Genomic DNA, 53816 nt, shown 5'->3' with positions numbered 1-53816 from the left:
CGGCATCGTCACGCTTGGCCATCAGCTTGGCTACAACAACATCCTGCCGGTCTATGCGGTGCTGCTGCTGATGGCGCCAACCTTCCTGCTGTTCATCAGCTACCGGCCTTTCACGGCGCTCGCCCTGTCCGGAACTCTGTGGCTGGTTGCCGGGATCTACCAGATCGCCCCGCCAAATTATCCGGAGCCGGGCTTCTGGTTCCTCAATCCGCTGTCGTGGCAGTTCCTCTTCAACATCGGCCTGGCGAGCATGCTGCACATCCGGCGCGGCGGCGTCATTCCGGTCAATCGCTGGCTGGTCGGCGCGTCGGCGGCCTATGTCGCGACGGCGTTGGTCTGGGTGCACAGCCCGCTATGGGGGCACGTGTCGTGGCTGAACCTGCCGGTGGTGCTGACCGGCTTCGACAAGACCTTCCTGTCGCTGCCGAGGCTGCTGCACATCCTGGCGGTGAGCTATCTGATTGTGGCGTTTCCTTCTGTCTCCAACCTGTTCCGCACCAGCCGCGACCATCCGCTCGCCATATTGGGCAAGCGATCGCTGCCGGTTTTCATCACCGGCACGGTGATTGCCATGGCGGCGCAGGTGGTGAAACTGATCAACCCGGGCGGATTTGCCTATGACAGCCTGCTGATCGCCGCCGGCATCGCCGTGCAGTTCGCGCTCGCCTATTATCTCGAATGGCTGTCTTCTATTGGCGGCAACAGCAAGCCGGTCCGCAGCCAGGCGCCGCCGATCCATGCATCCTTCGGCGTGGGGACCATGGCGGCAGGCGTTAATAGGTAGACGCCAGGCTCAGGCTGCCTTGGGCGGCGGTCCCGAAGATGCCCTGACGACAAGCTCGACGCCAAGCGTCTCGCGCCGCACCGTGCCGTCGAAATCGAGGATCGTTCGCGCCGCCCGGCGGCCGATCTCGGCGATTGGCTGCGCGACCGTGGTCAGCGGAGGATCGCAAAGTGCGGCGTCAGGCACGCCGTCGAAGCCGACGACGGAGACGTCGCCGGGAACCGCAATGCCACGCGCGGCCAACCATTCGATCGCGATCATGGCGATCCGGTCCGACATCGCCAGGATGGCGGTCGGCTGCGCTGCCGAGGCGAAGATCGTTTCGAGGCCGGCCCTTGTGCCGGCTTCGTCGTTTTCGGTCTCGTATACCGGTATCCCGGCGGTATCGACGCCATACCGGGAAAACGCCTCGAAATAGCCGACGAGGCGATCGCGCGTGCCGGTGTAAAGGGCCGTCCGGACCTTCTCCGGCGAGACAAGGCCGGTGCTGCCGTCGGCGAAGGGCAGCGCCAGCACGGCAAAGCGCCGATGGCCAAGCTCGGCGAGATGCTGCGCCGCCAGGCGGGCGCCGGCGACATTGTCGACGCCGATTGCCGAAACGGTGTCGTCGTCGAAGCCGAGCTCAAGCGCGACAAAGGGGAGTTTGCGTTCGCGCGTCAGTTCGACAAGCCGTGAACCGCCCTCGATGCAGAACAGGATGAAGCCGTCGACGAGCGCGCTCTGGATGTTCCAGGCAAGTTTTTCCTGGTTGCCGGCCGATACCAGCGCTATTCCCGCGCCGGTGGCGTCACAGGCCTCGGAAATGCCGGCCATCATCGCGCGGGCAAAGGGATCGTCGAAGAAATAGGACAGCGGCTCGGTCGTGGCGACGCCGATCGCGTTGACCTTGCCGGCGCGCAGCAGCCGACCCTTCGGGTCGGGACCGGCATAGCCCATCGCCTCGGCCGCCGCCTTGACCCGTTCGCGGACTTCCTCGCGCACGATCTCGGGACGGCTGAACACGTTGGAGGCGGTGCCGTGCGAAACCCCGGCGGCCTTGGCGATGTCGGCCAGCCGGATGGGTCTAGTATTGCTTTCGCTGGATGATGCCATTTTTCTGCTCCAGCCTGCTATCTAGCACCTTTGTTGGATCGATTCAAATTTTGCTTGACATCAGCGCGGTCCAAGCCTACTTTTGAATCGATCCAATTGAGTATCGTCATTGGATCGATTCAGCAAGGAGCGAGCCATGCACCCCGTCAATTATCTGTTCGAAGACATCTATCGCAACGACTGGAGCATAATTTCGAAGCCGGAGACCCGGAACGCGTCGAGGCAGCGCCGGCTGGATCCGCGATCTGCAATTTCTCGTGGAGCGCAAGCGGAGCTGATCGGCAGCGCTTTTTTCATGCCTGTCGATTGGATCGATTCAAACCTCAAGTCGAAGAGGAAACCAAGCCATGCACCCGATCAACCATCTGTTCGAAGAGATCTATCGCAACTATTGGGGCATCTCGCCGACCATCGACAGGCCGGAGCGGCGGCGCCTGGCCAAGCCGGCGGCACGCAATCGCGACCTGCCGGTCCGGCCCGAGCGCCGGCAAGAGTGGCCATCGTCTGACTGACCGTCGTTTGGCGGAAGCCGAATCCGGCCGCCTCAGGAGCGCGGGCGCCTCAGCGCCGAGGCCGCAACGGCCAGCCAGCCGGCGATGAGCAAGGTGCCGCCGATCGGCGCCGACATCGAAAAAAGCCGCGAGCCGAGGAAGTCGCGGGCAAGGAGATCGCCGCAGAACAAGACAAGCCCGACGAGAAGAATAAGGCTTGCGGTTCGCATGATCCGGTTTGCGCCAACGAGGCCGACGGCAAGGAAGACCGGTGCATGCATGAGCAGGAAGGTCGCGACCGTGCCGACGAGAGCGCCGCCCAGATGTGCCGCCGCGGCAGAAAGCGCCACACCGGCCGCGCCGCACAGGCCGCCGGCGAAAACGAGGATGCGGCCGATGCCGCTTGCTGGGTGGTCGGCTGTGCTCATGGCTTGGACTCCGTGAAGTGGCCCGCAAACGGTGTCAGGATTTGCCCGCCTGCACCAGCATGTCGCGCGCGCGGCGCGACTGGACCAGCCAGTTATACGCCGCTCCGCCCGCCATCAGCACGGATGTGCCGAGAAACACCGTGCGCATGCCGAAACGACCGCCGACGAAGCCGCCGAGCAGCGGGCCGGCAACCTGTCCGACATACTGCGCCGAGATCGACAGACCGAGCACATTGCCGCCGACGCCGTCCGGAACATTATGGCGGATGACACTGGTGATGCAGGGCAAGAGGCCGCCAAGCGCCAGTCCCATCAGGAAACGCAGGCCGATGAGCTGCCAGCCCTGCGTGACGAAAGCCTGCGGGATCAGCAGCAGCGCCGAGACGGCAAGCGCCGCGATGATGACGTTCCAGTGGCCGACGCGGTCGGCGAGCTTGCCGAGACGCGAGGCCGACAGGATGGCGCCAAGTGCCGCCGCCGACATGACCACGCCGGACATCAGCGTGACCCGGCTTTGGTCCTCGATGATCTGTTGCACATAGACAGCGATGATCGGCTCGATCGACATGGTGGCGAAACTCAGCAGCATGCCGGTCACCAGCATGGCGACGATCGGGCGCTTGTCCGGGATTTGCGACCAGCCGCCTTTCGGCTTCTCGGTCGTTGCCGATTTGCCGGTCGCCGGGCGAGGGTTCTCCTTGATGAGAAAAGTCGTTGCCAGGAACGCCAGGAAAATCACGCCGCCGGCGACCAGGAAGGTGGCGCGGATGCCGATCAAGGGCGGCAGCGCGCCGCCGAGCAGGGGACCGACGAGAGCGCCGCCGGTGATGCCGGCCGACAGCACGCCGAGCGCCCAGCCCGACCGCTCCTTCGGCGTCTGCATGGCGACGAGAATGGTCGAGCCCGAGGAATAGCCACCGGCGAAACCGATCAGCAGGCGTAGCAGCACCAATTGCCAGACGGTCTCCACCATGCCGGTCAGCGACATGCAGACGGCCATGCCGAAACTGGCGCGCACCAGCATCAGCTTGCGGCCGTAGCGGTCGCCAAGCCGTCCCCACAGCGGCGCGACCAGCGCGGCGGCGAAGAAGGTCGCGCCATAGGCGATGCCGGACCACTGCACAACAGCCGCGTGGCCCTCGGCGCCCAGCTGCTCGACGTAAAGCGGCAGGAAGGGCAACAGCAGCGTCATGGCGACAAGCGTGCTGAACGAGCCGGCAAAGCACACGGCGAGATTGCGGCGCCAATGGATATTGTGGGCGCCTTGGGTGGCAGGGTCTTGCGGCATGTCTGTCCTGTCCGGCAGTCTCTCGACGGCATCATTGCACAAGAACTGGCGCGGCCTGGCTGCCAGGGGATTAGCCAGCGTCGCGGCGTGATTGCGGTGGCAACCACTTTCGCGCTCGCTTCGCAAGCGGCGATGGCGTAAGAGCGGCGATGGAAAACAACCGATTTGAAACACCCGTGACCGTCAAGGGCGCGGCGGGAACCACTCAGCTCTTGCGCACGGCCCGCGAGGCTTCCGACTACCTCCTCAACAACTGGCCCGGCAAGCGCAGTCCAAAGCACCGCGAAGCGCTGCAGGCCTGCCATGATGCGCTGGCCGGCGACAAACCGGCAATGATTGCAAGGCGTGCCTTCATCGCCGCCGCCCGCGAAGTGAACGTTTTCGTCAGCGACAAGGCGCCGGTCTGAAGACGCAGGGAAATCTGATCCGCCTCGCGGGCCGGGTGCGCTTTTACTAAGGGGCAACCGCTTCAGGTTTGCAGTGCCCCTCATTGCCCTGCCCGTCCTCCGCAGCAGCTGCGGAGGATGGGCCGGGCATTTCTCCCCGTATAGTGACGGAAGAAAGCGGCCTGCCCCAAGGGTTTCGCCAATTCCGGCGTTGCAGAAAGCGCGCCAAGGTTGCGGCCAGTTCCCTTCTCGCCGTCACTATGAAGCGATTGCCCTGCAGTTTACTCTGCGGTTTCCGTTTCGGTCTCGGACGTGGTCTCGTCTTCCGGCTTCGAACGTTCCTTGGCTGCAACCTTGGCCGCTTGCTTTTCCGCCTTCTTGGCAGCCTTCTGCCGGTCGCGTTCCTTGCGTTCCTGGCCGTAATTCGGTGCTCGCGCCATATCTCTTCCTTTCGCAATCCAAAGGGTTATTAGCCCTGCCTAGGAGCATTGGGCTCCAAACACAACACCGCAAAGAGCGATCGGCTCCATAGACAGCCGGCAGGCCGGTTGAACACGGTTCCGTGGCTTGCAAGATAGCCGGCACAATGGTGTAGGAGGCACCGGGGGGCAAATCACAAGCCGACTTTTCACCAAGTGACCGATGGCCACCCTTCAAAGAAACGCACAGAAGCTATTCTACTATGCGCGCAATGCCGTGCGCGATATTGCACCGCAGGCGCTGTTCCGCCGCAGGCTCGCCGGGCTGCTCGATCAGGCCAGGCTTTCGGACGGATCGGTCCGCGCGCGTCTCAACTACTACAACAGATTGCAGGACGCTTTCGCGCCGAGCGGCGGGGCCGTGCCGGTCAGCCGGCTACCGAGAGGCCGGAGCATGTATTACTACGATCTGAAGGAATTTACCCGCTACTTCGATCCCGATTTGCGCATCGACCTCGAATTCGGCGACGTCGCCGACGTGCCTGCGATGCCGTCGATCGTCAAGGATCGGCCGATCGCCGGCGACAACAGCAACGGGGTCCTGTTCAAGCTCAACAAGTTCCGCCACTTCCACATGCCCGCCGACGATGTAGCCTTCGCGGACAAGCTTCCGGTTGCGGTGTGGCGCGGCGAGCTCAACAATCCGATAAGGACCTTGCTTCTGGACGCTGCGCGCGATCTGCCCTTTTGCGATGTCGGAACGCCCAAACCGACGGCAGCGCCGGAATATCGCAAGCCTTATCTGAGCATCGACCAGCAGCGGCGCTGTCGCTACATCATTTCGCTCGAAGGCAACGATGTGGCGACCAACTTGAAATGGGTCATGAGTTCGAATTCGCTGTGCCTGATGCCGCCGCCGACATATGAGACATGGTTCGCCGAAAGCGAACTCGTGGCTGGTGTTCACTATGTGCCGCTCGAACCTGATTTCACGGATCTTGCCGAGCGGGTGCAATATCTCGAACGCCATCCGACTGAGGCCGAACGCATCGTTGCCGCCGCCAACGCCTATTGCCGCAAGTTCGCCGACGAGCGGACCGAGCAGGCGATCTGCTTGCTCGTGCTCTACAAATATTTCGTGCTCAGCGGCCAGATCGAGCCTGATCCCGAGGTCTGGCGTTTTATCTCAGGCTAAGCCCACGGCGACCTTCGACCTGATCCGTTGTCAGATATCTTCTCGGTCAAGAACCAGATCGGCCGGACCAAACCGGTCTTTTGCCGTGAATTGCTGGTGCCAATAGGGGTAGAGAACCGGCGGGCGGCTCACAGTGTCGAGGCGTGCGCGCTCATCGCTGGTCAGCACCAGGCTGGCTGCGGCGATATTGTCCTTGAACTGCGCTTCGGTCCGTCCGCCGATCACCAGCGAACTGACCGCGGGCCGGCCGAGCAGCCAGGCAAGCGCCACCTGCGCCGCCGAGACGCCATGGTTCTCGCCGATATGGGCAAGCGCGTCGACGATCCGCCACAGCCGGTCCTCGTCACGGATTGGCGGTTCGGTCCAGCCGCTGAGCTGGCGCGCGGTGGCCTGGTCGCGGTGGTATTTGCCGGACAGCAATCCACCGGCGAGCGGGCTCCACACCAGCACGCCAAGCCCCTGGTCGACCGAGATCGGCAGCAGTTCATATTCGGCTTCGCGCGCTTCCAGCGTGTAGTGGATCTGCTGGGTGACGAAACGCGGCTGGTGCTGGCGGTCGCTGACCCCCAGCGCCTTCATCACCTGCCAGCCGGAATAGTTGGAACAGCCGACATAGCGGACCTTGCCCTGGCTGACGAGTGTGTCGAGCGCGGCGATGGTCTCTTCGAGCGGCGTCGTGCCGTCCCATTCGTGCAGGAAATAGATGTCAATGACGTCGGTCCTGAGGCGTTTCAGGCTCTTCTCGCACTCGCGGATCAGATGGTAGCGCGACAGGCCCTCATCGTTGGGGCCGTCGCCGATCCGCATGCGCGCCTTGGAGGCGATCAGCACATCGCCCTTGCGTTTGCCGCCGAGCGCTTCGCCGATGATCTCTTCCGAAAGCCCGTTCGAATAGACATTGGCGGTGTCGATGAGATTGATGCCGGCGTCGATGCAGAGGTCGATCATCCGGCGTGCCTCGTCGAGATCGGTCTTGCCGACCGCCGAGAATGCGCCGGCGCCGCCAAAAGTCATGGTGCCCATGGTCAGCGTCGAAACCTTCAGCCCGGAACGGCCGAGTGTGCGGTATTCCATGTCAGATCCTCGCGATTGCGTTGAAAAGAGTGTTTTGAAGGTTGCTCGGGGAAACCTGGCATTTGTAGGACAATTCGAGCCGCTTGTCGTGTGTGCCAGGAGGCTGATCGATCCCATCTCGCGGAGTTGGGCGACCGGCGTGCGGGCCGGCTGCAATAAAACCGTCATTGCCGGCCTATATGCAAGTCGGCTCAAGGTGTCCGATCTCGGCCGGCAGGCCGAGGCCGACGCGGGCGTGCACGCGGAGCAGCATAAATGACCGAAGCAAAACAGAATTCTCCCGCCAGGGACTGGCTGGAAGCGGAACTCGCCGACACGCTCGACGAGGACTACGAGCTGGAGATGTCGGAACCGGCGCTGTCGCTGGAAATCGCCAAGATCTACAAGAACGCGCATCCGCCCTCGATGGATCGCCTGCAATATTTTCGCGACCTGATCACGCTGCAATCCGAATTGATCAAGCTGCAGTCCTGGGTGGCTTACACCAGGAAGAAGCTGGTGGTGGTTTTCGAGGGCCGCGATTCGGCCGGCAAGGGGGGCGTCATCAAGCGCATCACCCAGCGGCTCAATCCGCGCATCTGCCGCGTCGTCGCACTTCCGGCGCCGACCGAGCGCGAGAAATCGCAATGGTATTTTCAGCGCTACGTGCCGCATCTGCCGGCAGGCGGCGAGATCGTGCTGTTCGACCGCTCCTGGTATAACCGCTCCGGCGTCGAACGTGTGATGGGCTTCGCCGAGCCGGACCAGGTCGAGGAGTTTTTTCGCGACGTGCCGGAGTTCGAGCGCATGCTGGTCCGCTCCGGCATCACCCTGGTCAAATACTGGTTCTCCATCACCGACGAGGAGCAGCAGATGCGCTTTCAGATGCGCATCCATGATCCGATGAAGCAGTGGAAGCTGTCGCCGATGGACCTGCAGTCGCGCGTGCGCTGGGAACAGTATACCAAGGCCAAGGAAGAGACCTTCGCCCGCACCAACATTCCCGAAGCCCCCTGGTTCATCGTCGAGGGCAACGACAAGAAGCGGGCGCGGCTGAACTGCATCGATCATCTCCTCAAGCAGATGCCTTATGAGGAAGTGCCGCACGAAGAGATCACGCTGCCCGATCGCGTCTTCAATCCAGAATACGAGCGCCAGGTGCTGCCGCGCGAGCTGTATGTTCCGGAGAAGTATTGAGGAGCGCGCCCCTTCTCCCCTTGTGGGAGAAGGTGGATCGGCGCACAGCGCCGAGCCGGATGAGGGGTGCTGGAAGAAATGAGGCGTCAGCGATCCTGGCGCTGTGCGTCCAATTTGGACGAGGGTGTCCGCCAAGCTGGAACACCCCTCATCCGACCGAGCTTCGCTCGGCCACCTTCTCCCACAAGGGGAGAAGGGGGATCCTAGCCAGGCTTACGCGCGCTCGATGGTGACATGCATGGCGTTCGGCGTGCCCACCTGCTCGCTGCAGCGGTAGCCGAGTTTGACCATGTCGATGCCGGCAAAAAGGTTCTCGCCCGAGCCGAGCAGCATCGGCGATATCGCCAGATGCATGTCGTCGATGAGCTTTTCCCTCAGATATTGCCGGATCGTGGCGACGCCGCCGCCGAGCCGGACATCCTTGCCGTCAGCCGCGGCTTTCGCCTTTTCCAGCGCCGAGTGAATGCCGTCGGTCACGAAATAGAAGGTCGTGCCGCCCTCCATGACGATAGGTTCCCGCGGATGGTGGGTGAGCACGAAGACCGGCACATGGTAGGGCGGATTGTCTCCCCACCAGCCCTTCCAGGTGTCATCGGGCCAAGCGCCGCGGATCGGTCCGAACATGTTGCGGCCCATGATCCACGCGCCGATGTTTTCGAAGCTGCGCGTTACGAACGCGTCGTCGGTATCCGTGGTCCCGTCATCTTCGCCGGACATGTTGCGGAAGCTTCGGGTGCCGAACATCCATGTGTGCAGGGCTTCCCCGCCGACGCCCAGCGGCTCTTTCAGGTCCTGGTCGGGACCGGCGCCGAAGCCGTCGACAGATAGGGTGAAAGCGTTGACGCGAAGCTTTGACATGAGGACCTCCCTCTTATCCAGTTGTGAAATGCAAGCAGTTGCTTTTAGCTAGACTGATTGCACTGTGCAAGCGGTATTTCGCCGCCGAGCATAAGCGGCTCGTTTGGCCAGCAACAGGGCCACCGCAAAGAGGGGTGGTTGCGCAGCAGCTACTTGCGCCGCGACGCCTCGAGGATGCGCTCGACAGCTAGGCGGAGCGGAGCGCCGCCGTGATCTCGGCCAGGATAGGCTCGATCCGGCGGACGGCCATCAGAATACGCGCACGGCCGATCGTTCGATCTCGGCCTTCAACATGGGACGAAGGCTGTCACGCGTGGTGATGTCGATTTCCGTTGACATCTTCTCTTCCAGAAATTGCTTGATCCCGACCAGGTCGATCAGAGAAAAGCGCCGGGCTGGGTCATAGTCGATGAACAGATCAAGATCGCTGTCCGGCTGGGCATCGTCTCGCGCTGCCGACCCGAACAGATACAGCGAAGTCGCGCCCATGCCTTTGATGGCGTCTGCGTTTCTCTGCAACCGTTCGATGACCTCGTTCCTGCTTATGGGTCCATTCTAGCGGATTGCAGCAAAATTCCAAAACGATGCGAGTGCCTACCCCTTAAGCATCGCCGCCACTTCAGGCGCGAAATAGGTGAGAATTCCGTCGCAGCCGGCGCGCTTGAAGGCGAGCAGCGATTCCAGCATCGCCTTGTCGCCGTCGATCCAGCCATTCGCGGCGGCCGCCTTGATCATCGAATATTCGCCCGACACCTGATAGGCGAAGGTCGGCATCCGGAATTCGTCCTTCAGCCTGCGGATGATGTCGAGATAGGGCAGGCCGGGCTTGACCATCAGCATATCGGCGCCCTCGGCGAGGTCCTGTTCGGCCTCGCGCACGGCCTCGTCGGAATTGGCGTGGTCGAGATAGTAAGTCTTCTTGTCGCCCTTGAGCAGGCCGGCGGTGCCAACCGCCTCGCGATAGGGTCCGTAGAAGGCGGAGGCGAATTTCGTTGCGTAGGACATGATCGCCACATCCTGAAAACCATTGGCGTCGAGCGCATCGCGGATGGCGCCGATGCGGCCATCCATCATGTCGGACGGGGCAATGATATCGGCGCCGGCCGAAGCCTGGATGACGGCAGCCGCGGTGACCTGCTCCACGGTCTGGTCGTTGACGATGATGCCGTCGCGCAAGATGCCGTCATGGCCGTGCGAGGTGAAGGGATCGAGCGCCGCATCGGTGATGATGCCGATCTCGGGCACCGCGTGCTTGATGCCGCGCGTGGCGCGGTTGATGACGTTTTCCGGATCGAGGATGTGCGAGCCGGTCTGGTCGCGCAGGCCGAGCTCGACATTGGGGAAGGTGGCGATCGCCGGAATGCCGAGCTTTGCCGCGCGCTCGGCCTCCTTGACGGCAAGGTCGAGCGACAGGCGGAAGACACCAGGCATGGCGGCGATCGGTTCACGGATATTTTTCCCATCGACGACGAAGATCGGCCAGATCAGATCGTCGACGGAGAGCCGGTTCTCCTGGACGAGGCGGCGCGACCAGTCGGCCTTGCGCATGCGGCGCAAACGGCGGCTGCCGGTGATCTCGTCGACGCTGCGCGCGCCGGCAGGCTTTGCTGGGGTGAATTTGTTCATCGCCAAAACTCCGGATTGGCGGCTTTTAACACGAGCCTCCGCCGCTGACCAATGCGGCACGATAGTGCCAGGCACAAGCTGGATACCGGTATACGAGTTCCCGACCGTTGTTGCCCGACAGGATTGCGCCTTGGCATTGACGTAGCCATGCGCCACGCTTTAGCACTTCAGTCCCGGCGGCATTGGGCGAGGGATTCTTTAGGCGATGGATTTTGGCGGCGGCAACGAGATCCGCTTCGAACGACTGGGCAGCGCCGGCGTCGTCACGCTGACGCGGCCGCAGGCGCTCAATGCCGTCACCCATCGCATGGTCAAGGCGCTCGACAAGGCGCTGCGCGCCTGGGAGCGCGACGACGGCGTCGATGTTGTCGTCGTCAAGGCCGAGGGCAGGGGGTTTTCGGCCGGCGGCGACATCCTCCACATCTACGAGGCCGGCCGGGCGGGAAAGCCGCCGGTCGATTTCTTCGCCGACGAATACCGGCTGAACGCCCGCATCGCGCGGTTCGAAAAACCCTATGTCGCGCTGATCGACGGCATCGTCATGGGCGGCGGCGTCGGCATCTCCTTCCACGGCTCGCATCGGCTGCTGACCGAGAACGCCCAGTTTGCCATGCCGGAAGTCGGCATCGGCTTTTTCCCGGATGTCGGCGCCAGTCATCTGCTGCCGGGCCTCGGCGGCAGCTTCGGCATGTATCTGGCCCTGACCGGAAACCGCATCCGCTATGGCGACGCTCTGTGGTCGGGCCTGGCGACGCACACGATCAAGGCGCAGGACCAGGCCGGCTTTCTCGACCGGCTGGTTGCGAGCGGCGACCCGGAAGCGGCGCTGCACGGCTTTTCCGTCCCGGCCCGGCGCGAAACGGACAGTCCGACACTGGAAGCCATCGCTCGCCATTTCGCGCAGCCGTCGCTGAGCGACATCATCGGCAGCCTGGAGCGCGCCGCACCCGCAGACGCGTTCGCGGCAAAGACACTGGCGACGATCCGCACCCGCTCGCCGACCAGCCTGCATGTTGCCTGGCGCGAGATCAGCGCCGGGCTGACGCTGTCGATGGACGAGTGCATGCGGATGGAGTTCCGCATCCTCAACCGCATGCTTGCCGGCCACGATTTCTACGAAGGCATCCGCGCCGCCATCATCGACAAGGGCTCGTCGCCGCAATGGCGGCCGGCAGACATCGACGACGTCGGTGCTGCCGATGTCGATGCCTATTTCGCTCCGCTCGGCGAACGGGAACTCACGCTGTGAGCGAGGTCACGTCGAGACGCGTCGTGCTCCAGCCCTCGACGGCCGAGGTCATCTTCGCCTGGTTTCAGCGCGTCATCTCAGCCTACTGTCTGTTGTTCGGGATTTTGTACTGGATCCGGCTGATCGGCTTCTATCCCGGATCGTTGTGGCGCTTCGACCTGATGCCGGTGCATTGGCAGGTGGCGGCGGTGACGCTCGCCGTCTTCTTTCCCTTCGCTGCCGCCGGTCTGTGGATGCTGGCCTCCTGGGGGCCGGTGATCTGGTTCATCTGCGCGGCGACCGAGACGGTCATGCATGCCGGCTTTCCCGAGCTCTTCGGTCACCGGCCGCTGATCGTCGCCTCGCATGCGGCGGTGGCGCTGCTCTACATCGTCTTTCGCGTGGTGATCTGGGTGCAGAAGCGCCGGAGCCGGCAATAGAGCATCGGATCGATGCTCAACAAGAATAACCCACGCGTCCGGTTGGACGGGCAAATTACCCCCCGGATTCATTGGCTAAATCTTTAGGTTAATCGTCCTTGTTCGGGTGACCCTTCGTTAAGCCTCTTTCGAAACCTATTACCGGTAAGCTCTTGTTAGCCCTAGCGTTTAAGTCGAATTTTATGAGTATTCGATAGTGTCGCGATCAAGGTGAAAAACAAAAAATCACCAGGCGACAAACGAGAGGCAAAGACAATGATCAATTCCCGTCCGGCGGCGAAGACCGCCAACGTATCCGACGACCGCCGCGAGGCGATCCGTTCGCTGTACATGGAATCGCTGCAGCTGGTGGAACGGCTGCACCGCCGCCTGCTTGACGTGATCAAGGACGAATTCGACCGCAACGGCCGTTCCGATATCAACGCCATCCAGGCGCTGCTGCTCTTCAATATCGGCAATTCGGAACTGACCGCTGGCGAGTTGCGCTCGCGCGGCTATTATCTCGGCTCGAACGTCTCCTACAATCTGAAGAAGCTGGTCGATCTCGGCTTCATCAACCACCAGCGCTCGCGCATCGACCGCCGTTCGGTGCGGGTCTCGCTGACGCCGAAGGGCAGTGAGGTGGCGGAAGTCGTCGCCGGCCTCTACGAGCGCCATGTCGGCTCGATCGAGCAGGTCGGCGGCATCAACACGGAAGAATTCAAGCAAATGAACCGCGCCCTGCAGCGCCTCGACCGCTTCTGGAACGACACCATCGCCTACCGGATGTAAGCATGTCCCTCGCATGAAGGGGCAACTGCGCCACAAGCGCGGTCGGGGAGCGATCCAAAAGACCGGTGCCGAAAAGCATCGGTCTTTGCGTTTCGTGAGGACCAGCCGATCCAAATCGCGGTCAGGGTCACGTTGCCGCCATATTCCCGGTGGAAGCGAGAACGCGGGTGATGTTGCGGCGCGAGCCAATCCGTCTCCCCGCCAACCGCCTCTGTGAAGGCGTCGCGCCCGGTCGCGTTCTCGCACAGAAGCGATTGGGGCATGGTTGGCTAATTGTTAAGGGCGCCACCCTTAGAGTGGGCCGGCCTAGCATGCGGGCGGATCGCCCGGTGAAAAAACTGTTACAGGACTATCTGGAGCGTACATGAGAACCAGTCGCCGTTTCTTCCTTTCCGGAGCCTCCGCATTGGCCGCGACGATGGTTGCCGGTGGCGCCAGCGCGCAGGACGTGATCGCGGACATCCTGAAATCCTCGGGCCGCGGCAACTGGAACGACCAGTTCGACGCCCGCGCCAGCGAGGGCGGCAAGGTGGCCTCGACGCTGCCGATCGTCAGCCTGCAGACCGTTGCGTACACCGAGCAGGCTATCGCGCAGTATCAGAATATTGTCGCGCAGGGCGGCTGGGAGCGGGTCCCGGACACCAAAAAATTGCAACTCGGCGTCATCGATCCCGATGTGGTGCCATTGCGCAGGCGCTTGATGGTTTCGGGCGACCTGGCGCAGAGCGCCGGCCTTTCAGAGGCCTTCGATTCCTATGTCGATGCGGCGGTCAAGCGCTTCCAGGCGCGTCATGGCCTGCCTTCCGACGGGACCCTGGGCCAATATAGCTATGCGGCGATGAATGTCTCGGCGCAGGTCCGGCTTGGCCAGCTGCAGACCAATCTGCAGCGGCTGAACGAACGCGCCGGTACGCTGGGCAACCGCTATGTATTGGTCGATATCCCTGGCGCCCAGATCGAAGCGGTCGAGAACGACCGCGTCGTGCTGCGCCACACCGCCGTTGTCGGCAAGATCGATCGCCAGACGCCGATCGTCGATTCCAAGATCAACGAGATCATCGTCAATCCTTACTGGAACGCGCCAGTCTCGATCGTGCGCAAGGACATCATTCCGCTGATGCGGAAGGACCCCAACTATCTCAAGGACAGCAAGATCCGGCTGTTCGCACCGGATGGCAGCGAGGTCGATCCACTGACCGTCGACTGGTCGACCGACGACGCGGAGAAATACCGCTTTCGCCAGGATCCGGGCGCCGGCAATGCGATGGCCTCGGTCAAGATCAATTTCCCGAGTCCGGACGGCGTCTACATGCACGACACGCCGCAGCAGAGCCTGTTCGGCAAAATGATGCGCTTCGATTCCTCGGGCTGCGTGCGCGTCCAGAACGTGCGCGACCTCGTCACCTGGATCCTGCGCGACACGCCGGGCTGGAGCCGCCAGCATTTCGAGGCGTCGATCAAGAGCGGCGAGAACATCCCGGTGCAGGTCACCAATCCGGTGCCGGTCTTTTTCCTCTACATCTCGGCCTGGTCGACGGGGCCTGGCGTCGTGCAGTTCCGCGACGACATCTACGGGCTCGACGGAGCCAACGAGCTGCAGATCACCTCTGCGCTCTAAGCCCCTGATGTTATTGAATTGATAAAGGCCGCCATCGAGGCGGCCTTTTTGACGTGCGCCAGGCATGGCGCGTGGTGCGCGAGCACCGTTTGGCCGGGATGATAGCCGATCAATGACTTGGAGGTGAAAGTCCTCTGCTGGCCCTGGTGGCGTCGCGAAGCATTGCTGAACGGCCGGCAGGCGAGGAAATAGGTGGCTCTTCGCCTCGCTGCCGCAATCCGACCAGCAAATTTCGCGCCGCAAACGTGGCGGGGCGAAAGCAACTGTGTTAATGGCGCGGCAGACCCCGGACGACAAGGATCTCAAGCATGGCAACAGCAGCGGCAGTGTCGAACAAATTCGAATCCTTCTTCGAAACCACGCTTGCCGATGCCGATCCGGAGATTTTCGGCGCGATCCGCAACGAACTCGGCCGCCAGCGCCACGAGATCGAGCTGATCGCTTCGGAAAACATCGTCTCCCGCGCCGTGCTGGAAGCGCAGGGGTCGGTCATGACCAACAAATACGCCGAGGGCTATCCCGGCAAGCGCTACTATGGCGGCTGCCAGTTCGTCGACGTGGCCGAGGAACTGGCCATCGAGCGCGCCAAAAAGCTGTTCGGCTGCAACTTCGCCAATGTCCAGCCGAATTCCGGCAGCCAGATGAACCAGGCGGTCTTTTTGGCGCTGCTGCAGCCCGGCGACACCTTCATGGGGCTCGACCTGAATTCCGGTGGCCACCTGACGCACGGTTCGCCGGTCAACATGAGCGGCAAATGGTTCAAGGTCGTTTCCTACGGCGTCCGCAGGGACGATCACCTGCTCGACATGGACGCGATCGAGAAGACCGCCCACGAGACCAGGCCGAAGCTGATCCTGGCCGGCGGCACTGCCTATTCGCGCGTCTGGGACTGGAAGCGTTTTCGCGAGATCGCCGACTCGATCGGCGCCTATCTGATGGTCGACATGGCCCACATCGCCGGCCTGGTCGCCGGCGGCGTGCATCCGTCGCCGCTGCCATACGCCCATGTGGTCACCACCACCACGCACAAGTCGCTGCGTGGCCCGCGCGGCGGCATGATCCTGTGCAATGACGAGGACATCGCCAAGAAGATGAACTCGGCGGTGTTTCCAGGCCTGCAGGGTGGTCCGCTGATGCACGTCATCGCCGCCAAGGCGGTGGCCTTCGGCGAAGCGCTGAAGCCAAGCTTCAAGATCTATGCCGAGAGCGTTGCCGCCAACGCCAAGGCGCTGGCCTCCAGCTTGCAGGAGACCGGTCTCGACATCGTCTCCGGTGGCACCGACAACCATCTTATGCTGGTTGACCTCAGGCCGAAGAACGCCACCGGCAAGCGTGCCGAGGCAGCGCTTAGCCGCGCCAACATCACCTGCAACAAGAACGGCATCCCTTTCGATCCCGAAAAGCCGTTCGTCACCTCGGGCGTGCGCCTAGGCACGCCGGCCGGCACCACGCGCGGTTTCGGCCAGGCCGAGTTCCGCGAGATCGGCAAGCTGATCGCCGAGGTGCTGGACGGACTCAAGGCCGCGAATTCCGATGAGGGCAATGCAGCCGTCGAAGCAGCGGTGAAGGCGAAGGTGGCCGCGTTGACGGATCGTTTTCCGCTCTATCCCTATCTCGGTTGAGCTCACGCAAGCTGTCGTCCTCGGTTGAGCTCACGCAAGCTGTCGTCCCTTATCGCCGGACGAGAAGCACTTTTTCAGCGGGGACGGAGTCCGGACAGGAGCCTTGACGATGATGCAGATTTTCCGTGTCGCTGGCTTTGGCGCGCTTGGCGTATTGTTGGTCACATTGACCACCTTGCCGTCCGCCGCCCAGGCACAGTCTGCGCCCACCCCAGCCGCACCGAAGACCGAAACCTTCGGCAACTGGTCCACCACTGTGGACGAGATCGATACCGGTGGGGATCTGCGCAAGACCTGCGTCGCCTCGACCGCCTTCCTCGACGCGAGCGGTACCAGCGGCACGCTCACGCTTGCCATCTCGAACGGTGATGCACTGCCGCCCAATGGCTATCCGACCCTCGTCATCGCCATGAAGAACAAGGACTTACCGACTGGCGAGAACATTCCGGCGGTGTTCGGCGATGGCGACGGCAAGGTCAAGGCGACCGTCGATGCCATGGCCGGTGGCGGCGGAAAATGGATGTTGAACAACAAGCCCGAGATCAGCCTGGCACTGCTGCGTGCCATGCGCCGCGCCAGCGCGCTCGACGTCATATTTGCCGACACGCCGGTCGCGACCGTATCGATGGACGGCTTCACCAAGGCCTATCGCAGCCTCGGCGTGTCATGTGGGTTCCCGACTGCTGACGTCGCGCCGTAATCGGCCGGTATTGCCGTTGATGCTGGCAATTTTCCCCGCGCCTCGCTATCTCTGAGGCGCGATCGGATACTTTGCCATCGCGGCAAAAACCTCTAAGCCTTCGCTCCACGAGAATCGCGAACACAAGGCTGCCCATGCGCTGTCCCTACTGCCAGTCCGAAGATACGCAGGTGAAGGATTCGCGCCCCGCCGAAGACGGCGCGGCGATCCGCAGGCGGCGCGTCTGCCCCGATTGCGGCGGCCGCTTCACCACCTTCGAACGTGTGCAGTTGCGCGACCTCGTGGTGGTGAAGAAATCCGGACGCAAGGTGCCGTTCGACCGCGACAAGCTGCTGCGCTCGGTCGAGATCGCCGTGCGCAAGCGCAATGTCGATCCCGAGCGCATCGACCGCGCGGTGACCGGCATCGTGCGCCAGCTCGAAAGCTCCGGCGAGACCGAGGTCGCCTCGGGCGAGGTCGGCCGCCTGGTGATGGAGGCACTGAAGTCGCTCGACGACGTCGCCTATGTCCGCTTCGCCTCGGTCTATCGCAATTTCCGCGAGGCCAAGGATTTTCACGACGTGCTGGGTGAGCTTAAAGGTGACGAGCTCAAGGAAGAGGACGCCGGCTGAGCATGGCAAGGCGCGGCCAAGCCGAGCAAGAGGTTCTTGATCGCCGCTTCATGGCGGCGGCACTGAGGCTGTCGCGGAAAAACGCCGGGCGGACCTCGACCAACCCTTCCGTCGGCACGCTGATCGTGCGCGACGACGGCACCGGGCCGATGATCGTCGGCACCGGCGTCACCGCTGTCGGCGGCCGGCCGCATGCCGAGACCGAGGCGCTGGCGGAGGCCGGCGAGCTCGCACGCGGCGCCACCGCCTATGTCACATTGGAGCCCTGCGCCCACCATGGCCGCACCCCGCCTTGCGCCAGAGCACTGGTCAATGCCGGCGTCGCGCGGCTGGTTGGCGCTGCGAGCGACCCCGATCCACGCGTGTCCGGCAACGGCTATGCGATCCTGCGTGCCGCCGGTGTCGAAGTGGTCGAAAAGGTGCTCGTGGCAGAAGCCGCCGAGCAGATGGCCGGCTATCTCATTCGATCCCTGAAAAAACGTCCGGAAGTAATCCTGAAACTTGCGCTTTCCAGCGACGGCAAGATCGGCATGGGAGGCGCGGGGCAGGTCTCGATCACCGGCGAAATCGCCCGGCGCGAAGTCTATCTGATGCGCGCCGAAGCCGACGGCGTACTGATCGGCATCGGCACGGCGCTGGAGGACGATCCGGCGCTGACGGTGCGGTTGCCGGGGCTGGAGAACCGCTCGCCGGCGCGCATCGTGCTCGACCGCCAGATCAGGCTGCCGGAAACGTCGAAACTGGTCGCCGGCGTCGACCGGGTTCCGCTCTATGTCGCCGCCTGTGCCGAAGCCGATCCGCAGCGGCGGGCCGCGCTCGAACGCGCCGGCGTGCGCTTCATCGGCACCGAGACGTATGAAGGCGATATTGCGCTGCCGGAGTTGCTCGAGGATCTAGCCGCACTCGGCATGGCGAGCGTGCTGGTCGAGGGCGGCGCCAAGGTGGCCAAGGCCTTCCTCGCCGAAGGGCTGGTCGACCGCATCGTGCTGTTCCAGGGGCAGGAGCCGATCGGCAGGAGCGGCATTGCATCGCCCATCGACGCCGACCATATCCCGGCAGGATTTCGCAAATTGCGTGACATGCGTTTCGGCGAAGACAGCTACGCCGAGTGGATAAGACCATGATCCCGAAAAGTGGGAACCGGTTTTCGGAAAAGATCATGGCCAACCAAGAAGACATGATCCCAAAAAGTGGGGCCGGCTTGGACAAGAACATGGTCAAACTGAAAGCCAGAGTCTGATGTTTACCGGGATTGTCACCGATGTCGGCACCGTCGCTGCCGTCAAGCCGCTGAAAGAGGGCGTCGGCTTGCGCATCGACACCACCTATGATCCGCAGACGATCGCCATTGGGGCTTCGATTTCCTGCGGCGGCGTCTGCCTGACGGTGACGGCGCTGCCGGAAAGCGGCGCCAACGCGCGCTGGTTCGAGGTCGAGGCCTGGGAAGAGGCACTCAGGCTGACGACGGCCATGGGCTGGAAATCCGGCACCAGGATCAATCTGGAGCGGCCGCTGAAGATCGGCGACGAACTCGGTGGCCACATCGTTTCAGGCCATGTCGACGGCATGGCCGAGATCGTTGCGCGCAAGGAGGAGGGCGATGCCGTGCGCTTTACGCTGGAAGCGCCGCGCGACCTGGCCAAATTCATCGCACCCAAGGGCTCGGTCGCGCTCGACGGCACCTCGCTTACCGTCAACAAGGTCGACGGCACACGCTTCGACGTGCTCTTGATCCATCACTCGCTGACCGTGACCACCTGGGGCGAACGTCAGGTCGGCGACCGCGTCAATCTGGAGATCGACACCATGGCCCGCTACGCGGCCCGCCTGGCGGAGGCCGCGAAAGAGGGGCTTTGATGGTCCTGCCGGAGAGCGGCGTGGATTCATACGGTTATCTGAACGGGACGAGCACCTCGGATCTGATTGGCGCCTTGTTCCGTTTGGCGTTGCCCCTCACCCGCCTGCCGGCGACCTCTCCCCGTAAACGGGGCGAGGGGCGATTTCATCGATGGTTTCGCCAATCACCAGCGTTGCAAGAAGGGCGCCGGCGATGCGGCCAGCCTCTTTCGCCCCGTTTACGGGGAGAAATGCCCGGCAGGGCAATGAGGGGCAGCGCCGGCTTCGGAGGAAACCAATAATCAGGCACGTCCACATCTCCACCAATCTTCTGCTTGCGATCAAACCGGCTTCGGCCTAAGTCACCGGCGATCCCGGAGACATCTATGGCTGGCACATCCCAACACGGCAAAGCGTTCATTCGCCCGAAGAAGAAGGCCCACCTTCTTGTCATCGAGGCACGCTTCCATGACGACCTTGCCGACGCGCTGCTCGAAGGCGCGACAAGCGCGCTCGAGGAAGCTGGCGCGACATACGACGTCGTCACCGTTCCGGGCTCGCTCGAAATTCCCGCAGTGATTTCCTTCGCCCTCGACGGCGCCGCCGAAGGCGGGTCGAGCTATGACGGCTTTGTCGCCCTCGGCACCATCGTGCGCGGCGACACCTATCATTTCGACATCGTCGCAAATGAATCGAGCCGTGCCCTGATGGACCTGTCCGTCCAGGAAGCGGTCTGCATCGGCAACGGCATCCTGACCACCGAAAATGACGAGCAGGCCTGGACGCGGGCCAGGCGTTCGGAAGGCGACAAGGGTGGCTTTGCCGCGCGTGCGGCGCTGACCATGATTGCCCTCAAGCAACAGTTGGGAGAGCGATCGTGAGCGAGCCCGCATCGCCCGGCCAGCCCGCGGTGCGCCACGCCAACAAGCGCGGTGCAGCCCGTCTGGCCGCCGTGCAGGCGCTCTACCAGATGGATGTGGCCGGCAGCGGCGTCTTCGAGATCACCGCCGAATATGAGGCGTTCAGGCTCGGCAAGGAAGTCGACGGCGCGCTCTATCGCGAGGCCGACGCGCAATGGTTTCGCGCCATCCTCGCCGGCGTCGTCGAGAACCAGAAGACCATCGACCCGATCATCCGCCAGGCGCTGACCGAGGACTGGCCGTTGTCCAGGCTCGATTCGACGCTGCGCGCCATATTGCGCGCCGGCGTCTACGAACTGATGAAGCGCGAGGACGTGCCGGTGGCTGTCATCGTCTCGGAATATGTCGATATCGCCAAGGCGTTTTACGAAGAAGATGAGCCGAAGCTGGTCAACGCAGTGCTCGATCGCGTGTCGCGCCGGGTGCGCGGCGAAGGGCGTGGCAAGGACGCTTCATGACGGCCGTCGCTATCGCCGAGGCCGGCAGGGAAGCGCGCCGCACGGCGCTCATCCTTGCCGCTTCGCAGGCGATCATCGGCTCGGCCGCACCTATCGCCATTTCCGTGGGTGGATTGGCCGGATATTATCTGCTCGGTTCCGACAAGTCGCTGGCGACGGCGCCGATCACCGGCTTCAACGTCGGCGTGGCGCTCGGCGCCCTGCCGGCCGCAGCCATCATCCGCCGGCTCGGCCAGCGCGACGGCTTCATGACCGGGACGATCGTCACTGCGCTCGGCGGTCTGGTCGCCACGCTGGCGCTATTTTACGCCAGCTTCTGGCTGTTCGCCTTCGGCCTGCTGGTGATCGGCATCGGCGGTGCCTTCGTCCAGCAATTCCGCTTCGCCGCCGCCGACAACGCACCGGCTGAATTCAAGGCGCGCGCCATCTCCTTCGTGCTGGCCGGCGGCATCGTCACCGCCATTCTCGGGCCGCAGATCGTCATCTTCACCCGCGAATTGTTTGCGCCGGTGATGTTTGCCGGCTCGTTTGCCTCCATCCTGGTGCTGGCGGCGGTCGGCGCCGCCATCCTGTCGTTGCTGCGCATCCCGGCCAAGGCGACGGGCAAAGCGGAAATCGCCGACAGCGACGCGCGGCCGCTCGCCGAGATCGTCACCAGGCCGCGTTTCGTTGCGGCGCTGTTTTGCGCCGTCGGCAGCTACGCGCTGATGAGCTTCGTCATGACCGGCGCGCCGCTCGCCATGGTCGGCTGCGGCCTGTCGACGGACGACGCCACGCTCGGCATTTCCTGGCATGTCATGGCGATGTTCGCGCCGAGCTTCTTCACCGGCTCGCTGATCTATCGCTTCGGCGCCGAACGGATTGTCGCAACCGGCCTTGTGCTGCTGATCGGCTGCGCCGTGGTGGCGCTGTCGGGCCTGGCGCTGTGGCAATTCTGGACGGCGCTGATCCTGCTCGGCCTTGGCTGGAATTTCGGCTTCATCGGCGCCACCGCCATGGTCGCCGACAGCTACCGCCCATCGGAAAAGGCCAAGGTCCAGGGTTTTCACGACTTCGTCCTGTTCGGCTCCGTCGCCTTCGCCTCGCTGATGTCGGGCGCGGTCTACAACGCCTGGGGCTGGGAGATGCTGAACTGGATCATCTTCCCGGTGACGGTGTTGTGCTTCGTGGCGCTGGGCGTGCTGAAGATGACCGCGCGGCCGACCAGCGCATGACCCCGATCCGAAGGTTCGGAAAGGACCATGCGCAAATCAATAGTGCTACAGCGTCCTTTGCGCGTCCAAACGGACGCGACGCGCTGTAGTGACATGACGCTGTCGGGATCGGACAGCAGCGGATTCACCCGCATCCGAACAAAATTATTGCCCCCATCCCCCTTCTTATGAAACCGTGTGCCCCGACGGGGCATTGAAGCCATGCTCATATGCGGCAGCCGCAGTCCGGTTCTCAGCAAGGGATTTGTGAAATGTTTTCAGTCAAGGTTCTGGCCGGCGCGGCACTGGCGCTCGGCATCACCGCAGCCTCGGCGAGCGCTCAGGTGGTCGTGTCGTCGAAGATCGACACCGAAGGCGGCGTGCTCGGCAACATCATCCAGCTGGTGCTGAACGCCAACAACATCCAGACCACCGACCGCATCCAACTCGGCGGCACCCCTGTGGTGCGCAAGGCGATCACCGCCGGCGAGATCGACATCTATCCGGAATACACCGGCAATGCCGCCTTCTTCTTCGAAAAGGCCGACGATCCGGTGTGGAAGGATGCCGCCAAGGGCTATGAAACGGCCAAGAAGCTAGACTACGACGCCAACAAGATCGTCTGGCTGTCGCCGTCGCCGGCCAACAACACCTGGGCGATTGCGCTGCGCAAGGATGTCGCCGAGACCAACAAGCTGGCGACTCTGTCCGACTTCGGCAAATATGTCTCCGGCGGCGGCCAGGTGGTGCTGGCGGCCTCGGCCGAATTCGTCAATTCGGCTGCCGCGCTGCCGGCTTTCCAGACCACCTATGGTTTCACGCTTAAGCCGGACCAGCTGATCACGCTCTCCGGCGGCGACACGGCGGCGACCATCGCCGCTGCGGCGAACCAGACCAACGGTGCCAACGCCGCCATGGTCTACGGCACCGACGGCGGCATCTCGCCGTCCGGCCTGGTCGTGCTCGAAGACGACAAGGGCGTGCAGCCGGTCTACCAGCCGGCGCCGATCATCCGCGAGGCGGTGCTGAAGGAGCATCCCGAAATCGAGACGCTGCTGAAGCCGGTCTTCGCCAAGCTCGACCTCGTCACCCTGCAGGAACTGAACGGCCGCGTGCAGGTCGGCGGCGAGCCGGTCAAGGGCGTCGCCGAAGACTTTTTGAAGAAGAACGGGTTTTTGAAGTAGGCCGTTCCTAAGATCGTGACGCCGGTGCGAGGCGCCCCCCTCTGGCCTGCCGGCCGTCTCCCCCTCAAGGGGGGAGATCAGATGTCACGACGGCTTTCGCCACCTTTCAGCTGTGCAAGGTGTGTACCGGCGCTGACGCTGCCAATCTCCCCCCTTGAGGGGGAGATGGCCGGCAGGCCAGAGGGGGGTGTCGTAGGGCGCCGAGGCTGTGGCATCTGGCTTCAAAAGGCGGCAGCTCTCTCGCGCTGCGCGGGTGCCTGATGCGGATCCGCTTCGACAAGCTCGGCGTGGTCATCGCCGCGATCGTTGCCTATGCCGCCTTCGCGGCGCCCTTTGCCACCTTGCGCGCCAATCGCATCGTGCCGGGCGAGGCGCGCTCGATTCTTGAAGCGCTGCCGCCGACGCTGGGGCCGCTGCTGCTTGCCGTCGTCGTCGTTGCGGCGGTCGTCGCCTTGCTGAAAACGCCGCTGGTCCTGCGCCTGGCCGCCAGCGTGGTCGCGCTTGCCGCACTGGCGCTGCTGATCGGCGTCGCCGGCAGCTTCCTGACGCCTGAGGGCAACAGCTTTGCCCGCATCTCGCCGGCTTCGGGTTTCTGGCTGCTCATCTTCGCCTTTACGCTGTTGCTCGCCGATGGGCTGACGAGGCTGAACCTGTCGCCATCGGCGCGGATCGGCGTGCTCGTCGTCGCGGCAGCGGCGATCGGCCTGCTGCTGGTCTCGGGCAGCTGGAACAGTCTGTCGATCCTCAAGGAATACGCCAACCGTGCCGACAGTTTTTGGGCCGAAGGCTCCAAGCATGTGACGCTGGCGCTGGGCTCGCTGGCGGCGGCGGTGATAGCAGGCTTGCCGCTTGGCATCCTCTGCCACCGCGTCGAAAAATTGCGGGCCGGCGTGCTCAACGTGCTGAACATCATCCAGACCATTCCCTCGATCGCGCTGTTCGGCCTGTTGATCGCGCCGCTCGGCTGGGTCGCCACGCATGTGCCCGGCGCGGCCTCCCTCGGCATTCGCGGCATCGGCACCGCGCCCGCCTTCGTCGCCCTGTTCCTCTATTCGCTGCTGCCGGTGGTGGCCAACACCGTGGTCGGCCTTGCCGGTGTGCCGCGCGCCGCCAACGACGCCGCGCGCGGCATGGGCATGACCGAGCGCCAGCGCCTGTTCGGCGTCGAATTTCCACTGGCCTTCCCGGTGATCCTCACCGGCATCCGCATCGTGCTGGTGCAGAACATCGGCCTTGCCACCATTGCCGCGCTGATCGGCGGCGGCGGTTTCGGCGTGTTCGTGTTCCAGGGCGTTGGCCAGACGGCGATGGACCTGGTGCTGCTCGGCGCCGTGCCGACGGTGGCGCTGGCCTTTGCTGCCGCCATCATTCTCGACGCATTGATCGAAATGACCTCCACCCGGCGACGCGAGGCACAACCGGCATGATCGAGATCGAAGGCATTACCAAGCGCTATGACGCGATGATCGTCGTCGACGACGTGTCGATGGTGATCGAGCCGCGCACCATCGCCGTCATCGTCGGCACCTCCGGCTCCGGCAAGACGACGCTGCTGCGCATGATCAACCGGCTGGTCGAGCCGACCGCCGGCGTGATCAGGCTCGACGGCGCCGACAACCGCTCGTTGCCCGGCTACGAGCTGCGCCGCAGCATCGGTTACGCCATTCAGGGCCATGGGCTGTTTCCGCATCGCACCGTGGCACAGAACATCGCCACCGTGCCGGTGCTGCTTGGCTGGGACGCGGCCCGCACCAAGCGCCGTGTCGACGAGTTGATGACGCTCTACCAGCTCGATCCCCAGGCGTTCGGGCCACGCTATCCGCACGAGCTCTCCGGCGGCCAGCAGCAGCGCGTCGGCGTCGCCAGGGCACTTGCCGCGGAGCCGAATGTGCTGTTGATGGACGAGCCGTTCGGCGCGCTCGACCCGATCATCCGCAACAAGGCGCAGGAGGACCTTCTGGCGATCCAGAAGCGCTTCGGCACCACCATCATCCTCGTCACCCATGACATGGAGGAGGCGGTGCGTATGGGCGACAAGATCGCGGTGATGGATGCCGGCAAGCTGGTGCAATATGCCAGGCCCGCCGAGATCCTGGCGAAGCCGGCCAGCGCCTTCGTCGAGACCCTGGTCGGCGCCAGCGAAAAACCGTTCAGGCTGCTGTCGCTCGGCCGGGTGCGCGACGCCGTGGAGACGGGCACCGCCGAAGGCGAGGCGATCCCCGCCGACGCCAGCCAGCGCGATGCGCTGGCCGAACTGTTGTGGTCGGGACGCCCGGCGCTGCCGGTGACAGGCGCGGATGGCAAGCCGCTCGGCCGCGTGACTGTGGATGGGCTGGTGAAACGCGCGGCGAGGCCGGCATGAAAGAGGCCGGTGTAAAAGCCTGGCTTCCGTCACTGCTCAGGCTTGCCCTGGTGGTGCTGCTCATTGCGTTCGTGACCAATCCGGGTTGGTTCGAGCCGCTGCTGAAGCCGCTGACCGAGAGCAACGCGCCGGCAATCTACAACCAGGGCAGCCTGTTGACGCTGACGCTGCTGCACCTGAGGACCGTGCTGATCGCGACGGTGGCGGCAACCATCGTTGCCGTGGCGCTCGCCATCCTGGTCACCCGGCCGGCCGGCGTCGAATTCCTGCCGCTGTCGCGCAGCCTGGTCAATATCGGCCAGACCTTTCCGCCGGTGGCGGTGCTGGCGCTGGCCGTGCCGGCCGTCGGCTTTGGCGAGAAGCCGACACTGATCGCGCTGTTTCTCTACGGCCTGCTGCCGATCTTCGAGAACGCGCTGACCGGGCTGACGACGCTGCCGGCCAATGTGGTCGAGGCGGCGCGCGGCGCCGGCATGACCGGCTGGCAAAGGCTGGTCAAGGTCGAGCTGCCGCTCACCGCGCCGATCATTCTCGGCGGTATCCGGCTTTCGGTGGTCATCAGCCTCGCCACCGCGACGATCGGCTCGACCGTGGCGGCCAGGACGCTCGGCGAGGTGATCATCGCCGGCCTGTTGTCCAACAATCTCGCCTTCGTCCTGCAGGGCGGGCTGATCGTCGCCGCGCTTGCCGTGCTGATCTATGACGCGCTGTCGGCGATCGAGCGCTACACCGCACGCCGCATGGGGCAGGAGACGGCGTAATTAGCAAAACTCAGATATCGCCTTCGCTCATCTCGGCCAGCGCCAAGAGATGTCGCAAGAGTCCTGTTTTGAGCGGCCTGTTGCCGTGAATCGGGATCGAAAGGCGCACGATGCTGCCTTCCTTGCCGTAGATGTGATGACTGCCGGCAACACGCAAAAGCCTCCAGCCTTGCCGCTCGATGGCACGCAAGCTCCTTGCCGGAAATGGACTTCAAACAGCGATTTCCATGACCCGGCCGGGTTCTGAAGTGAAAGATAGCGGCTCTACCGAGAGGCAGCCTTCGATTGCTTCACGCAAGTTCTCGACAAGTTCGTCCAAGGTTTCACCCTGGGTCGCGCAGCCGGGAATTGCCGGCACTTCGGCCCAGTAGCCACCTTCTTCGGCTTCGTGAATGATCGCCTTGAACTTCATCGGTCATCTCCAACTCCACCCTGAAGATAGGCTGCCCCGCCGATATTTGCAAAATCTGCATAAGCGCTGTCTATCTGCAAGTTCCGCTGCCTGATCAGGCTCGCGCCGGGCGTGGCAGTCCAACGTCTGCAACGGCCAGCAGAAGGCTTTCATGTTCTCCATGACCATGCGGGCGGTGCTGCTCTTCGTGGTCGAACTGGACGGCGACCTGCGCGGAGGCTGACGACCGTCAGCCGATTTCAATCGATCTGATCGGGTGGCGGCACTTGCGAGCCCGTTGCCGCCATTGCTTTTGGGCGAAAGCCGGGGGCTTTTGGGCGAAAGCCGGGCAAAAACCGAACAATATCTTGACGTTCGCAGCCCTGTTTCGCATAAGCCGATGCGAGGGGAGCGGATTCGGCGCGCGGAATCCGCTCCCCGTCTCAACGGCCCAGGGAGGGGTTCTTTTGGGTCATCAATCGAGGAAAATCCGGCAATGACCATAATTTTAGCTGTCATCGCCTGCGGTCTGCTTTCAGTCCTTTACGCCATCTGGGCGACAAAATCGGTCCTCGCGGCCGATCAGGGCAATGCACGCATGCAGGAAATTTCCGCGGCCATCCGCGAAGGCGCGCAGGCCTATCTGGCGCGCCAGTACACCACCATCGCCATCGTCGGCGTCGTGGTCCTGCTGCTCGCCTGGTGGCTGCTTTCGATCACCGCCGCCATCGGCTTCCTGATCGGCGCCGTTCTGTCGGGCGCCGCCGGCTTCATCGGCATGCACGTCTCGGTGCGCGCCAATGTGCGCACCGCGCAGGCGGCTTCCAACAGCCTCGCAGCCGGCCTCGAGATCGCCTTCAAGTCGGGCGCCATCACCGGCATGCTGGTCGCTGGCCTGGCCCTGCTCGGCGTCTCGATCTATTACCTGATCCTCACCCAATTCATCGGCCTCCAGCCCAACGACCGCGTCGTCATCGACTCGCTGGTTTCGCTCGGCTTCGGCGCCTCGCTGATCTCGATCTTCGCCCGTCTCGGCGGCGGCATCTTCACCAAGGGCGCCGACGTCGGCGGCGATCTCGTCGGCAAGGTCGAAGCCGGCATTCCCGAAGACGATCCGCGCAACCCGGCCACCATCGCCGACAATGTCGGCGACAATGTCGGCGACTGCGCCGGTATGGCCGCCGACCTGTTCGAGACCTATGCGGTGACCGTGGTCGCCACCATGGTCCTCGCCGCCATCTTCTTCGGCGGCACCGCCGTTCTCAGCGCCACGATGCTCTATCCGCTGGCCATCTGCGGCGCCTGCATCCTGACCTCCATCGTCGGCACCTTCTTCGTCAAGCTCGGCTCCAACGGCTCGATCATGGGCGCGCTCTACAAGGGCCTGATCGTCACCGGCCTGCTGTCGATCGTCGGCCTCGGCATCGCCACCTCGGCAACGCTGGGCTGGGGCGAGATCGGCACGGTCGACGGCATGGCCATCACCGGCGCGAACCTGTTCATCTGCGGCCTGATCGGCCTTCTGGTGACTGGTCTCATCGTGGTGATCACCGAATATTATACCGGCACCGACAAGCGCCCGGTGAACTCCATCGCCCAGGCTTCGGTCACCGGTCACGGCACCAACGTCATCCAGGGCCTTGCGGTCTCGCTGGAATCGACGGCACTTCCGGCGATCGTCATCGTCGGCGGCATAATATCGACCTACCAGTTCGCCGGCCTCTACGGCACGGCGATCGCGGTCACCACGATGCTCGGCCTCGCCGGCATGATCGTCGCGCTCGACGCCTTCGGCCCGGTCACCGACAATGCCGGCGGCATTGCCGAAATGGCCGGCTTGCCCAAGGAAGTGCGCCAGTCGACCGATGCGCTCGACGCCGTCGGCAACACCACCAAGGCGGTGACCAAGGGTTACGCCATCGGTTCGGCCGGTCTCGGTGCTCTGGTGCTGTTTGCGGCCTACTCCAACGACCTGAAGTTCTTTGCCGCCAATAGCGACAAATATCCTTACTTCCAGGGCATGGGCGACGTCTCTTTCGACCTGTCCAACCCTTATGTCGTCGCCGGTCTGATCTTCGGCGGTCTGATTCCGTATCTGTTCGGCGGCATCGCCATGACGGCTGTCGGCCGTGCGGCGGGCGCCATCGTCGAGGAGGTGCGCAAGCAGTTCCGCGAGGATCCGGGCATCATGGCCGGCACCTCGAAGCCGAACTATGCGCGTGCGGTCGATCTTCTGACCAAGGCGGCGATCCGCGAAATGATCATTCCGTCGCTGCTGCCGGTGCTGGCGCCGCTGGTCGTCTATTTCGGCGTGCTGCTGATCTCGGGCTCGAAGGCGTCCGCCTTTGCAGCCCTTGGCGCCTCGCTGCTCGGCGTCATCGTCAACGGCCTGTTCGTCGCCATCTCGATGACCTCCGGCGGCGGCGCCTGGGACAATGCGAAAAAATCGTTCGAGGACGGCTTTACCGACAAGGACGGCGTCAAGCATCTCAAGGGCTCCGAGGCGCACAAGGCCTCGGTGACCGGCGACACGGTCGGCGATCCCTACAAGGACACCGCCGGTCCGGCAGTCAACCCGGCGATCAAGATCACCAACATCGTCGCCCTGCTGCTGCTCGCCGTGCTCGCGCACGGCTGAGGCGGCTTGGCCTTCCGAGGCCGAGATCCACAACCGAACCCGCGGGAGCGATCCCGCGGGTTCGTCTATTTTGGACGTCCAGCATCAGGGAATTGACGCCCGTGACAGCTCCAAAAGCTCGCGTTCAAGTCGTCTGCGGCCCGCAGCCTGCGACAATGGCTTTCTGTCTCAAAACAAAAACCCGCAGGATCGCTCCCGCGGGTTTTCGGTCGCCTGAGATGTTGCTGCTTCCCCTCGAAGTTAAAGGAAGGGAAGCAAAAAAGGATGAGAAGCCGATTCTGCCGGGATTGATCAGGTGCCGGGCGAGGCGCCGCCGCCGCCGGGGAGGCCGGGCGCCAGCTTGCTGGCGCCACCCATGATCTGGCTGAGGAAGTTCTGGTCCTTGCCGCCGGTCGGCGTGGTCCGCGAGATGAAGTCGAACACCTTGCCGTCCTTCAGGCCGTAATTGGCGATCTGGGTAACGCGCCCGTCCTCGCCGAAATAGACGGCCAGCACCTTCTGGTCGACCAGCCTCGGCTTGTCGAAGGCGACGTAACGCTTGCGCGTCTGTGAGATGTAGTAGAAGGCCTCGTTGTCGAAAGTCGCCTTGGTAGACGGGGTGCCGAGCGCCAGAAGCACCTGTTCGCGGCTCGAGCCGACCGGCACCAGGTCGATCGCCTGCTGGTCGATGACGTAGCCCTGCGTCAGCGTCTCGCTCGGATTGAGATCACCGATCATCTTCGACGAGTTGCAGCCGCAAAGCGCCGAAGCTGCCACCAGCAGCGAGATCGCGCCGGCGGATCTCGGAAAAGCGGACCTGGGCAGAAAAGTCGACTTGATTTTCAGCGCGCGCAACTACAACTCCATTAGCTGGCCGCAACTTGCGCTGGGCCGCAAAACCGGTAAACCAGCTTGCTCGCCGATGCAACAAGGCCAATTCAACAAACGGTCCCCGGGAGACCACCCTCAATGTTCCAGCGCCTTTTTGGTCGCGAACGTCACGCCAACCGCGCTATCACCGAGGCGCTTTACGCACAAATCGTGGCAACGGCGCGGCAAACCGTGTTTTATTCCGACTGGGATGTCCCGGACACGCCGCTTGGCCGCTTCGAGATGCTGTCGCTGCACATGTTCCTGTTCCAGCACCGGCTGCGCGGCGAGGGTGGTGTTGCCGGGGAGGTCGCGCAGGTGCTGATCGACGAGTTCTTCATGGATGTCGAGCATTCGCTGCGCGAACTCGGTATCGGCGACGTCGGCGTGCCGAAGCGCATGAAGAAACTGGCAAAGATGTTTTATGGCCGCACCGCCGCCTATGACGATGCGCTGGAACGAAACGACCATGACGCACTCGTCGCGGCGCTTGCCCGCAATGTCAGGCCCGATGCCGGCATCTGGCCGCAGGCGACGCGTCTGGCCGGCTACGTCGCCGATGTCTCCAGGCGACTCGCGGAACAGCCGACCGAATCGATTGTTTCCGGCACTGTGGCATTCCCCGCGGCCAAACCTATTTAAGAAAACAAGCCTATTTAAAGGAAAATATGAAACACGCCGATTCCCAGAGCCCCGATCGCCAGAGCCCCGTGTCCTTCGTGGCCAACGTCGCCCGGCTGCCGCAAAAGGGACTGCCGGTGCTAATCGAGGCCGACGCCGCGCAGCGCGCCGCGCTGGCAGGCGAGCACGAGTTGCTGTCGGTCGAGAACTATCGCGCCGAACTGCTGGTGGCGCCATGGAAGCGCAACGGCGTCAAGGTCAGCGGCCGCGTCGAGGCCGATATCACCCAGGCCTGCATCGTCACCCTGGACCCGATCGAGGCGCATATCGACGAGGCGGTCGACGCACTGTTCCTGCCGGAGCAGTCGAAGCTCGGGCGGCAGGGTTTCGAGGGCGGTGGCGAGATAATGCTCGATGCCGAAGGGCCGGACAGCCCGGAAACATTTTCCGGCAATTCAATCGATGTCGGGGCGCTCGCCGAACAGTTCTTTGGACTGGCGATCGATCCCTATCCGCGCAAGCAAGGCGTTTCGATGGAGGCTGCCGACGATGCCGGGACTGCGGAAAGCGAATTTCAGCAAAAGCTGCGTTCCCTGCTGGGGAAATCCTGAAAACCCGACCCAATCGGAGAAAGCCGGTTGTGCGCCAGCCCAAAAACGCTATTTTCGCCGAACCCTCGCGAGCCCCAAACCCGTTGCCAGCGCCAGGCGCTCGCTCAAGCAAACTGTGAGATGAACACCGCGTGATCAGGATTTCCATCGATGCCATGGGCGGCGATCACGGACCAAGCGTGGTCATCCCGGCGCTCATGACGGTCGCGACCCGGCGTCCCGACATCCGCTTCGTCATCTATGGTCGCGAGGAGGCAGTGCGCCCCGAACTCGCAAAGCTGCCCAAGCTGGCGGAAGTGAGCGAGTTCATCCACTGCGAGATAGCAGTCCGGATGGACGACAAGCCGAGCCAGGCGCTGCGCCATGGCCGCTGGAAGTCGTCGATGTGGAAAGCGGTCGAGGCGGTCAAGGCAGGCACTGCCGACGCCTGCATCTCGGCCGGCAACACCGGCGCGCTGATGGCGATGTCGAGATTCTGCCTCCGCACCATGGCGACCATCGACCGTCCGGCGATCGCGGCGCTGTGGCCGACATTGCGTGGGGAAAGCGTGGTGCTGGACGTCGGCGCCACCATCGGCGCGGATGCGCATCAACTGGTTGATTTTGCCATTCTGGGCACTGGCATGGCGCGCTCGGTTTTCGGCATCGAACGGCCGAGCGTCGGTCTGCTCAATGTCGGCGTCGAGGAGATCAAGGGCCAGGAAGAGGTCAAGGAGGCGGGCCGCATGTTGCGCGAGGCCAACATGGCCTCGATGAACTACCATGGTTTCGTCGAGGGCGACGACATCGGCAAGGGCACGGTCGACGTGGTCGTCACCGAAGGATTTGCCGGCAACATCGCGCTGAAGACGGCGGAAGGCACGGTACGGCAGATCGCCGGTTACCTGCGCGCCGCGATGGACCGCACGCTGATGGCCAGGATCGGCTATGTATTCGCCAAGGGCGCCTTCGATCGCCTGCGCGAAAAGATGGATGTCGGCCGCTCCAACGGCGGGGTTTTCCTGGGTCTGAACGGCGTCGTGGTGAAAAGCCATGGCGGCGCCGATTCGGACGGCTTCGCGGCGGCGATCGAGCTTGGCTACGACATGGTGCGCAACAATCTGCTCGATCGCATCGAAGCCGATCTTGATCTGTTCCATGCGCGCAATCCGCATGCCCAGACATCCAGGAAATCCGACGTCGTTGCCGACGCAGAGGAATAGGAAAGAGCCTTGATCAGATCAGTCGTGCGCGGCACAGGCTCCGCGCTGCCCCGCCGCATCATGAAGAATGCCGATTTCGAAGGCATGGTCGAGACGTCAGACGCATGGATTGCCCAGCGCACCGGCATCCGCCAGCGCCATATCGCGGCCGACGACGAGACGACGGCTTCGCTCGGCGAGGCGGCGGCGCGCGCAGCCCTCGACAATGCCGGACTGACGCCGGCCGATATCGACCTGATCGTGCTGGCGACCTCGACTCCCAACAACACCTTTCCGGCGACCGCCGTCGACATCCAGAACCGGCTCGGCATGCATCACGGCTTCGCCTTCGACATGCAGGCGGTGTGCTCGGGCTTCGTCTACGCGGTGACGACGGCCGACCTCTATATCCGCGGCGGCCTAGCCAAACGCGTGCTGGTGATCGGCTCCGAAACCTTTTCGCGCATCCTCGACTGGAGCGATCGCTCGACCTGCGTGCTGTTTGGCGACGGCGCCGGCGCGATGGTGCTGGAAGCAGGCGAGGGGGCGGGCGGCATTGCCGACCACGGCGTGCTGGCGGCCAGCCTGCGCTCCGACGGGGCTCATAAGGACAAGCTGTTCGTCGACGGTGGAGCGTCGACCACCGGAACGGTGGGCCATCTCAGGATGGAAGGCCGCGAAGTGTTCAAGCACGCGGTCGGCATGATCACCGACGTCATCGAGGCGACGTTCTCAGCTGCCGGGATCACCGCTGAAGATCTCGACTGGTTCGTGCCGCATCAGGCCAACAAGCGGATTATCGACGCTTCCGCCAGGAAGCTCGGGATAGCGGAACAAAAGGTAGTGGTTACCGTCGATTTGCACGGCAACACCTCGGCTGCTTCGGTGCCGCTCGCGCTGTCGGTGGCGGTCGCCGACGGCCGCATCAAGAAGGGTGATCTGGTGCTGATCGAGGCGATGGGCGGCGGCTTCACCTGGGGCGCGGTCCTGGTTCGCTGGTAAGTGCCGAACGGACCGGTTCGGTCCTTGACCTTGCCGGATCAATTACTTAGGCTCTATCTTTACTTATATAGAGTTATGTTTTTTGAGCTGATGGGGACGGTTCGCATGGGGGGAAAGACACTTACGCGCGCCGATCTTGCTGAAGCCGTTTATCGCAAGGTTGGCCTGTCGCGTACTGAATCGGCCGAGCTCGTCGAAGCGGTTCTGGACGAGATCTGCGAGGCGATCGTTCGCGGCGAGACGGTGAAATTGTCGTCGTTCGCGACCTTCCATGTCCGCTCCAAGAACGAGCGCATCGGGCGCAACCCCAAAACCGGCGAGGAAGTGCCGATCCTGCCGCGCCGCGTGATGACCTTCAAATCGTCGAATGTGCTGAAGAACCGCATCCTGCGCGCGCACCAGATCAGCAAGGCCAAGGGCAGCAAATAGCGCCTGCGCTTCAAAGCCCGGTTGAAAACGGTCGCCTGCTTTGACGCCGGGCTTGAATATTGTCTCATAAACCGCTGAAATAAGGCTCGATTCGGCACAACAAGCCGGATCGGAATGACTCTTTGTTGAGCATGATCCTGGCCGAAAACCGTTTTCCCACTTTTCGGGACCATGCTCCAGCGTGAGGATTTCGCCCATGGACAAGAGCCCCGACGCTTTCCGCACCATCAGTGAGGTCGCAGAAGATCTCGACCTGCCGCAGCATGTGCTGCGTTTTTGGGAAACGCGTTTCAACCAGATCAAGCCGATGAAGCGCGGCGGCGGCCGCCGCTACTACCGGCCCCAGGATGTCGAACTGATCAAGGGCATCCGCCACATGCTCTACGATCAGGGATACACGATCAAGGGCGTGCAGAAGCTGTTGCGCGAGAACGGCAATCATTTCCTGGTCGCCATCGGCAATGGCGACATGGCGGCCGTCGAGGCGATCTCGCAGCGCCGGCAGGCCGATGCGGTGCCGCTGACGCCGGCGGCCCAGCCGCGCGGCGCCGATGACGAGATGCTGGTCGGCGAGCCCAAGGTGAAACCCAGCCGGCGCTTTTTCGGCCTGGGCAAGACCGACGACGAAGGCCCGGTGCAGCCGGGCACGTCGAAACTCTCGCGCGACAATCGCGCTTTGCTGCAGGAGGCGCTGTTCGACCTTCTGGAATGCAAGCGCCTGCTCGATCAGGTGCGCTAGCGCATGGCCCCGGGATAGCGACTGCATAGAACTTCACGCGGGTCGCATGAATCGCTTCTGACGCGACGCGCTCTGGGCCCCGATCGGTCGCGGCAAAAACCGGAACCGGTTTTGCGATCGTGCGTTCCTTCGCAAAAGAAGGAAGCCTGTCATGGTATCATTTTCGACCCTCTCCGACATCGATCTTGAAAAACAGGTCGCGGCTCTCTCCAGGGAACTGGCGGCGTTGAGGAAAGCCGTTTCCAGGCGCGGCAGCGCCTATTACGAGGACGGGCGTGACACCGCGTCGGACTATTACTCGGACCTCGCCGAGCGTTTTAGTGACGCTCTGCCTGCGATCAGGAGGCAAGGCAGGGTGATAGAGAAGACGGCCCGCGATCATCCTGCGACTGCGGCCGCAGTCGGTCTGGTTGTGGTCGGGCTCGTCGCCAGCCTGTTCCTCAGCCGCCAGCAGAAAACGTCGCGAACGAGATCGAGATCGGCACGTTGAGACAGGAAAATGGCGGCGCGGACGGCCCGCCATTTTCGTGACCAAAAGTCGATCAGCGCGCGAGCTTGAGCTTGTTCTTCGGGCTGACCTGCGCGGTCTGGCTGCATTTGCCGTAGACGGTGCCGTTGGAGTCGGTGGCGTCCGTATATGTACCCTTGCAGTCGAGCTGCAGCACCAGGCAGTGACCCGCGCCCTTGCAAACCGCGCCGCCGCCGCTCGGATGCGTGCCGTTGGCGAAGGCCGAGCCCGGCAGTGAAATCGAGCCGAAGGCCGAGACGACGATGGCAGCGGCGAGCGACAGGCGCTTGAAGTTCGAGATGTTGGTCACTTGAGCATCTCCTTCTCTTGATCGAGGATCGCCGTCAGGGCGTCCTTCCGGTTGGGACCGCCTTTGTGGCGTCCATGCCGTGTTGGTGCGGCCCGGAGAGAAAAGGTTCACGCGTCGGTTCAAGAAAATTCGCAGCCCCTGACGCGTTCTGCGTGCTCCTGCCGCTGAGGTTCGATCCGCTCAAAACGGCTAACGGGCCAGCGACAGCCGCTTGACAAGGGAGCGGCTCAGAACCGTCGAACAATTCGGCGATCGGCCAGTCAAAGACCCCGATCGGGATGACGGTCCCGTGCCGGTGCCGCCGAGGCCTGTGCCGGGCTGCGCCGATCGGAATCACGATGCCGTGACGGCGTTTTTGGCGCTTGGCAAATCACCATCGAGAGGGCATTCTCTGCGCCGTCTCAGGCAACTTCTTGATTTGATCAAACTCTTTAAATCCACGGAGTTGCCAAATGCCCCAAATAGCAACAAGCGAAGCTTTTTCCGAACTGTCGGCGACCGAAGCTGCGCCCGACCACAGCGCCCTTAAGGCCATCCGAGAAACCAGGGGATACAGCATGGAAGAGCTGTCCCTGACGTGCGGACTGTCGGTCGATGAGATCGCGGACATCGAGAACGGCAGGAATGCCGATTTGTCGAAGCTCAGGCGAATAGCCTCTGCGCTCCGGCTTCCGGAAAGCGCGCTGATCGATACGGCCGCGCTGACACAATCCGTGGAAAATCCAAGACCCGTCTCATAGCAACGACGCCAGAGGATCAAGCCAGACAAGCGAGGTGTATTCTGGATTTGAAGTTCCTGAATGCTGACGACATCCACCAGAGCAGGAACTTCAAATCCACCATGCCGGGCATCGGCGTGATGGCCGCCGAATTCGGTTGACCCGAACCGGGTTATCACGATACATCGCGACCGGTCCGGAGTGTAGCGCAGCCCGGTAGCGCACTTGACTGGGGGTCAAGGGGTCGTCGGTTCGAATCCGGCCACTCCGACCAAATAAAACAAAGGCTTAGCCAGCATCCCCCAAACTGGCTACACGGAAAATAGCCGCAGTATGGCCAGCACAACAAAAACCCCGCTCAAGGCGGGGCTTTTCGTCGTGATGCGCATGCCATCTATAGGAACTCGAGATCCACCGCATCGACCCATACCTCATCGCCAGTGGCGAATCGCACCAGGTGGCGGGTGGCCTCTCCTAGAATCTGGATGATACCGACAACCAGCCCCCGCAGGCCGGTGTCCAATGCGATGCAGTGCTTACCCAAGTTCATCATATCTCCTACACCTCGTTAACCGTCCTGGCGCGCAGTCGATTCTGCCGCTTGCAATGCTTTGCATGACAATGCATTGCATAAATCGAGATAGCCGTCAACGAGATTATGCATTACATTGCATGACATCGCGACCGAGGGAGAGATTCAATGGCCAACGCCAAATCAGCCAATCTTGCGCTTAGATTGCCCCCGGCAATCAAAGAGGCGCTGGCCAAGGCCGCTGTAGCGGACAGGCGCACTGTAAGCAGTTACGTCGAGAAAGTTTTAGCTGACGATCTTGAGGCGAAGGGCTTTCTGCCGAAACCCGCGGCGGACTAGGCGCGCCCCTATGTTAAATTCAGGGCGCGCTCTGACTGCCTCGGCGTCGGCAATCTGTTCGCCGAAACCGGACTTGTGATCTGATCGAAAATAAAGGGACATCAATGCGCAAATTGCTCGAAATTCTTGGAATTCTTCAGATGGCCGGAGGCGTCCTGGTCTACAGCGCGGCCAAGTCTGCAATCCATGAGATACTTGGGTCGGTGTCGTTCGGTATGGGTGTAATGGCCATCGGATTAGCCGCCATAATTGCTGTGCTGGAGAGGCAACTGGCGGCTTTCGAGAGCCTTGGAAAGGGCACACAGGGAACAAAAAACCTGTGAATTGGGACCGCCACGACAGGCGGCGCCAACCAACGCAAGAAGCGTCTGAGGCAAGAGCGCGTTGCCAGGCTGACGGGCGACGAAGATGCCACACGCGGATGATTGCCCGCACTGCCGCGGCTCCGGCATCGTGTTCCACTGGCCGCGGTGGCGGCGGTCGGGCGGCACGTGCTGCCCAGAGGTACGCACCGCATGGGATGCCATGGCGAGAGCGTTCAGTGCTCTAGTTGCCCGACATCGGCGCCAAATGCCATTGACTGCCATGAAGCTCGGATGGTTGGATAAACAGACGGATTGTGGGCCAGCTTGCGACAGTAATTAGCGACAGGAGGTAGCGAATGCCGATAGCCGACTGGGAGGCATACCTCGATGAAGAAATGATCGAGGAAATCAAGCATGCCTTCAATCTCAAGACCAAAGCCGAGCTCGAGGCGCTATTCGATGAAGTCGCGATGGATATTGAACAACTAGTTGCCGAGAGGACGGGCACCAAACACTGAAGTCGCCAGAGTTTGGCGTCTGCCAATCTCATTTGATTACAGCAGCCGCCACGCAAGAAGCCGCTGCGCGATTTGGTGGACTAGCCGCTATCCAAAAGAGCGGATTCTGATATGAATCGCGCATGGGGGAAAGCCAACTACCAGTGGAATTCAAGCCGCCTGCCCATCGCTTTGTCCAATGGGTCAAGAACCATCCTCTCGCGGCGGTGGCTTCTGTTCTATACGCCCTTTACGAGTTCGGGGCGTTCATGACAGATGGCTACGGGTTCATGGGATGGCTGTCAGCCAACCGAGAGTGGCTATTTGATTGGTTGGCATATCTAACCAACCACAGGTTCTCGCACTTGGCATTCGGTGCCTTAGCAATCGGCGTCCTTATCTACTTCGGCAACAGAGCAGTCAATAATGACGAGAAAAGATCATCGGCCCGCAACGCTTTGATAGACGAAGCCCGGGTTGAAATGGTCGCGGCTATCTCCGAACTGATCGACGCTCGGCTAAAGAACGACCACCACCACGTGAAGGCTCTGTCGAAGTATCTGTTTTTTGCAGAGGAGATGGGGCAGTCCTTGGGTCGACAGTCGGTCCTGCAAAAAGCGAATGACACCTTTCCCGAATGGATAGATCGATACAAGGTTCTGGAGCAGACATCCGAACGGCCTAACCCTCCGGCTAATATGCATTTTATGTCCCACATGATGGGTGAGTGGGGTGGAGCAGTTCTCCCGATCAACAGGGCCGATCTTGACAACCAGGAGAAGATTTCAGCCCACGTAGCCCCACGCTCGGAAGAGATACAAACACCAGCAGCCAGAACCGAGTACCGGGAGCATCACTACCGGGTGAACACGCTGATGAATAACGAGAAGGCGGTACAAGAAAGATGCCGAGCGGAGATCGACGGCGTACGCGAAGCTGTTAAACAATTAGGCTCTGCCCAGTTCATCAAGTGAGGCGCCAATTCGGCGAGGCGCGCGGCCTGACTGCCGCACAGTCGCGTCCTATGTGGAAATCCTCCTCATCGCCGATCTGGAGGCGAAGGGGTTCTTGCCCAAGAATGCAGGCTGAAATAAAAAAGCACGCCCCTATTACCAAATTCAGGGCGCGCCCTGACTGCGAAGCGTCGCAGTCGGCTTAGCGTACCAGCGCATCCGATCCGATGCGCCAAGGGCCAAAATAGATCGTTTTGACTCTCGCGGCAACTCGACTTCTGCCTTACCTAAGTGCATCGTTGCGGCCCTTGAACCGGTACTCGCCCGCAAGGCTCTTCGTAGCCATATCGACCGTGCGAACTATAGTCATGACGGTTCGCCATCTGACCAATCGTGCTATGCACCCCCTTTCCGCGCAAGGGAGTTGCGAGACGAGCCGGAATTACACTCGAGGATGGACATGACCGGAATCCTAATTATTCTCATCGGCGCGGTTCCAGCAGTTCTTGTTCTCGTTCGCGCCGCCGTCTCAGCGCGGCGCCTGGGGTCCACCCTTGCTTTGTGTCTTGTAGCGGCTGGGTTCTTTGCAACATGTCTGTTTGTTGCGTTCCTTGTCCACACAGTGTTGGTCCCAGATCTCGGGCAATTGCCTTGACCCCGAAAGCCCCCGCAGAAGGGTTTTTTGCACAGCCAGGTCTTTCATTGGTTGACCGTGGCGCCGCCGCTAAAGACGGCCTGCCTAAAAAATAATCAGCTCCCATTGACTTTCCCGCAAACCGAGCGCCGTAACTGACGCGGTTTTGGGCAATGTTGTGGCTTGGGAATCAAAGTGCCGGGCGGCACGCTAAAGATCAAATCCTATCGAGAGCTGCGAACACGTGAACGGGACAAACGCGTCCCCGTCGTGAGGATCGGCGCGCTTTATGATCTGATTGTCGGCCAACCAAACACGGCCCCAAGCCGACAGAAATAGTGCACGGGCGGGGGTCTCGAACATGAATATCTACGTAAAGCCGCCGGTCGGCGACCGAGTCGACTGGCTTGTCGTCTGGGTCTCGCTCCTAAGCATCTGCTTCTGGGCGCTTGTCGGAGGCGAGCTGTTCTGCCGATACTATCTCGGGCTGGGAACCCCGCCGCTCTCCGTGGCGCATCCGACCATCGAATACATGTGGGCGCCGAACCAGGACATCTATCGCTTTGGCAACCATATCGTGATCAACGAGTTCGGAATGCGTAGCGCGCACTTCCCGATCACAAAACCAGCCGGCGAATTCAGGGCCTTGGTTGTCGGCGACTCAGTCGTCGACGGCGGGTCACTGACGGACCAAGCCGACCTTGCGACCGACATCCTTTCCGTCGACCATGCGCTCTATCTCAACGCCTCCGCTGGCAGCTGGGGACCGGAGAATGAAGAGGCCTACATAAATCGTTTCGGCACGTTCAATGCCGACATGCTCATTCTTGTTCTGTCCACACACGACGCCGGCGACGTCCCGACCTTCGCTGCACTAAATCAGAAGACCCATCCAACGGTGACCCCTTGGTCCGCACTCTCGGACGCCGCTTTTCGCTACTTTCCCAGATATTTGCGGTGGAAGGAAAAGGAGCCGAAGCAAATAGAGCTGCCGCCGGCGAGCAGCGCTCTAGCGGCGATCACACGGATGGTGCATCTCAAATTGCCGGTGTGTGTGATCACTCACGCCACCAGGATGGAGAATAAGTCCGGAGTTCGCGGCGCTGGCTACGCTTCAAACCTGGTTGCGGCCAGCGGTGTGCCGATCATAGATGATGCCAAGTTCATTAATCCAGAAACCGGCTATCGAGACATCATCCACCTCAACAAGGAGGGGCAGATCGGCCTTTCGCAGGCTATGGCGAAGTGCCGATCTGTTTTGTTCCCAAGCGTTAAGCCGCAATCGACAGCGGCTCCGCAGCGTTAATCCGGTCCGTAAATCAAGCGGTGACGCCAATCACGTGCTCGGATTCGAAGACGAGAGTTGAGCTATATGGGACCGACTCAGGATTGGCCACGACAGCCCTCTCAAAATAGCCCTTCACAGCCCAATCTGCTCCGCTGGTCGCGGAAGCCCGATTATTGATATTGGTGTAGACGTGGAATTTCGAGCCGGTATTCACATAACCATTCATTGCCTCGGACGTCGTCCGGCAGGCATATGCGCAATTGAAATCACCGAAATCGCCGTACATGCATGCCGACAGGCGCGGTCCGAGATCCACAATGACATTTGCGCCTGCATAGGTGTCGAAGGCGAGCGCTGTCCCGTTATCCGCCACCAAATTAGTGAAGATGTCGTAGTCCCACTCATCATCAAAGCGCACAGCCGGCATCATGGCTGGATAGGCTGTGTCGATCGTGAAGCCAGCCTGTGCCACGACAGCATCCAGTCTGGGCACCATACGACCAGGCGTAAAGCTCGTTGTCAGCACACCTGTAGCCAATACCTGGCCGGGGATGGTCGAATGGGTCCAGTTCAACTGTTCAGAGATGTGAATGCCTGAACCTAGCGTGATTGTCCCGAACGCACCAGACTCGCTCCATGACGCGCCATCCACCGTGATCGATCGCGAGACAAGAGTTTCATTGCCATGGGTCTGTCCGCCGATGTCATCGTTAACGGCGTTGAGTCTGCCATCAACAATGGCGTATTCGCGCTCGCTCGGATAATCGATTCCGCGCTGATTGACCAAGTAGCTGGTGCGCGAATTAGCGTGCCATGTGATGCCGCCCGCCACAGCCGAGCCAGATGTATGAGTCGGCAAAGTGGCGCCCTGTACCGCCGTCGTTGCCGAGCAATAGTACACACCGTTGTAGCTATATTCCTCGCCCGCAACGACTGATTGCCCAACTGCCAGCGTAGGTGGAACAACATTGGTTTCACCAATATCGCCAGTCTTGAGGATGGCCTCCACCAGAACAGCAGATCCCGCCGAACCTGCCGGCAGAGTGCCAGCCCCGTGCACGTTGAGCCTCACGGTGTGAGCGCCAGTCAACGCAGATGCGATCTTGATAATCTGGCGCCGCGTTAAGTCTACGGCATTGTATGTGGAGAACGCACGCACGCCGAGAGCGGCAGGATCAACAATGGCCGCCTCGATTAGGGTTTGCGCGCCATCGATGTACGGCACCGCGTAGCCGCCTGACGTCCTGCCAGTATAGGCGATATAGACGTCATACGGCAGGCTGTCCGTTGGGGTAATTACCTGTTCGACATAGTGAGTCGCTGTTGACGACTGCGCGCCGTTGTTGCCAACGTACTTTCCGGTTACGCCGGAAGACGATGTCGTTGTTGCGCCCCACGCTCCAGACTTCGTAAGGTTAAGTGCCGAATATACACGATTTGTCTGTGCGACGATGGTTTCACGATTAGAAAGGCGTAGCGTGTCGTCGTTGTTGTCCATGCGGTAATAGGCCCACACGCCACGCTTCAACTGCGACCAGATCTTCAGGTTGTAGTCAGCGCCTGCAGAATTCGGCAGGCCGCGCTCAATGCCAACCCGTGTGCCTGTGAAGAATGACACGCCGGCCGTTAGTTCGTAGGCCGAGACCCAACTGCGGGGTGCCGTTGATTTGAACGTGCTGGTCCCGGTGAGCCTGATGTAGACAATCGCCGACTCACCAGGCTCAAGAACCTCCTGAACGTCCAAACCCGACCTAATGGTGAGGGAAACCGTTCCGCTCTCATTGATGACGACAAACCGCTTCACTTGGCCTGTGGCCAAAGACGTCGGGTCTGGGAGAATTACCGTCGAGAACGAAGCCGACGGGGTGACCCTCTGGACTGCTTCGTCCGTCGGCAGCAGAGTAAGATTTGCGGCTGTCAACGATGACGCCGTAACGCCTTCGTCAAAAAGGGAGATGCGTCGCTCGATATCGGTTCCCCACTCTCGAACCTTAAGTTTCAGGACTTTGTTCGCCCCCGAGGACGGCACGCCGTCTGTCACATAGTCGCGCCATACTGTGGCGGCCAGTTCGACCATCTTGGTCTCCTAAAATGAAAAGGCCCGCCGAAGCGAGCCTTTTGATGAATCCGGCTGGGCCGGTCAGTGCTGGTTATTTAGTCTGTGAAGCCGGTGCCATCATCAAACGTGGCACCGTCAGAAAACGGCGTGCCCGCGTCGTCGGTGTCGCCTTCTGGTTCTGGGTCGTTCATATCTCTCTCCGTTGGTTACATCTGCCGCGATTGCGCATTTGCAATAAGCCCCGGCATGTTCTTCTTGGTTTCCTTGCCAGCGCGCTGCACAGAAGCCTGAACAATCCCTGGCGACGCTTTCCGGATGCTATCCTGCGAAACCGACTCAACAAACGGCGTCAGATTGCCAACACTGTCAGCCGAAACGCCGACGGTGATGTGCATGTTTCCATTGCCGCCATTGCCACCAACCGTCGGCCCGCGAAGGTCGACAGGAATTCTCCGCCCGTCCGGAAGCGGGACCGCAGCCTCTGGTCCAGCCTCGCCGAAGATGGCTGCCGATTTCGACACGCCGCCTCGAGCGAACGTCTTCATTGGCTGCTTTTTGCCGCCAGCGTAGACGCCGCCGTCCTTGGCAAACAGGAAGCTGAACAGCCCGCCTAGTAGTCCGCCACCTCCACCGGGTGCGCCCATGCCGTCGAACAGCGCATTCAGGCCGATATCTAGAAGCTTTTCAGCAACCTTGTTCAGCGCGTTGGAAAGCGCCTCAGTGGCGGTCTTGCCGTCTTTCATATCCTGAATGAAGCCACCCAAGATCTCCTTGCCGAACGCCGAAGATTCTTGCAGGGTTAGTGACAGTTGCTCCTGGCTTGCTTTTAGCTTGTCGCCGGCCGTTGCCGCCCTTGCATAATTTTCAGCAAGCGAGTCAATCTTGGCAGCCAACTCAGGCGTGACGACTACGCCGGCCTTCTTGGCTTCGTTCAGCAACTTCTGCTTTATCGCGGCCTTCTCGACCGCAAAGCCGTAGTCATTAATTGCGGGGTTAAGCTGCGATTGCGCTTCAAACTCCGCGTTTAGCAGGTCGATGCGCGCCTGAATCTGATTGATATCGCCGGCAAAGACGCCTTCTGGCGTCATCTTCGGCTTACCGCGCCCGCCGGATGTGGGAGCATTAGCGCGATTCTGCGCGTAAGAGATAGCGTCATTGACCGTGGCACCACCGCCCAGAATGGTCGGATTGGCTTTGATCGACGCCGCAGAAATCAGGCCGGCCAGCGGAGTGCCGCTAGCGGCGGAAAGCACCTTGGCCGCGTCGCCCGCACCGAGGAAGTGCGCCAACTGCAGCGCGGCCTCATCGACGTGAACGCCTGCCGCTTGCAGAACTCTAGCATTCTCGCGCGCGTAAGCCTCAATCAGTGAGCGGCTGACGTTGCCATCCTTGCGGAGTGCTAGGATGGCGCCCCGCGTCATACCCTCGGCACGATCGGGGAAGTATCGCTTAAACAGATCCAGCCAGGTGGACTCGATGAACTGCCCAGCACCGGTTGCCGACGAGTTCGGGTTTTTGGCGCTGTTGTTCCCGCCGCTCTCGGCGCTGACTACTCTATCAACAAAACTCTCAATCGCGCCGCCAGCCTTATCGAGTTGAATTTCGAACTGCGACTTGGTTTGGCTCGCATCGAAGTCCAATTGCTGCTGCGGATTGAGGAAGTTTCCGCCACCGCTGGTGAGCGGCGGCAGCGTGCCGAGAGGAGTTTGATTGACAACATCCTGTAGTTTTTGAAGCGCTAGATCCGTGCCCAACCTCTTGCCGGCGACGGCGGCCCGCTCGAATTCATCAGCCATCCGGCCGATCGCGTCCGCCATCTCTTTGGCGGTCTGGATATGTGTCGTCCTGTAAAGGTCCGTTAGCGCAGCCTGCACCTCTTTCATGTGCTCGACTGCTGAAACGCTCTTATCGACGTCTGCCGACATGCCAGCAAACGCGGTCTGCAACTTGACGACATCACCATCCGACTTCCCGGCCGCCTGTAGCTTAGCCAGCAGGTCGGCGAGGTCGACAGACGAACCCTTGATAAATTCGCGCAGCTTTGAGTTTTCGGCATGAATCGCCGCCGAGGTGGCCTCCTCGACGTCAGCCCCTTCCTGAAGCTTCTTGCGCTCGTCGTTATACGCCTTAAGCGCAGGTAGCGCATCGCCCCACTTGTCTGCGACCTTGCCGATTAGTTCGGCCTGCTCCTTAAGCGTCTTTTCCGCGTCTTCACTGTCAGACAACAGATTGACGAAATACTGGACTGCTGCACCGCCCAATCCGATGATTGCGAACGTCGCCAGCGACACAGGATTGACCATGGACGCAAAGGCGCCACCAAGCGCCCGCACGGCGCCACCAGCGCCGCCTCCTGCCATGCTAAGGGCTTGCGTGACTTGGCTGCCCTGCTGCACCATAATAGTGAACGGAGACGTGCCGCTAGCCAGCCCCATGGCAATGTCGTTAAGCTGAAACGACAACTGCGACACAGCGGCGCCAGTGCGCCTAGTGGTGTCTACAGCGGCTTTCCCGCCTCGTTGAAAGCTCTTTGCAACGTTGTCATTAGCGCGCGCAAAGTCGCCGTCAATCTTGTTGGCTGCGCGCTCTGCACTCTTGGCAATAGCCGCAGCCTGTTTCTCGACCTTAGCTTGGCTCAACTCGATCTGAACGACAAGCCGCGCCAGATCCTCAGACGTTGCGGCCATTGGCGCCACCTTGTTCGATGCTGACTGTCCCGCCGCTGAAAAACACTGCGGCTACGCAAAGCGCCGCGGCGATGTCGGGTGCCGCTATCTCATCGAGCAAGCCGCGGCAGAGGGCATTGATGGCGAGTGAAGCCTGAACGGATCCGGGGGTCGGTTTGGTCTGCTTGCGGACGCGGCTGTGCGGTCGCGCCGTGGCGCGGTTAGTAGGTTTAGTCATGTTGAGGGTTCCTGTGTATAGACAAGGCCGCCGTGAAAGACGGCATTGTGTAATTACGTGGTTGGTTTAAAGAACGTCCCGGCTCACATTATGAGGCTGGCTCAGACGCCATGGCAAAATAGGAGGGAACTATGGTTGACGAAAGCAAAAAGTCGGGATCAGGAAAAATTCAGATCAACGAGAATTTCACACCTAAGACTGAGCAAAAGAATTATAGACCCCCAAGCAAGCACCAAGGGAATTACAAGCCAACAACAAGCGAATCCCCGAAGTCGCCGCCGCCGTCGCCGAAAAAGAAGTGAGCTATTTTCTTCGAATATCTATCCGGTCAATTTGATCTTTGGGAATGTAGCTGACCTCTGCTCCCCAATCCGCGAACTCAACGTCTGGGCACTCCTCAAAATCGTCGTCATCCGGGCCTTTATGATGCGTGACATACATCAGTAAGTCACCAGAGCCCCCAAGCACAAAAGGACCGTTTGGCTTCCCGCCAAAACGGTCAGCGTCGTCGCATTTCAGCCATGTGCCGTCTTTGAGCTTCACACTCAACTGCGTGGCAACAGTATCAACATGGGTGAACAAAGCGATCCAAGCGCTCGGGAGATCGTCACTGTGGCTTACATTCGAACTCCTCAGCAACCACGACAGGAGTCTTCGCCCGCGTCTATTCCAAATGCCGCCAAGCAGGGCAGAAAATGCAAAGGCAATAACTGACGCTAAGAGTATGTCAGAGACGAAAAACCTCCGAAGCAACTCATAAGAGAACGCTCCGAAAAAGCCGAACACCAGCGTGGAGAAGGCGATATCTATGGTTTTGTGGTGTTCTCTAATACCAACGTTGGCAACAAAATATCCCGCATATCCGCTTGCAAGTGTCAGCAGCGCAGCCCATGGGAGTTTCAGTAGATCCGGATCCATTTTGTAGCCTTCACCGATCGCTTTGCGGACGTTACTCCCGTCCTGAATTCGCATGTCGCTTTCGCAGTTACAATGCAATTATCAAAATACTTTGCCCGCCATGTTGATCGCTAACAACCCGCGCGCCGCTTCTTTTTTGCCAGGCGGCCCAAATTCCCGCTCCGCAAAAATCGGACGTGCGGGCGGGTGGAAGCCTTGGTAAAAAGAAGCCATATAGTCCAGCACGTCATGGCCGATGCGATGCCAGGGCATTGGCTGCCTCCCTATGTGCTGCACCACGCCAGCAACGGATCGTAGCCGGCCGCCTCGCACTCTTCGTGCAGCCGCCCCAATTCGGCTTCTTCGGTCTCGGAAAGAAGCGCCTTCGCGATTTCTTCCGGTGGATGCAGGCCGGTAAGCTGGCAGAAATTCTGCCTGGCCCACAGCTCCCAAACCCGCTGTAACTTATCGACCGGCATGCCGTCGCGCCGTTTATCGACCTTGCGTCGAACCGGCATCAGCGACGGCTCCCGTAATCGCGCGTGCGAGCCGCTCGTGGCGCCTCAGGTGCATCTACACCGAGCGCAAGCTCGCGCAGGCCGCGGAAGAATGCCGTGCGGCTGTCCCTTTCGACGGCAACACATGGGTGCGCCTTCGGTGTGCCGTATCGGTCGACCACAGTCAGACCATCCGCTGCGATCTGTTCTCGCGCCTGTTCGGAGCGGTCGAACGCCTCGGCCGTTTTTACAAGTACGCGAAAATCCTGACTTTCCAGTTCGAAATCTGCTAGGATTCCTCGCAGCCATTTGCGAGTTTCCGGCCGAAGATGGCCGGGAATTCGATGTTTTTCCATGTTTTTTGTCCGTTGTTGAGGCTTGAAAGCCTTACGGCGTAGGCTGCCGGATATTCACCGAACGATTCGGGGCAGCACGCGCTAACGCTGTGCGGGGCGCGCGGTACGGGAGGTCGAGCCTCCCAGAGAGTTGACCGCCCCCCCCATACCCCCCATCAATCTAGGGGCACCCTCTGGCCCGTCGCAGCATTGAAGGCATATCGCCTTGGAGGCGCATCGGAGTCGTCCAGCATCTTAGCGAGCTGGGCAGACAGAGCCTTGCCCTTCGTCATGCGTTCATTATGTCGGCCCATGAAGGCCACGACGCCACTCTCAAGATCTTGGCGCAATGAGGGTGCCTCGGCCATGTCCACGAGGCGGACATGGCTCTCGCCGATTGCGCCATCGCGGCAGGCCGATATCTCGCGCAGTGTAGCCTTGGTGACCACTCGAACGTCGTGGCCCTGAAACTGGCGAGTGGTTGACTCGACAATGTCCGCGGAAACGCTGATATCGGGCCGATCGCCGCTGGCTACCATGCTGAGCAAGATGGCTCCGGCTTGTGACTTCGGCACGGGAAACTCAAATGCAAGGCCATCCGGTGTGTCGATGAAAGCAAGACCGGTGGCCGTCGATCCGAAGACAATATTGTCATCGTGCTCGAGCTGGAACTCAACATTTCCCCTCGATGCCAAGGAAACGGAGAAGCACCCCGGCATGAGCGCGGTCAAAACACCCTTATGGTAAAACGGCGTGCCATACGTGGCTGCAAACCCACGCACTGCTGGCCGCTCCATCAAGCTCTCAGCGTGATTGGCCAGCATGAGGCCGCTAACGCCACCCGGCATGCGAGCGCCCATTTGAGCCGCGATATGCGCGCGGGCAGCATGGCGTTCAACATCCGGTATTACGATTGGCGCGCGGCTCATTTGAGTTCTCCCGGAATGTCACGGTCGGCAATGAATCCGGCCTTCTTTTTCTCATCGACAAACCGGCCGATATTGCCGTTTGGTCCAATGTCGAGCCAACGGCAAGGATGTGCGTCAAGCCAGCCAGTGGAGTATCCGGCATCTTCGACCTGACTTGCAAAGTTGCGAATTTCGACTTGCGCCGTGTGAGCGGCGATTAATGCGTCGAGAAGTCCGCGAATCTGCCGTTTGTAATCCGGCATCAAGCGATCTTGGATGATGGCGGTGGCGCGGCTGCGTTCGGTGATATTCTCACGGTCCAGCACCTCGCAGGCGTCCTCGATATCCCGTAGCCGGGTAGCGATCTGCTGACGCCGCTGTGATCGTGGCGCCGTCGCTGCCATTGGCGCCAAGCCAAGGATGGCAGCCACACGTGCTTCTCTGGCGCCGTCGACCAATTCAGGTCCGTCTTCTTGCGCGAGGGTAAATTCCTCCTGGCGCAGACTGGCCGCTTCCTGTCCAAGAGCCGTTCGCAGATGGGCAATTTCGGCAAGACGCGGTGAGATATCTTCAGCTGCTGGAATTTCTGAGGCGTCGGTGGTCGGCGCCTGCTTCTTATTAAACATTCTGGTTTTCTTTCGTGAGAAGTGTGCCCGCAATGGCTTGCATTGCGGAGATGGGGATTACGAAAAAGTTAGTCGCTCCCTCGGGAAGTGAGCCGTAGGCGACAAGATCGGGAGAGCGAATTTCCACAAACTCGCCGGCAATTGCGATCTGCCCCGAAGGCGAGTTGCGTTCGATAAGGGCAATGATCTCGGCTTCGGCTGTTGGCTCGCCTTGGCCATCGGTGCGGCCCAGACGGCCCACATCACGCGCATGCGCAATGGCGGTGCCAGGCGAGGCCGCTGAGAGCGCCAGGACTATCCTGGCGATGTCTCTGGGCGTCAAAGGCGGAGCGTACGGGCGGCCCGCGCTAATGCGACCAGCGGCCTTCATATGCCGGATAACTTGATTGACGAAAGGACGCGGCAGGCGCGTGTTGGCGACAATCGTATCTGGCAACAAATCACTATGGACGCGCATGGCATTCTCCATTTCTGCGCGCGGCGCGGTTTGCGTATTTGGAGGTAAAAACTGCACCGACCCGTTGCAGCAAGACGCTCTGCAAACGAGTCGGGAGATCAGCGCCCGAGGCGCGATAGATGCTGTCGCTGGTACATCCGCAGTCGACGGCAATAAGAAACTGGCCCTTGCTGCCGGTTCAGCCCGAATTAGCAGCAAGGGAGATCGCACCGCGATCTTTAGATCGCAGCGCAAGTGGTTGCCGGCGCGCTGGCGACGCATCCGGCGAGCGTCGACCTGGGGGACGACGCTTAACTGCAGTATTCATTTAGATACGGAACGGCACCGTGTTTGAGTGGATAGCCTCAAGCCGCAATAGCCAAATATTCTGCAATGGCTCTGTCAATCAACCGCGCCCCGTATTTCTTGGCACTGCTTGGCGCGTAACCGGCCGCGGTACCTATTTCCTCAGCTGTCGAGTCGGTCACTGCCATGTCGAGAACATCGGCAAGTTCGCCAAGAGCATGGCGAAGTCGTTCTGCTTCTGCGATCCGCGCCAACTCGACCGCTGCATCGTAGTGACCGCGGGCGACCGCAGTGGTGAGGCCATCGCCGCCAGAACCCTTGATAGCAGATACGCCACCCGTCCATTGTGGACCATGCAGGATGAAGGTGGGGCACTTGGTGGCCGGAAACGGCAGGTCGGCAAATCTGACACTGCCGTCGACGCCAAGTGCGGCCAGTTCTGCCCGAGCCTCATTCACACCGTAGCGGCCAGCGCGATCGTTCGCGGACGGCGCCTCCCTCGGCAGAGGGTCATACATGCCAAGACGTACGCAGCGCACTGCTCGCTGATGCGGCACCGCGGCCATAGGGCTGGGAATTGCCGCGGGCCGTGCCAGGTATGCCTTGACGGCCTCGGCGCTGCGCTTGGCTGGCCGGCGCCCCATCGGCGCGCGCGCGCGATCGACGGGCTTGAGCGACTTCCCTTTCGCCGTTGTGCCCCATTCGGTCAGCAGGCCAGGATGGCGGCGGCGCGCCGGGTCGAAGTTGAAGACAAGCTCGCCGAGCCGGACGATATGTCGTTCTTCCTTTTCTCCAAACTCAACGCCGGCATTGCCTGCCGCAGCCAGCAATTCTGGTACTGAAGGCCGAATCTCTCGGCGCAATTCCTCCTCGGCATCGTTGTTGTCGTTTGCTGCAATATACCTGGCAGGCTCGGTGATATCTCTCCATCGCATAAGCGCGCCCAGCTTGGTTGCGTCGCCGAGGTGCGCTAGCCGTTCGAAAGTCGGCCAGGCTAGTACGGGCTCCGCCTTGCCGCGGATGCTGGCGAGGAAGGCACGCCGGTCGGCTAGGTCCGTAAAGCGGTGGGCGTAGAGCGGGCCGTTGTCGTTGTCGGCCATCGAGCCGGCTTCACTAATCATGTGGAATCCCCAGGTTTGGAAAGCCGGCCGCCAGACCGGTGTCAGGCCGCAGTGGCCGCAGTGCAGATAATCTTTTTCTCTATTTTTTCCCGTCGTGCGGGACGATTATCATTCGCAGGCTTCAAGTCTGGCCGCTCTCGATAGAACTCAGCCCAACTCAAGCGCCGCCCGTGGTAGGCGCCGTCATGCCTCGCTGTCGCGGCTACGGTGCGGTCGTCGAGCAGTGGCATCATTCTGGCACCTCGTCGGCGTGGTCGACGGCCTCTGCGTAAATTCCCTTCGGACCACGATGGACCACGATCAGACGCGGTTCCGGCGAGGACGTATCCACGCCGACAATTGTGATCGGTTTTCCGGTAGTGGGGTGTTTCGCTTTAATTTGAGTTTGCAGTGCAATCACGGCATTTACCATTCGTTGTTCTCCTCGTTTCTAGAAATCGTACTACTGCTCTTTTTAGCGCGCACCCTCGCGCGCACCTTTCGGCTGCACGCACCTCCGCATCCTACAGATGCGGGGTGGTGCGCCGGTGCGTTGTCCTTGAAAGCGCTAACTATTTTTTTGATGGTGCGCCGGGGTGCGCCCGGTGCGCCTTTTCACGATTTTGCAACTTTAAGGTAGTCGACGGAACGCCTTGCAACCTGGTCTCTGCGGCTCTCCTTCTCCAGAATCCCGGTGAGGATCATGGCGTCGAGAAGGGCTTGGATGTCCTTTTTCTGCGCGGCATTCTGTTTGTCGTACGTGTCGATGCCGAGCACATATCCAATCTCATGCCCGGCCCAGTCTTTCGATTGCGGATCGTACCGGCAATCGCGGTTGGCGATGCCAATCAACATCGATTGCATGTCTCCCTCGGCAAGCTCGGCTACCTTGGCGGCTGCGACTTCAAGCGGGTCGGCGTCTGGCGGGTACCAGCGCTTGACAGCGGGCGCATGCTCCTGCGGCTTGATCATGCCTTGACCATTGCCGAGCGGCACGCTTTCGACGTGATACCACCCGCCTGAGCCGACCTTTGAAAGGTTGCCCTTATCTATCGACGCATTGAAATACTCCCGCCTGTCAGCAGGCTTGACGCCCCATTTGCCGGCCTGCTCATCCGTCATGGGATTCACAACGCGAACGATGCGGGCTTTATCCTTTAGCGCGCCGCCACCGCGGCCAGAGTTCGCGGTGACCGGTCCATCCGACTTCACGACGTGGTGCGCCAGGTCGATCGAGCAATTCAGCTTGTCGGCAATCGTGACCCATAGACTTGCGACACGTTGAATGGCGCCATTGTCATTTTCGTTGATTTCGTGGGTGGATACGAATGGGTCAAGGATAATAGAGTCTGGCGCAAACTCAGTGGCAACCTCTAGAAGGCCAGCAATGACAGGTTCGTTAAATTTAAGTCCAGTTCGTTTATCTTCGCGTGCCACAACGAAACTTGAATCGCGGCCATTAGAGATCATCAGCCGATCGCCTATATCATCGTTGGTGATGCGATGTAGTGCCGCCGCTGTCTCAAATTGCCGAATAACCAGATCTCGAGGATCCTCGGTATTCACATACCAAACCCGCAATTTCTGCCTATGGCCGACGCCCAGAATGTCGCGGCCTGTCGCCATGTCCAGCGCCTCTGCCGTTAGTAGAGACGTCTTCCCGCCGCCGCCTGGTGAGAACAGGGCCGAAACATACTTTCGCACCCGGACGCGGCCATACACCCACTCCAGTTGTGGAAGGCTGGCGGTACCGGACAGCTTCAGTATTTCGGCCTTTGGTCTTTCGCTGGGCGCTTTGTTATTATCGTTCGCGGGAGTGGGAATCTTGGCCGTGGTCGGCTTGTCGTAAGACTGAAATACCAGCGCGGTGTTTTCAACGAACGCTTGTCCTATGTCGCCATTCTGTTCGCAGCCCAACAGCCACAGCTTGCCGTCCTTCAGGAACAACTCGCCGCCGATGAAGGTCCTTGCCGCGGATAATTGGTCGTAGTCCCGATGATCTACGAATTCCGGCTCAGGCTGCGGCAGTGTCATGCGGCTTCGGCTCCTCGAGCGCGGCAACAGCGGCGCTGGCGATTTCTGCGACTAGTGATCTGGAGAAGGTGACGACACGCCCGCCGAGGGCGTTAGGCCCAAAGACGGCATAACCCCCATCTGGCCGCTTCGACACCTTCAAATTGAAGGCGCGAATGTCCTCGGTCAGTTCGACATCGACGCGCGCAATGACATTGCCCGAGCCATGTGGCTCGGGTCTGCAAGATAGAATTTTCAAGGTATGTGTTTCCGCTTTTAGACGTGGCCGCAGTTGGGTCCGCGGTGGTTTTTACGGGGCTAGGCTGCTGCCGTCATTCCTGCCGCAACAGCAGTCGCCAGCAAGGCGGCTTCCCGCTGCGCCTTGCGCCATGCCTGCATGGCGCGGATGGCGGCGAGCTCGGCTGCAAGCTCGGTGAGGGACATTTCGCTGCAGGGCTTCATGCGGCTGCCCTCAGCGCAACGTTGTCATTCGACGGCACGCGTCGATTGACGGCAACCCACGCGTCAAGATCCTCGGTGCTATAGATGACGGTCGCGCCAAGCTTGACGTAGGTCGGGCCACCGCCATAGCAGCGCGCCTTGTCTAGGAACGATTTAGACAGGCCCACATATGCGGCGGCCTGCTTAACTCTCAGATTTGCCATTTG

64 protein-coding genes, 1 tRNA gene and 1 pseudogene (1 of these 66 only partly in view) are annotated in these 53816 nt (G+C 61.5%); 36 read left to right on the top strand and 30 right to left on the bottom strand.

Annotated features, from left to right (window positions below; all coding sequences use genetic code 11):
• Window positions 1-784 (top strand): annotated as a pseudogene (locus tag AC0L2M_RS09220) (OpgC family protein); it begins 433 nt to the left of the window's first position.
• A 9-nt stretch (window positions 785-793) separates the two neighbouring features.
• Here the strand turns inward: AC0L2M_RS09220 and AC0L2M_RS09215 are convergent.
• Window positions 794-1876, bottom strand: a complete 1083-nt coding sequence (locus tag AC0L2M_RS09215) for a LacI family DNA-binding transcriptional regulator (protein ID WP_473534645.1) — start codon at window positions 1874-1876, stop codon at window positions 794-796.
• A 347-nt stretch (window positions 1877-2223) separates the two neighbouring features.
• Between AC0L2M_RS09215 and AC0L2M_RS09210 the strand changes: the two genes are divergently transcribed.
• Window positions 2224-2388 (top strand): hypothetical protein, encoded by a 165-nt coding sequence (locus tag AC0L2M_RS09210; RefSeq protein ID WP_473534644.1) that lies wholly within the window; start codon window positions 2224-2226, stop codon window positions 2386-2388.
• A gap of 32 nt (window positions 2389-2420) precedes the next feature.
• Here AC0L2M_RS09210 and AC0L2M_RS09205 read toward each other — a convergent pair whose 3' ends face one another.
• Window positions 2421-2795, bottom strand: coding sequence for a DUF423 domain-containing protein (locus AC0L2M_RS09205; protein ID WP_128170670.1), 375 nt, complete (start codon window positions 2793-2795; stop codon window positions 2421-2423).
• Between the two features lie 34 nt (window positions 2796-2829).
• Window positions 2830-4083, bottom strand: a complete 1254-nt coding sequence (locus AC0L2M_RS09200) for a multidrug efflux MFS transporter (protein WP_473534643.1) — start codon at window positions 4081-4083, stop codon at window positions 2830-2832.
• Window positions 4084-4232: 149 nt separating this feature from the next.
• Between AC0L2M_RS09200 and AC0L2M_RS09195 the strand changes: the two genes are divergently transcribed.
• Window positions 4233-4490 carry a DUF982 domain-containing protein gene (locus tag AC0L2M_RS09195; RefSeq protein ID WP_023798420.1) on the top strand — a complete coding sequence of 86 codons (258 nt, stop codon included), beginning with the start codon at window positions 4233-4235 and terminating at the stop codon, window positions 4488-4490.
• A gap of 260 nt (window positions 4491-4750) precedes the next feature.
• On the opposite strand, the gene AC0L2M_RS09190 is transcribed toward AC0L2M_RS09195, so the two are convergent.
• Window positions 4751-4909 carry a hypothetical protein gene (locus AC0L2M_RS09190; RefSeq protein ID WP_023798419.1) on the bottom strand — a complete coding sequence of 53 codons (159 nt, stop codon included), beginning with the start codon at window positions 4907-4909 and terminating at the stop codon, window positions 4751-4753.
• 202 nt (window positions 4910-5111) lie between these two features.
• On the opposite strand from AC0L2M_RS09190, the gene AC0L2M_RS09185 reads away from it, so the two are divergent.
• Entirely contained in the window at window positions 5112-6083 is a 972-nt protein-coding gene (locus tag AC0L2M_RS09185) for a glycosyl transferase family 90 (protein WP_473534642.1), read from the top strand.
• A 30-nt stretch (window positions 6084-6113) separates the two neighbouring features.
• Here the strand turns inward: AC0L2M_RS09185 and AC0L2M_RS09180 are convergent, their stop codons facing one another.
• Window positions 6114-7157, bottom strand: a complete 1044-nt coding sequence (locus AC0L2M_RS09180) for an aldo/keto reductase (protein WP_128246717.1) — start codon at window positions 7155-7157, stop codon at window positions 6114-6116.
• A 255-nt stretch (window positions 7158-7412) separates the two neighbouring features.
• On the opposite strand from AC0L2M_RS09180, the gene ppk2 reads away from it, so the two are divergent.
• Complete coding sequence (gene ppk2, locus AC0L2M_RS09175; RefSeq protein WP_091591586.1) at window positions 7413-8333, top strand: polyphosphate kinase 2; 921 nt, start codon at window positions 7413-7415, stop codon at window positions 8331-8333.
• A gap of 213 nt (window positions 8334-8546) precedes the next feature.
• Here the strand turns inward: ppk2 and AC0L2M_RS09170 are convergent, their stop codons facing one another.
• The 3 genes from AC0L2M_RS09170 to hemB form a co-directional block, all read right to left on the bottom strand.
• Window positions 8547-9191, bottom strand: a complete 645-nt coding sequence (locus AC0L2M_RS09170) for a dihydrofolate reductase family protein (protein ID WP_473534641.1) — start codon at window positions 9189-9191, stop codon at window positions 8547-8549.
• Between the two features lie 249 nt (window positions 9192-9440).
• Complete coding sequence (locus AC0L2M_RS09165; RefSeq protein ID WP_473534640.1) at window positions 9441-9680, bottom strand: nucleotidyltransferase family protein; 240 nt, start codon at window positions 9678-9680, stop codon at window positions 9441-9443.
• A 105-nt stretch (window positions 9681-9785) separates the two neighbouring features.
• The gene (gene hemB, locus AC0L2M_RS09160; RefSeq protein WP_473534639.1) at window positions 9786-10817 is read right to left on the bottom strand and encodes a porphobilinogen synthase; all 1032 of its coding nucleotides are present in this window, start codon (window positions 10815-10817) and stop codon (window positions 9786-9788) included.
• Between the two features lie 205 nt (window positions 10818-11022).
• On the opposite strand from hemB, the gene AC0L2M_RS09155 reads away from it, so the two are divergent.
• The 16 genes from AC0L2M_RS09155 (at window position 11023) to AC0L2M_RS09080 (ending at window position 26521) form a co-directional block, all read left to right on the top strand.
• Window positions 11023-12066, top strand: a complete 1044-nt coding sequence (locus AC0L2M_RS09155; protein WP_473534638.1) for an enoyl-CoA hydratase/isomerase family protein — start codon at window positions 11023-11025, stop codon at window positions 12064-12066.
• Window positions 12063-12485 carry a DUF6163 family protein gene (locus tag AC0L2M_RS09150; protein ID WP_473534637.1) on the top strand — a complete coding sequence of 141 codons (423 nt, stop codon included), beginning with the start codon at window positions 12063-12065 and terminating at the stop codon, window positions 12483-12485. Before AC0L2M_RS09155 ends, AC0L2M_RS09150 begins: the two co-directional genes overlap by 4 nt.
• A gap of 255 nt (window positions 12486-12740) precedes the next feature.
• A complete protein-coding gene (ldtR, locus tag AC0L2M_RS09145) occupies window positions 12741-13256 on the top strand; it encodes a transcriptional regulator LdtR (protein WP_027154640.1) in 516 nt (171 codons plus the stop codon).
• 364 nt (window positions 13257-13620) lie between these two features.
• Window positions 13621-14874, top strand: a complete 1254-nt coding sequence (locus AC0L2M_RS09140) for a L,D-transpeptidase family protein (protein WP_023798410.1) — start codon at window positions 13621-13623, stop codon at window positions 14872-14874.
• A gap of 308 nt (window positions 14875-15182) precedes the next feature.
• A complete protein-coding gene (gene glyA, locus AC0L2M_RS09135) occupies window positions 15183-16496 on the top strand; it encodes a serine hydroxymethyltransferase (RefSeq protein WP_473534636.1) in 1314 nt (437 codons plus the stop codon).
• 109 nt (window positions 16497-16605) lie between these two features.
• Window positions 16606-17196 carry an invasion associated locus B family protein gene (locus tag AC0L2M_RS09130; RefSeq protein ID WP_473534635.1) on the top strand — a complete coding sequence of 197 codons (591 nt, stop codon included), beginning with the start codon at window positions 16606-16608 and terminating at the stop codon, window positions 17194-17196.
• Window positions 17197-17330: 134 nt separating this feature from the next.
• Window positions 17331-17807, top strand: a complete 477-nt coding sequence (gene nrdR / locus AC0L2M_RS09125) for a transcriptional regulator NrdR (protein WP_023798407.1) — start codon at window positions 17331-17333, stop codon at window positions 17805-17807.
• A 2-nt stretch (window positions 17808-17809) separates the two neighbouring features.
• A complete protein-coding gene (gene ribD, locus AC0L2M_RS09120; RefSeq protein ID WP_473534634.1) occupies window positions 17810-18931 on the top strand; it encodes a bifunctional diaminohydroxyphosphoribosylaminopyrimidine deaminase/5-amino-6-(5-phosphoribosylamino)uracil reductase RibD in 1122 nt (373 codons plus the stop codon).
• 115 nt (window positions 18932-19046) lie between these two features.
• Window positions 19047-19664 (top strand): riboflavin synthase, encoded by a 618-nt coding sequence (locus AC0L2M_RS09115; RefSeq protein WP_287221745.1) that lies wholly within the window; start codon window positions 19047-19049, stop codon window positions 19662-19664.
• Between the two features lie 365 nt (window positions 19665-20029).
• The gene (gene ribH / locus AC0L2M_RS09110) at window positions 20030-20524 is read left to right on the top strand and encodes a 6,7-dimethyl-8-ribityllumazine synthase (RefSeq protein WP_036263097.1); all 495 of its coding nucleotides are present in this window, start codon (window positions 20030-20032) and stop codon (window positions 20522-20524) included.
• Window positions 20521-21021, top strand: coding sequence for a transcription antitermination factor NusB (gene nusB, locus AC0L2M_RS09105; RefSeq protein WP_023798402.1), 501 nt, complete (start codon window positions 20521-20523; stop codon window positions 21019-21021). The genes ribH and nusB overlap by 4 nt, the downstream gene beginning before the upstream one ends.
• A complete protein-coding gene (locus AC0L2M_RS09100; protein WP_023798401.1) occupies window positions 21018-22235 on the top strand; it encodes an MFS transporter in 1218 nt (405 codons plus the stop codon). The genes nusB and AC0L2M_RS09100 overlap by 4 nt, the downstream gene beginning before the upstream one ends.
• Before the next feature lie 251 nt (window positions 22236-22486).
• Window positions 22487-23398, top strand: coding sequence for a glycine betaine ABC transporter substrate-binding protein OsmF (osmF, locus tag AC0L2M_RS09095; protein ID WP_473534633.1), 912 nt, complete (start codon window positions 22487-22489; stop codon window positions 23396-23398).
• 260 nt (window positions 23399-23658) lie between these two features.
• The gene (locus tag AC0L2M_RS09090) at window positions 23659-24825 is read left to right on the top strand and encodes an ABC transporter permease (protein ID WP_473534632.1); all 1167 of its coding nucleotides are present in this window, start codon (window positions 23659-23661) and stop codon (window positions 24823-24825) included.
• Window positions 24822-25760 carry an ABC transporter ATP-binding protein gene (locus tag AC0L2M_RS09085; RefSeq protein ID WP_473534631.1) on the top strand — a complete coding sequence of 313 codons (939 nt, stop codon included), beginning with the start codon at window positions 24822-24824 and terminating at the stop codon, window positions 25758-25760. The genes AC0L2M_RS09090 and AC0L2M_RS09085 overlap by 4 nt, the downstream gene beginning before the upstream one ends.
• Window positions 25757-26521 (top strand): ABC transporter permease, encoded by a 765-nt coding sequence (locus tag AC0L2M_RS09080; protein WP_473534630.1) that lies wholly within the window; start codon window positions 25757-25759, stop codon window positions 26519-26521. Before AC0L2M_RS09085 ends, AC0L2M_RS09080 begins: the two co-directional genes overlap by 4 nt.
• A gap of 10 nt (window positions 26522-26531) precedes the next feature.
• Here the strand turns inward: AC0L2M_RS09080 and AC0L2M_RS09075 are convergent, their stop codons facing one another.
• Together AC0L2M_RS09075 and AC0L2M_RS09070 are read right to left on the bottom strand one after the other, a co-directional pair.
• Window positions 26532-26711, bottom strand: a complete 180-nt coding sequence (locus AC0L2M_RS09075) for a type II toxin-antitoxin system HicA family toxin (protein WP_473534629.1) — start codon at window positions 26709-26711, stop codon at window positions 26532-26534.
• Between the two features lie 21 nt (window positions 26712-26732).
• Window positions 26733-26933 carry a type II toxin-antitoxin system HicB family antitoxin gene (locus AC0L2M_RS09070; protein WP_023798395.1) on the bottom strand — a complete coding sequence of 67 codons (201 nt, stop codon included), beginning with the start codon at window positions 26931-26933 and terminating at the stop codon, window positions 26733-26735.
• Between the two features lie 475 nt (window positions 26934-27408).
• Here AC0L2M_RS09070 and AC0L2M_RS09065 point away from each other — a divergent pair, with 475 nt between their 5' ends.
• Window positions 27409-29550 carry a sodium-translocating pyrophosphatase gene (locus AC0L2M_RS09065; protein WP_236379378.1) on the top strand — a complete coding sequence of 714 codons (2142 nt, stop codon included), beginning with the start codon at window positions 27409-27411 and terminating at the stop codon, window positions 29548-29550.
• Between the two features lie 291 nt (window positions 29551-29841).
• Here AC0L2M_RS09065 and AC0L2M_RS09060 read toward each other — a convergent pair whose 3' ends face one another.
• Complete coding sequence (locus AC0L2M_RS09060) at window positions 29842-30384, bottom strand: outer membrane protein assembly factor BamE (RefSeq protein ID WP_473534628.1); 543 nt, start codon at window positions 30382-30384, stop codon at window positions 29842-29844.
• 114 nt (window positions 30385-30498) lie between these two features.
• On the opposite strand from AC0L2M_RS09060, the gene AC0L2M_RS09055 reads away from it, so the two are divergent.
• The 7 genes from AC0L2M_RS09055 to AC0L2M_RS09025 all read left to right on the top strand — a co-directional run bounded on the left by AC0L2M_RS09055 (window position 30499) and on the right by AC0L2M_RS09025 (window position 35472).
• Window positions 30499-31041, top strand: a complete 543-nt coding sequence (locus AC0L2M_RS09055) for a ubiquinol-cytochrome C chaperone family protein (RefSeq protein ID WP_473534627.1) — start codon at window positions 30499-30501, stop codon at window positions 31039-31041.
• Between the two features lie 26 nt (window positions 31042-31067).
• Window positions 31068-31631 carry a YceD family protein gene (locus AC0L2M_RS09050; RefSeq protein ID WP_023798390.1) on the top strand — a complete coding sequence of 188 codons (564 nt, stop codon included), beginning with the start codon at window positions 31068-31070 and terminating at the stop codon, window positions 31629-31631.
• A 131-nt stretch (window positions 31632-31762) separates the two neighbouring features.
• Entirely contained in the window at window positions 31763-32833 is a 1071-nt protein-coding gene (gene plsX, locus AC0L2M_RS09045; RefSeq protein ID WP_023798389.1) for a phosphate acyltransferase PlsX, read from the top strand.
• Window positions 32834-32842: 9 nt separating this feature from the next.
• Window positions 32843-33814: a beta-ketoacyl-ACP synthase III gene (locus AC0L2M_RS09040; protein ID WP_023798388.1), complete on the top strand. Its 972-nt coding sequence runs from the start codon at window positions 32843-32845 to the stop codon at window positions 33812-33814.
• 105 nt (window positions 33815-33919) lie between these two features.
• Window positions 33920-34243: an integration host factor subunit alpha gene (locus AC0L2M_RS09035; RefSeq protein WP_023798387.1), complete on the top strand. Its 324-nt coding sequence runs from the start codon at window positions 33920-33922 to the stop codon at window positions 34241-34243.
• 196 nt (window positions 34244-34439) lie between these two features.
• Window positions 34440-34982, top strand: coding sequence for a MerR family transcriptional regulator (locus AC0L2M_RS09030; protein ID WP_095485784.1), 543 nt, complete (start codon window positions 34440-34442; stop codon window positions 34980-34982).
• Window positions 34983-35133: 151 nt separating this feature from the next.
• Window positions 35134-35472, top strand: coding sequence for a hypothetical protein (locus tag AC0L2M_RS09025; RefSeq protein WP_292544296.1), 339 nt, complete (start codon window positions 35134-35136; stop codon window positions 35470-35472).
• Between the two features lie 52 nt (window positions 35473-35524).
• Here AC0L2M_RS09025 and AC0L2M_RS09020 read toward each other — a convergent pair whose 3' ends face one another.
• The gene (locus tag AC0L2M_RS09020; protein WP_023798384.1) at window positions 35525-35800 is read right to left on the bottom strand and encodes a hypothetical protein; all 276 of its coding nucleotides are present in this window, start codon (window positions 35798-35800) and stop codon (window positions 35525-35527) included.
• Between the two features lie 370 nt (window positions 35801-36170).
• Window positions 36171-36698: a hypothetical protein gene (locus AC0L2M_RS09015; RefSeq protein WP_425284456.1), complete on the bottom strand. Its 528-nt coding sequence runs from the start codon at window positions 36696-36698 to the stop codon at window positions 36171-36173.
• An 18-nt stretch (window positions 36699-36716) separates the two neighbouring features.
• Between AC0L2M_RS09015 and AC0L2M_RS09010 the strand changes: the two genes are divergently transcribed.
• A tRNA-Pro gene (locus AC0L2M_RS09010) sits at window positions 36717-36793 on the top strand.
• A gap of 120 nt (window positions 36794-36913) precedes the next feature.
• Here AC0L2M_RS09010 and AC0L2M_RS09005 read toward each other — a convergent pair.
• Window positions 36914-37069, bottom strand: a complete 156-nt coding sequence (locus AC0L2M_RS09005; RefSeq protein WP_287229096.1) for a hypothetical protein — start codon at window positions 37067-37069, stop codon at window positions 36914-36916.
• A gap of 150 nt (window positions 37070-37219) precedes the next feature.
• Between AC0L2M_RS09005 and AC0L2M_RS09000 the strand changes: the two genes are divergently transcribed.
• From AC0L2M_RS09000 to AC0L2M_RS08980, 5 genes are all read left to right on the top strand, one after another.
• Window positions 37220-37390, top strand: coding sequence for a hypothetical protein (locus AC0L2M_RS09000; protein WP_287229095.1), 171 nt, complete (start codon window positions 37220-37222; stop codon window positions 37388-37390).
• A gap of 104 nt (window positions 37391-37494) precedes the next feature.
• Window positions 37495-37713, top strand: coding sequence for a hypothetical protein (locus AC0L2M_RS08995; RefSeq protein ID WP_473534626.1), 219 nt, complete (start codon window positions 37495-37497; stop codon window positions 37711-37713).
• Between the two features lie 338 nt (window positions 37714-38051).
• Entirely contained in the window at window positions 38052-38213 is a 162-nt protein-coding gene (locus AC0L2M_RS08990; RefSeq protein WP_473534625.1) for a hypothetical protein, read from the top strand.
• Window positions 38214-38335: 122 nt separating this feature from the next.
• Window positions 38336-39166: a hypothetical protein gene (locus AC0L2M_RS08985; protein ID WP_473534624.1), complete on the top strand. Its 831-nt coding sequence runs from the start codon at window positions 38336-38338 to the stop codon at window positions 39164-39166.
• A gap of 911 nt (window positions 39167-40077) precedes the next feature.
• Window positions 40078-41085 carry a hypothetical protein gene (locus AC0L2M_RS08980; RefSeq protein WP_473534623.1) on the top strand — a complete coding sequence of 336 codons (1008 nt, stop codon included), beginning with the start codon at window positions 40078-40080 and terminating at the stop codon, window positions 41083-41085.
• 13 nt (window positions 41086-41098) lie between these two features.
• Here the strand turns inward: AC0L2M_RS08980 and AC0L2M_RS08975 are convergent, their stop codons facing one another.
• From AC0L2M_RS08975 to AC0L2M_RS08965, 3 genes are all read right to left on the bottom strand, one after another.
• Window positions 41099-43144, bottom strand: a complete 2046-nt coding sequence (locus tag AC0L2M_RS08975) for a hypothetical protein (RefSeq protein ID WP_473534622.1) — start codon at window positions 43142-43144, stop codon at window positions 41099-41101.
• Between the two features lie 188 nt (window positions 43145-43332).
• Complete coding sequence (locus AC0L2M_RS08970; protein WP_473534621.1) at window positions 43333-45813, bottom strand: phage tail length tape measure family protein; 2481 nt, start codon at window positions 45811-45813, stop codon at window positions 43333-43335.
• Entirely contained in the window at window positions 45797-46030 is a 234-nt protein-coding gene (locus AC0L2M_RS08965; RefSeq protein WP_473534620.1) for a hypothetical protein, read from the bottom strand. The genes AC0L2M_RS08970 and AC0L2M_RS08965 overlap by 17 nt, the downstream gene beginning before the upstream one ends.
• Window positions 46031-46161: 131 nt before the next feature.
• Here AC0L2M_RS08965 and AC0L2M_RS08960 point away from each other — a divergent pair, with 131 nt between their 5' ends.
• Window positions 46162-46332 (top strand): hypothetical protein, encoded by a 171-nt coding sequence (locus AC0L2M_RS08960; RefSeq protein ID WP_473534619.1) that lies wholly within the window; start codon window positions 46162-46164, stop codon window positions 46330-46332.
• Between the two features lies 1 nt (window position 46333).
• On the opposite strand, the gene AC0L2M_RS08955 is transcribed toward AC0L2M_RS08960, so the two are convergent.
• The 13 genes from AC0L2M_RS08955 to AC0L2M_RS08895 form a co-directional block, all read right to left on the bottom strand.
• A complete protein-coding gene (locus AC0L2M_RS08955; RefSeq protein WP_473534618.1) occupies window positions 46334-47002 on the bottom strand; it encodes a hypothetical protein in 669 nt (222 codons plus the stop codon).
• Window positions 47003-47029: 27 nt separating this feature from the next.
• Entirely contained in the window at window positions 47030-47200 is a 171-nt protein-coding gene (locus tag AC0L2M_RS08950) for a hypothetical protein (RefSeq protein WP_473534617.1), read from the bottom strand.
• Window positions 47201-47211: 11 nt separating this feature from the next.
• Window positions 47212-47445, bottom strand: a complete 234-nt coding sequence (locus AC0L2M_RS08945; RefSeq protein WP_473534616.1) for a hypothetical protein — start codon at window positions 47443-47445, stop codon at window positions 47212-47214.
• The gene (locus tag AC0L2M_RS08940; protein ID WP_473534615.1) at window positions 47445-47780 is read right to left on the bottom strand and encodes a P27 family phage terminase small subunit; all 336 of its coding nucleotides are present in this window, start codon (window positions 47778-47780) and stop codon (window positions 47445-47447) included. Before AC0L2M_RS08940 ends, AC0L2M_RS08945 begins: the two co-directional genes overlap by 1 nt.
• Before the next feature lie 155 nt (window positions 47781-47935).
• Window positions 47936-48688, bottom strand: coding sequence for an HK97 family phage prohead protease (locus AC0L2M_RS08935; protein ID WP_473534614.1), 753 nt, complete (start codon window positions 48686-48688; stop codon window positions 47936-47938).
• Window positions 48685-49293, bottom strand: a complete 609-nt coding sequence (locus AC0L2M_RS08930; protein WP_473534613.1) for a hypothetical protein — start codon at window positions 49291-49293, stop codon at window positions 48685-48687. Before AC0L2M_RS08930 ends, AC0L2M_RS08935 begins: the two co-directional genes overlap by 4 nt.
• Complete coding sequence (locus tag AC0L2M_RS08925; protein WP_473534612.1) at window positions 49286-49750, bottom strand: hypothetical protein; 465 nt, start codon at window positions 49748-49750, stop codon at window positions 49286-49288. The genes AC0L2M_RS08930 and AC0L2M_RS08925 overlap by 8 nt, the downstream gene beginning before the upstream one ends.
• Before the next feature lie 344 nt (window positions 49751-50094).
• Window positions 50095-51156 carry a hypothetical protein gene (locus AC0L2M_RS08920; protein WP_473534611.1) on the bottom strand — a complete coding sequence of 354 codons (1062 nt, stop codon included), beginning with the start codon at window positions 51154-51156 and terminating at the stop codon, window positions 50095-50097.
• A gap of 229 nt (window positions 51157-51385) precedes the next feature.
• Entirely contained in the window at window positions 51386-51568 is a 183-nt protein-coding gene (locus AC0L2M_RS08915) for a hypothetical protein (RefSeq protein WP_473534610.1), read from the bottom strand.
• 182 nt (window positions 51569-51750) lie between these two features.
• Window positions 51751-53169 (bottom strand): AAA family ATPase, encoded by a 1419-nt coding sequence (locus AC0L2M_RS08910; RefSeq protein ID WP_473534609.1) that lies wholly within the window; start codon window positions 53167-53169, stop codon window positions 51751-51753.
• Window positions 53150-53407 (bottom strand): hypothetical protein, encoded by a 258-nt coding sequence (locus tag AC0L2M_RS08905; RefSeq protein WP_473534608.1) that lies wholly within the window; start codon window positions 53405-53407, stop codon window positions 53150-53152. Before AC0L2M_RS08905 ends, AC0L2M_RS08910 begins: the two co-directional genes overlap by 20 nt.
• Window positions 53408-53466: 59 nt before the next feature.
• On the bottom strand, window positions 53467-53592 hold the full coding sequence (locus AC0L2M_RS08900; RefSeq protein ID WP_473534607.1) for a hypothetical protein: 126 nt from the start codon (window positions 53590-53592) through the stop codon (window positions 53467-53469).
• A 14-nt stretch (window positions 53593-53606) separates the two neighbouring features.
• On the bottom strand, window positions 53607-53813 hold the full coding sequence (locus AC0L2M_RS08895; RefSeq protein ID WP_473534606.1) for a helix-turn-helix transcriptional regulator: 207 nt from the start codon (window positions 53811-53813) through the stop codon (window positions 53607-53609).
• Window positions 53814-53816: the final 3 nt, after the last annotated feature.

The sequence above is a fragment of the Mesorhizobium sp. WSM4806 genome, assembly GCF_055811635.1.
Note: the sequence above shows the minus strand (reverse complement) of the source record. Positions and strands in the feature narration are given on the sequence as shown.

Bases quoted from the DNA above. Each gene is read 5' to 3' on its own strand.
- AC0L2M_RS08900 (WP_473534607.1), bottom strand. From the start codon at position 53,592: ATGTCCCTCACCGAGCTTGCAGCCGAGCTCGCCGCCATCCGCGCCATG.
- AC0L2M_RS08915 (WP_473534610.1), bottom strand. From the start codon at position 51,568: ATGGTAAATGCCGTGATTGCACTGCAAACTCAAATTAAAGCGAAACAC.
- ldtR (WP_027154640.1), top strand. From the start codon at position 12,741: ATGATCAATTCCCGTCCGGCGGCGAAGACCGCCAACGTATCCGACGAC.
- AC0L2M_RS09200 (WP_473534643.1), bottom strand. From the start codon at position 4,083: ATGCCGCAAGACCCTGCCACCCAAGGCGCCCACAATATCCATTGGCGC.
- AC0L2M_RS08995 (WP_473534626.1), top strand. From the start codon at position 37,495: ATGCGCAAATTGCTCGAAATTCTTGGAATTCTTCAGATGGCCGGAGGC.
- AC0L2M_RS09055 (WP_473534627.1), top strand. From the start codon at position 30,499: ATGTTCCAGCGCCTTTTTGGTCGCGAACGTCACGCCAACCGCGCTATC.
- AC0L2M_RS08970 (WP_473534621.1), bottom strand. From the start codon at position 45,813: ATGGCCGCAACGTCTGAGGATCTGGCGCGGCTTGTCGTTCAGATCGAG.
- AC0L2M_RS08925 (WP_473534612.1), bottom strand. From the start codon at position 49,750: ATGCGCGTCCATAGTGATTTGTTGCCAGATACGATTGTCGCCAACACG.
- AC0L2M_RS08985 (WP_473534624.1), top strand. From the start codon at position 38,336: ATGGGGGAAAGCCAACTACCAGTGGAATTCAAGCCGCCTGCCCATCGC.
- AC0L2M_RS08935 (WP_473534614.1), bottom strand. From the start codon at position 48,688: ATGAGCCGCGCGCCAATCGTAATACCGGATGTTGAACGCCATGCTGCC.
- AC0L2M_RS09170 (WP_473534641.1), bottom strand. From the start codon at position 9,191: ATGTCAAAGCTTCGCGTCAACGCTTTCACCCTATCTGTCGACGGCTTC.
- AC0L2M_RS09190 (WP_023798419.1), bottom strand. From the start codon at position 4,909: ATGGCGCGAGCACCGAATTACGGCCAGGAACGCAAGGAACGCGACCGG.
- AC0L2M_RS09025 (WP_292544296.1), top strand. From the start codon at position 35,134: ATGGTATCATTTTCGACCCTCTCCGACATCGATCTTGAAAAACAGGTC.
- nrdR (WP_023798407.1), top strand. From the start codon at position 17,331: ATGCGCTGTCCCTACTGCCAGTCCGAAGATACGCAGGTGAAGGATTCG.
- AC0L2M_RS09000 (WP_287229095.1), top strand. From the start codon at position 37,220: ATGGCCAACGCCAAATCAGCCAATCTTGCGCTTAGATTGCCCCCGGCA.
- AC0L2M_RS09065 (WP_236379378.1), top strand. From the start codon at position 27,409: ATGACCATAATTTTAGCTGTCATCGCCTGCGGTCTGCTTTCAGTCCTT.
- AC0L2M_RS09140 (WP_023798410.1), top strand. From the start codon at position 13,621: ATGAGAACCAGTCGCCGTTTCTTCCTTTCCGGAGCCTCCGCATTGGCC.
- AC0L2M_RS09085 (WP_473534631.1), top strand. From the start codon at position 24,822: ATGATCGAGATCGAAGGCATTACCAAGCGCTATGACGCGATGATCGTC.
- AC0L2M_RS09215 (WP_473534645.1), bottom strand. From the start codon at position 1,876: ATGGCATCATCCAGCGAAAGCAATACTAGACCCATCCGGCTGGCCGAC.
- AC0L2M_RS08920 (WP_473534611.1), bottom strand. From the start codon at position 51,156: ATGATTAGTGAAGCCGGCTCGATGGCCGACAACGACAACGGCCCGCTC.
- AC0L2M_RS08895 (WP_473534606.1), bottom strand. From the start codon at position 53,813: ATGGCAAATCTGAGAGTTAAGCAGGCCGCCGCATATGTGGGCCTGTCT.
- ribD (WP_473534634.1), top strand. From the start codon at position 17,810: ATGGCAAGGCGCGGCCAAGCCGAGCAAGAGGTTCTTGATCGCCGCTTC.
- AC0L2M_RS09195 (WP_023798420.1), top strand. From the start codon at position 4,233: ATGGAAAACAACCGATTTGAAACACCCGTGACCGTCAAGGGCGCGGCG.
- glyA (WP_473534636.1), top strand. From the start codon at position 15,183: ATGGCAACAGCAGCGGCAGTGTCGAACAAATTCGAATCCTTCTTCGAA.
- hemB (WP_473534639.1), bottom strand. From the start codon at position 10,817: ATGAACAAATTCACCCCAGCAAAGCCTGCCGGCGCGCGCAGCGTCGAC.
- AC0L2M_RS09130 (WP_473534635.1), top strand. From the start codon at position 16,606: ATGATGCAGATTTTCCGTGTCGCTGGCTTTGGCGCGCTTGGCGTATTG.
- AC0L2M_RS08945 (WP_473534616.1), bottom strand. From the start codon at position 47,445: ATGCCGGTTCGACGCAAGGTCGATAAACGGCGCGACGGCATGCCGGTC.
- AC0L2M_RS08960 (WP_473534619.1), top strand. From the start codon at position 46,162: ATGGTTGACGAAAGCAAAAAGTCGGGATCAGGAAAAATTCAGATCAAC.
- AC0L2M_RS08910 (WP_473534609.1), bottom strand. From the start codon at position 53,169: ATGACACTGCCGCAGCCTGAGCCGGAATTCGTAGATCATCGGGACTAC.
- AC0L2M_RS09210 (WP_473534644.1), top strand. From the start codon at position 2,224: ATGCACCCGATCAACCATCTGTTCGAAGAGATCTATCGCAACTATTGG.
- AC0L2M_RS09155 (WP_473534638.1), top strand. From the start codon at position 11,023: ATGGATTTTGGCGGCGGCAACGAGATCCGCTTCGAACGACTGGGCAGC.
- AC0L2M_RS08940 (WP_473534615.1), bottom strand. From the start codon at position 47,780: ATGGAAAAACATCGAATTCCCGGCCATCTTCGGCCGGAAACTCGCAAA.
- AC0L2M_RS08955 (WP_473534618.1), bottom strand. From the start codon at position 47,002: ATGCGAATTCAGGACGGGAGTAACGTCCGCAAAGCGATCGGTGAAGGC.
- AC0L2M_RS09080 (WP_473534630.1), top strand. From the start codon at position 25,757: ATGAAAGAGGCCGGTGTAAAAGCCTGGCTTCCGTCACTGCTCAGGCTT.
- AC0L2M_RS09050 (WP_023798390.1), top strand. From the start codon at position 31,068: ATGAAACACGCCGATTCCCAGAGCCCCGATCGCCAGAGCCCCGTGTCC.
- AC0L2M_RS09165 (WP_473534640.1), bottom strand. From the start codon at position 9,680: ATGGGCGCGACTTCGCTGTATCTGTTCGGGTCGGCAGCGCGAGACGAT.
- AC0L2M_RS09035 (WP_023798387.1), top strand. From the start codon at position 33,920: ATGGGGGGAAAGACACTTACGCGCGCCGATCTTGCTGAAGCCGTTTAT.
- AC0L2M_RS09115 (WP_287221745.1), top strand. From the start codon at position 19,047: ATGTTTACCGGGATTGTCACCGATGTCGGCACCGTCGCTGCCGTCAAG.
- AC0L2M_RS09205 (WP_128170670.1), bottom strand. From the start codon at position 2,795: ATGAGCACAGCCGACCACCCAGCAAGCGGCATCGGCCGCATCCTCGTT.
- AC0L2M_RS09030 (WP_095485784.1), top strand. From the start codon at position 34,440: ATGGACAAGAGCCCCGACGCTTTCCGCACCATCAGTGAGGTCGCAGAA.
- AC0L2M_RS08990 (WP_473534625.1), top strand. From the start codon at position 38,052: ATGCCGATAGCCGACTGGGAGGCATACCTCGATGAAGAAATGATCGAG.
- AC0L2M_RS09070 (WP_023798395.1), bottom strand. From the start codon at position 26,933: ATGAAGTTCAAGGCGATCATTCACGAAGCCGAAGAAGGTGGCTACTGG.
- AC0L2M_RS08950 (WP_473534617.1), bottom strand. From the start codon at position 47,200: ATGCCCTGGCATCGCATCGGCCATGACGTGCTGGACTATATGGCTTCT.
- AC0L2M_RS08965 (WP_473534620.1), bottom strand. From the start codon at position 46,030: ATGACTAAACCTACTAACCGCGCCACGGCGCGACCGCACAGCCGCGTC.
- AC0L2M_RS09180 (WP_128246717.1), bottom strand. From the start codon at position 7,157: ATGGAATACCGCACACTCGGCCGTTCCGGGCTGAAGGTTTCGACGCTG.
- AC0L2M_RS09100 (WP_023798401.1), top strand. From the start codon at position 21,018: ATGACGGCCGTCGCTATCGCCGAGGCCGGCAGGGAAGCGCGCCGCACG.
- AC0L2M_RS09090 (WP_473534632.1), top strand. From the start codon at position 23,659: ATGCGGATCCGCTTCGACAAGCTCGGCGTGGTCATCGCCGCGATCGTT.
- ppk2 (WP_091591586.1), top strand. From the start codon at position 7,413: ATGACCGAAGCAAAACAGAATTCTCCCGCCAGGGACTGGCTGGAAGCG.
- AC0L2M_RS08930 (WP_473534613.1), bottom strand. From the start codon at position 49,293: ATGTTTAATAAGAAGCAGGCGCCGACCACCGACGCCTCAGAAATTCCA.
- AC0L2M_RS08975 (WP_473534622.1), bottom strand. From the start codon at position 43,144: ATGGTCGAACTGGCCGCCACAGTATGGCGCGACTATGTGACAGACGGC.
- ribH (WP_036263097.1), top strand. From the start codon at position 20,030: ATGGCTGGCACATCCCAACACGGCAAAGCGTTCATTCGCCCGAAGAAG.
- AC0L2M_RS09005 (WP_287229096.1), bottom strand. From the start codon at position 37,069: ATGAACTTGGGTAAGCACTGCATCGCATTGGACACCGGCCTGCGGGGG.
- AC0L2M_RS09185 (WP_473534642.1), top strand. From the start codon at position 5,112: ATGGCCACCCTTCAAAGAAACGCACAGAAGCTATTCTACTATGCGCGC.
- osmF (WP_473534633.1), top strand. From the start codon at position 22,487: ATGTTTTCAGTCAAGGTTCTGGCCGGCGCGGCACTGGCGCTCGGCATC.